At 73.9% G+C, this 57,671-nt stretch carries 46 protein-coding genes, 1 pseudogene and 1 riboswitch; of the genes and pseudogenes, 34 read left to right on the top strand and 13 right to left on the bottom strand.

Annotated features, from left to right (window positions below; translation table 11 throughout):
- Positions 1-405: 405 nt before the first annotated feature.
- The 3 genes from IE219_RS24830 to IE219_RS24820 all read left to right on the top strand — a co-directional run bounded on the left by IE219_RS24830 (position 406) and on the right by IE219_RS24820 (position 4,790).
- On the top strand, positions 406-2,523 hold the full coding sequence (locus IE219_RS24830; RefSeq protein ID WP_189981284.1) for a DNA gyrase/topoisomerase IV subunit B: 2,118 nt from the start codon (positions 406-408) through the stop codon (positions 2,521-2,523).
- Between the two features lie 294 nt (positions 2,524-2,817).
- Complete coding sequence (locus IE219_RS24825; protein WP_229849994.1) at positions 2,818-3,201, top strand: DUF485 domain-containing protein; 384 nt, start codon at positions 2,818-2,820, stop codon at positions 3,199-3,201.
- Positions 3,198-4,790, top strand: coding sequence for a monocarboxylic acid transporter (locus tag IE219_RS24820; RefSeq protein WP_189981282.1), 1,593 nt, complete (start codon positions 3,198-3,200; stop codon positions 4,788-4,790). Before IE219_RS24825 ends, IE219_RS24820 begins: the two co-directional genes overlap by 4 nt.
- A 15-nt stretch (positions 4,791-4,805) precedes the next feature.
- Here IE219_RS24820 and IE219_RS24815 read toward each other — a convergent pair whose 3' ends face one another.
- Both IE219_RS24815 and IE219_RS24810 read right to left on the bottom strand, forming a co-directional pair.
- On the bottom strand, positions 4,806-5,486 hold the full coding sequence (locus tag IE219_RS24815) for a DUF7342 family protein (protein ID WP_189981280.1): 681 nt from the start codon (positions 5,484-5,486) through the stop codon (positions 4,806-4,808).
- Entirely contained in the window at positions 5,483-7,180 is a 1,698-nt protein-coding gene (locus IE219_RS24810) for a sensor histidine kinase (RefSeq protein WP_189981278.1), read from the bottom strand. The genes IE219_RS24815 and IE219_RS24810 overlap by 4 nt, the downstream gene beginning before the upstream one ends.
- 395 nt (positions 7,181-7,575) lie before the next feature.
- On the opposite strand from IE219_RS24810, the gene IE219_RS24805 reads away from it, so the two are divergent.
- A complete protein-coding gene (locus IE219_RS24805) occupies positions 7,576-8,652 on the top strand; it encodes a CobW family GTP-binding protein (RefSeq protein WP_189981276.1) in 1,077 nt (358 codons plus the stop codon).
- Between the two features lie 93 nt (positions 8,653-8,745).
- Here IE219_RS24805 and IE219_RS24800 read toward each other — a convergent pair whose 3' ends face one another.
- The gene (locus tag IE219_RS24800) at positions 8,746-11,205 is read right to left on the bottom strand and encodes a DNA gyrase/topoisomerase IV subunit A (RefSeq protein WP_189981274.1); all 2,460 of its coding nucleotides are present in this window, start codon (positions 11,203-11,205) and stop codon (positions 8,746-8,748) included.
- Between the two features lie 182 nt (positions 11,206-11,387).
- Here IE219_RS24800 and IE219_RS24795 point away from each other — a divergent pair, with 182 nt between their 5' ends.
- The 4 genes from IE219_RS24795 to IE219_RS24780 all read left to right on the top strand — a co-directional run bounded on the left by IE219_RS24795 (position 11,388) and on the right by IE219_RS24780 (position 16,169).
- The gene (locus IE219_RS24795; RefSeq protein ID WP_189981272.1) at positions 11,388-12,755 is read left to right on the top strand and encodes a M16 family metallopeptidase; all 1,368 of its coding nucleotides are present in this window, start codon (positions 11,388-11,390) and stop codon (positions 12,753-12,755) included.
- Between the two features lie 26 nt (positions 12,756-12,781).
- Positions 12,782-14,146 carry a M16 family metallopeptidase gene (locus IE219_RS24790; RefSeq protein ID WP_189981466.1) on the top strand — a complete coding sequence of 455 codons (1,365 nt, stop codon included), beginning with the start codon at positions 12,782-12,784 and terminating at the stop codon, positions 14,144-14,146.
- A 209-nt stretch (positions 14,147-14,355) separates the two neighbouring features.
- Positions 14,356-14,515, top strand: a riboswitch (cyclic di-AMP (ydaO/yuaA leader).
- A gap of 8 nt (positions 14,516-14,523) precedes the next feature.
- Positions 14,524-15,294: a M23 family metallopeptidase gene (locus IE219_RS24785; RefSeq protein ID WP_189981269.1), complete on the top strand. Its 771-nt coding sequence runs from the start codon at positions 14,524-14,526 to the stop codon at positions 15,292-15,294.
- Between the two features lie 191 nt (positions 15,295-15,485).
- Positions 15,486-16,169, top strand: coding sequence for a GntR family transcriptional regulator (locus IE219_RS24780; RefSeq protein WP_189981267.1), 684 nt, complete (start codon positions 15,486-15,488; stop codon positions 16,167-16,169).
- Between the two features lie 215 nt (positions 16,170-16,384).
- Here IE219_RS24780 and IE219_RS24775 read toward each other — a convergent pair whose 3' ends face one another.
- Complete coding sequence (locus tag IE219_RS24775) at positions 16,385-16,666, bottom strand: HPr family phosphocarrier protein (protein ID WP_189981265.1); 282 nt, start codon at positions 16,664-16,666, stop codon at positions 16,385-16,387.
- A 239-nt stretch (positions 16,667-16,905) separates the two neighbouring features.
- Here IE219_RS24775 and IE219_RS24770 point away from each other — a divergent pair, with 239 nt between their 5' ends.
- The 7 genes from IE219_RS24770 (at position 16,906) to IE219_RS24740 (ending at position 27,950) form a co-directional block, all read left to right on the top strand.
- Positions 16,906-19,908 (top strand): bifunctional acetate--CoA ligase family protein/GNAT family N-acetyltransferase, encoded by a 3,003-nt coding sequence (locus tag IE219_RS24770; protein ID WP_189981263.1) that lies wholly within the window; start codon positions 16,906-16,908, stop codon positions 19,906-19,908.
- Positions 19,909-20,096: 188 nt separating this feature from the next.
- On the top strand, positions 20,097-20,696 hold the full coding sequence (locus IE219_RS24765) for a DUF5998 family protein (protein ID WP_189981261.1): 600 nt from the start codon (positions 20,097-20,099) through the stop codon (positions 20,694-20,696).
- On the top strand, positions 20,696-21,901 hold the full coding sequence (locus IE219_RS24760) for an alkaline phosphatase family protein (RefSeq protein ID WP_189981259.1): 1,206 nt from the start codon (positions 20,696-20,698) through the stop codon (positions 21,899-21,901). The genes IE219_RS24765 and IE219_RS24760 overlap by 1 nt, the downstream gene beginning before the upstream one ends.
- 56 nt (positions 21,902-21,957) lie before the next feature.
- Positions 21,958-22,608, top strand: a complete 651-nt coding sequence (locus tag IE219_RS24755; protein ID WP_189981257.1) for a thymidine kinase — start codon at positions 21,958-21,960, stop codon at positions 22,606-22,608.
- 215 nt (positions 22,609-22,823) lie between these two features.
- Entirely contained in the window at positions 22,824-25,586 is a 2,763-nt protein-coding gene (locus IE219_RS24750) for a YfhO family protein (RefSeq protein ID WP_229849991.1), read from the top strand.
- Between the two features lie 55 nt (positions 25,587-25,641).
- Positions 25,642-26,607: a glycosyltransferase family 2 protein gene (locus IE219_RS24745; RefSeq protein ID WP_189981255.1), complete on the top strand. Its 966-nt coding sequence runs from the start codon at positions 25,642-25,644 to the stop codon at positions 26,605-26,607.
- A gap of 2 nt (positions 26,608-26,609) precedes the next feature.
- Positions 26,610-27,950, top strand: coding sequence for a polysialyltransferase family glycosyltransferase (locus tag IE219_RS24740; RefSeq protein WP_189981253.1), 1,341 nt, complete (start codon positions 26,610-26,612; stop codon positions 27,948-27,950).
- 49 nt (positions 27,951-27,999) lie between these two features.
- Here the strand turns inward: IE219_RS24740 and IE219_RS24735 are convergent, their stop codons facing one another.
- On the bottom strand, positions 28,000-28,773 hold the full coding sequence (locus tag IE219_RS24735; protein ID WP_189981251.1) for a VOC family protein: 774 nt from the start codon (positions 28,771-28,773) through the stop codon (positions 28,000-28,002).
- A 161-nt stretch (positions 28,774-28,934) separates the two neighbouring features.
- On the opposite strand from IE219_RS24735, the gene IE219_RS24730 reads away from it, so the two are divergent.
- Positions 28,935-29,762: a sulfurtransferase gene (locus IE219_RS24730; protein ID WP_189981249.1), complete on the top strand. Its 828-nt coding sequence runs from the start codon at positions 28,935-28,937 to the stop codon at positions 29,760-29,762.
- A 74-nt stretch (positions 29,763-29,836) separates the two neighbouring features.
- Here IE219_RS24730 and sepH read toward each other — a convergent pair whose 3' ends face one another.
- Positions 29,837-30,883, bottom strand: a complete 1,047-nt coding sequence (sepH, locus tag IE219_RS24725; RefSeq protein WP_229849990.1) for a septation protein SepH — start codon at positions 30,881-30,883, stop codon at positions 29,837-29,839.
- A gap of 411 nt (positions 30,884-31,294) precedes the next feature.
- Between sepH and IE219_RS24720 the strand changes: the two genes are divergently transcribed.
- The gene (locus tag IE219_RS24720; protein ID WP_229849989.1) at positions 31,295-32,302 is read left to right on the top strand and encodes a hypothetical protein; all 1,008 of its coding nucleotides are present in this window, start codon (positions 31,295-31,297) and stop codon (positions 32,300-32,302) included.
- A 22-nt stretch (positions 32,303-32,324) separates the two neighbouring features.
- Here the strand turns inward: IE219_RS24720 and IE219_RS24715 are convergent, their stop codons facing one another.
- On the bottom strand, positions 32,325-33,647 hold the full coding sequence (locus IE219_RS24715; protein WP_189981245.1) for a D-arabinono-1,4-lactone oxidase: 1,323 nt from the start codon (positions 33,645-33,647) through the stop codon (positions 32,325-32,327).
- On the bottom strand, positions 33,604-34,848 hold the full coding sequence (locus tag IE219_RS24710) for an MFS transporter (protein ID WP_189981243.1): 1,245 nt from the start codon (positions 34,846-34,848) through the stop codon (positions 33,604-33,606). Before IE219_RS24710 ends, IE219_RS24715 begins: the two co-directional genes overlap by 44 nt.
- 157 nt (positions 34,849-35,005) lie before the next feature.
- Between IE219_RS24710 and IE219_RS24705 the strand changes: the two genes are divergently transcribed.
- Positions 35,006-36,133, top strand: coding sequence for a ferrochelatase (locus IE219_RS24705; protein WP_189981241.1), 1,128 nt, complete (start codon positions 35,006-35,008; stop codon positions 36,131-36,133).
- Positions 36,134-36,144: 11 nt separating this feature from the next.
- Positions 36,145-36,951: an inositol monophosphatase family protein gene (locus IE219_RS24700; RefSeq protein WP_229849988.1), complete on the top strand. Its 807-nt coding sequence runs from the start codon at positions 36,145-36,147 to the stop codon at positions 36,949-36,951.
- A gap of 79 nt (positions 36,952-37,030) precedes the next feature.
- Here the strand turns inward: IE219_RS24700 and IE219_RS24695 are convergent, their stop codons facing one another.
- Positions 37,031-37,213: a hypothetical protein gene (locus tag IE219_RS24695; RefSeq protein ID WP_189981240.1), complete on the bottom strand. Its 183-nt coding sequence runs from the start codon at positions 37,211-37,213 to the stop codon at positions 37,031-37,033.
- Positions 37,214-37,626: 413 nt separating this feature from the next.
- Here IE219_RS24695 and IE219_RS24690 point away from each other — a divergent pair, with 413 nt between their 5' ends.
- From IE219_RS24690 to IE219_RS24675, 4 genes are all read left to right on the top strand, one after another.
- Positions 37,627-38,280 carry a response regulator transcription factor gene (locus IE219_RS24690; RefSeq protein WP_189981238.1) on the top strand — a complete coding sequence of 218 codons (654 nt, stop codon included), beginning with the start codon at positions 37,627-37,629 and terminating at the stop codon, positions 38,278-38,280.
- A 4-nt stretch (positions 38,281-38,284) separates the two neighbouring features.
- Positions 38,285-39,556 carry a sensor histidine kinase gene (locus tag IE219_RS24685; protein WP_189981236.1) on the top strand — a complete coding sequence of 424 codons (1,272 nt, stop codon included), beginning with the start codon at positions 38,285-38,287 and terminating at the stop codon, positions 39,554-39,556.
- 395 nt (positions 39,557-39,951) lie between these two features.
- Positions 39,952-40,248 (top strand): DUF4193 domain-containing protein, encoded by a 297-nt coding sequence (locus IE219_RS24680; protein ID WP_003955561.1) that lies wholly within the window; start codon positions 39,952-39,954, stop codon positions 40,246-40,248.
- Positions 40,249-40,261: 13 nt separating this feature from the next.
- A complete protein-coding gene (locus tag IE219_RS24675; protein WP_189981234.1) occupies positions 40,262-41,332 on the top strand; it encodes a hypothetical protein in 1,071 nt (356 codons plus the stop codon).
- Positions 41,333-41,427: 95 nt separating this feature from the next.
- Here the strand turns inward: IE219_RS24675 and IE219_RS24670 are convergent, their stop codons facing one another.
- Positions 41,428-41,952 carry a DUF3093 domain-containing protein gene (locus tag IE219_RS24670; protein WP_189981232.1) on the bottom strand — a complete coding sequence of 175 codons (525 nt, stop codon included), beginning with the start codon at positions 41,950-41,952 and terminating at the stop codon, positions 41,428-41,430.
- A 58-nt stretch (positions 41,953-42,010) separates the two neighbouring features.
- On the opposite strand from IE219_RS24670, the gene IE219_RS24665 reads away from it, so the two are divergent.
- From IE219_RS24665 to IE219_RS24650, 4 genes are all read left to right on the top strand, one after another.
- Entirely contained in the window at positions 42,011-42,595 is a 585-nt protein-coding gene (locus IE219_RS24665; RefSeq protein ID WP_189981230.1) for a PaaI family thioesterase, read from the top strand.
- Complete coding sequence (gene dut, locus IE219_RS24660) at positions 42,595-43,107, top strand: dUTP diphosphatase (protein WP_189981228.1); 513 nt, start codon at positions 42,595-42,597, stop codon at positions 43,105-43,107. The genes IE219_RS24665 and dut overlap by 1 nt, the downstream gene beginning before the upstream one ends.
- 1 nt (position 43,108) lies before the next feature.
- Complete coding sequence (locus tag IE219_RS24655; RefSeq protein ID WP_189981226.1) at positions 43,109-43,876, top strand: DUF3710 domain-containing protein; 768 nt, start codon at positions 43,109-43,111, stop codon at positions 43,874-43,876.
- 336 nt (positions 43,877-44,212) lie between these two features.
- Complete coding sequence (locus tag IE219_RS24650) at positions 44,213-44,884, top strand: ABC transporter ATP-binding protein (protein WP_373298881.1); 672 nt, start codon at positions 44,213-44,215, stop codon at positions 44,882-44,884.
- Positions 44,885-44,937: 53 nt separating this feature from the next.
- Here the strand turns inward: IE219_RS24650 and IE219_RS24645 are convergent, their stop codons facing one another.
- On the bottom strand, positions 44,938-45,330 hold the full coding sequence (locus IE219_RS24645) for a YciI family protein (RefSeq protein ID WP_189981458.1): 393 nt from the start codon (positions 45,328-45,330) through the stop codon (positions 44,938-44,940).
- 189 nt (positions 45,331-45,519) lie between these two features.
- On the opposite strand from IE219_RS24645, the gene IE219_RS24640 reads away from it, so the two are divergent.
- From IE219_RS24640 to IE219_RS24625, 4 genes are all read left to right on the top strand, one after another.
- Positions 45,520-48,066 (top strand): DUF4118 domain-containing protein, encoded by a 2,547-nt coding sequence (locus IE219_RS24640; RefSeq protein WP_189981221.1) that lies wholly within the window; start codon positions 45,520-45,522, stop codon positions 48,064-48,066.
- Between the two features lie 82 nt (positions 48,067-48,148).
- On the top strand, positions 48,149-48,835 hold the full coding sequence (locus tag IE219_RS24635) for a response regulator (protein WP_189981219.1): 687 nt from the start codon (positions 48,149-48,151) through the stop codon (positions 48,833-48,835).
- A gap of 45 nt (positions 48,836-48,880) precedes the next feature.
- A complete protein-coding gene (locus tag IE219_RS24630; RefSeq protein ID WP_189981217.1) occupies positions 48,881-49,279 on the top strand; it encodes an OB-fold nucleic acid binding domain-containing protein in 399 nt (132 codons plus the stop codon).
- Positions 49,280-49,282: 3 nt separating this feature from the next.
- Positions 49,283-50,026, top strand: coding sequence for a DUF3159 domain-containing protein (locus IE219_RS24625; RefSeq protein WP_189981215.1), 744 nt, complete (start codon positions 49,283-49,285; stop codon positions 50,024-50,026).
- Positions 50,027-50,122: 96 nt separating this feature from the next.
- Here IE219_RS24625 and IE219_RS24620 read toward each other — a convergent pair whose 3' ends face one another.
- Together IE219_RS24620 and IE219_RS24615 are read right to left on the bottom strand one after the other, a co-directional pair.
- The gene (locus IE219_RS24620) at positions 50,123-50,791 is read right to left on the bottom strand and encodes a potassium channel family protein (protein ID WP_189981213.1); all 669 of its coding nucleotides are present in this window, start codon (positions 50,789-50,791) and stop codon (positions 50,123-50,125) included.
- Positions 50,791-51,459 (bottom strand): potassium channel family protein, encoded by a 669-nt coding sequence (locus IE219_RS24615; protein WP_189981211.1) that lies wholly within the window; start codon positions 51,457-51,459, stop codon positions 50,791-50,793. The genes IE219_RS24620 and IE219_RS24615 overlap by 1 nt, the downstream gene beginning before the upstream one ends.
- A 234-nt stretch (positions 51,460-51,693) precedes the next feature.
- Between IE219_RS24615 and IE219_RS24610 the strand changes: the two genes are divergently transcribed.
- The 3 genes and pseudogenes from IE219_RS24610 to IE219_RS24600 all read left to right on the top strand — a co-directional run.
- Positions 51,694-53,745 (top strand): APC family permease, encoded by a 2,052-nt coding sequence (locus tag IE219_RS24610; RefSeq protein WP_189981209.1) that lies wholly within the window; start codon positions 51,694-51,696, stop codon positions 53,743-53,745.
- Between the two features lie 67 nt (positions 53,746-53,812).
- Entirely contained in the window at positions 53,813-55,141 is a 1,329-nt protein-coding gene (locus IE219_RS24605; RefSeq protein WP_189981207.1) for a class I SAM-dependent RNA methyltransferase, read from the top strand.
- A 701-nt stretch (positions 55,142-55,842) separates the two neighbouring features.
- Positions 55,843-57,671 (top strand): annotated as a pseudogene (locus IE219_RS24600) (hypothetical protein); the annotation flags it as partial.

The raw sequence follows: 57,671 nt of genomic DNA, 5'->3' as shown, positions 1-57,671 counted from the left end.
CGTACCAGGGTCAACATCCAACCAGGCCGAAAACGTTCCCGCTCGTGGCTTTTCCTTGAAATTTTTTCCAAGGTGGCTGTTTGCTGCCGGTTGGCGGCGAATGAGCCGTATTGCGTCGCTCTACGGATTTCGCATTGCTGTGTGTGCCGGTCGTCCTCCCGGCGGGGTTGCCGGTTGTTCATGAGGACGTGCCCGGAGCCTAGATGGTTCATGCCTGGAAGGGAACGTGATGTTCGCGTCACCCCTTCGGGGGATCGAACATCTATGCGAGTCTGGACTAGCATGAGGAAACCGGGAGGGTGGCGTTTCAAGGGTTCCACCAGGCATCGGTACCCTCTGAGCGGTGGTCGCCGCAGGGGCCACCCCATCGGGCAAGATCTCAAAATTCAGCGAGGAGCGAACCGCGTGACCGCCGAAACGTCCGTGCCGTCCAGTGCGCTGCTGACCGCAGACCGTGACGGTTCCAACTACACCGCGCGGCACCTGCTCGTCCTCGAAGGGCTCGAAGCGGTACGCAAGCGTCCCGGCATGTACATCGGGTCCACCGACAGCCGTGGTCTGATGCACTGCCTCTGGGAGATCATCGACAACTCGGTCGACGAAGCCCTCGGCGGCTACTGCGACCACATCGACGTGATCCTCCACGACGACGGCTCGGTCGAGGTCCGGGACAACGGCCGCGGCATCCCGGTCGACGTCGAGCCCAAGACCGGCCTGTCCGGCGTCGAGGTCGTCATGACCAAGCTGCACGCCGGCGGCAAGTTCGGCGGCGGCTCCTACGCCGCCTCCGGCGGTCTGCACGGCGTCGGCGCCTCCGTGGTCAACGCGCTCTCCGCCCGCCTCGACGTCGAGGTCGACCGGAACAGCGCCACCCACGCGATCAGCTTCCGGCGCGGCGTCCCCGGCGTCTTCACCGAGCAGGGCCCCGACAGCCCCTTCGACCCGGGCAACGGCCTGACCAAGGGCAAGCGCGTCCCCAAGACCCGCACCGGCACCCGGGTCCGCTACTGGGCCGACCGGCAGATCTTCCTCAAGGACGCCAAGCTCTCCCTGGAGACGCTGCACCAGCGCGCCCGCCAGACCGCCTTCCTCGTGCCCGGCCTCACCATCGTCGTCCGCGACGAGCGGGACCTGGACGGCATCGGCAAGAGCGAGGAGGTCTTCCGCTTCGACGGCGGCATCAGCGAGTTCTGCGAGTACCTCGCGCAGGACAAGGCCGTCTGCGACGTGCTGCGCCTCACCGGCCAGGGCACCTTCAAGGAGACCGTCCCGGTCCTGGACGACCGCGGCCACATGACCCCCACCGAGGTCACCCGCGAGCTCGGCGTGGACGTCGCCCTGCGCTGGGGCACCGGGTACGACACCACGGTCCGGTCCTTCGTGAACATCATCGCCACCCCCAAGGGCGGCACCCACGTCTCCGGCTTCGAGCAGGCCGTCACCAAGACCGTGAACGAGGTGCTCCGCTCGGCCAAGCTGCTGCGCGTCGCCGAGGACGACGTCGTCAAGGACGACGCCCTGGAGGGCATGACCGCCGTCGTCACCGTCCGCCTCGCCGAGCCGCAGTTCGAGGGCCAGACCAAGGAGGTCCTCGGCACCTCGGCCGCCCGCCGGATCGTGGCGAACGTGGTGGCCCGGGAGCTGAAGGCGTTCCTGACCTCCACCAAGCGGGACGCGAAGGCGCAGGCCCGGGCCGTCCTGGACAAGGCCGTCGCCGCCGCCCGCACCCGGATCGCGGCCCGCCAGCACAAGGAGGCGCAGCGCCGGAAGACGGCCCTGGAGACCTCCTCGCTGCCGGCCAAGCTGGCCGACTGCCGCAGCGACGACGTCGAGCGCAGCGAGCTCTTCATCGTCGAGGGGGACTCCGCGCTCGGCACCGCCAAGCTCGCCCGGAACAGCGAGTTCCAGGCGCTCCTGCCGATCCGCGGCAAGATCCTCAACGTCCAGAAGTCGTCCGTCTCGGACATGCTCAAGAACGCCGAGTGCGGCGCGATCATCCAGGTCATAGGAGCGGGCTCCGGCCGCACCTTCGACATCGACGCCGCCCGCTACGGCAAGGTCATCATGATGACCGACGCCGACGTCGACGGCTCGCACATCCGGACGCTGCTGCTGACCCTCTTCCAGCGGTACATGCGCCCGATGGTCGAGGCCGGCCGGGTCTTCGCCGCCGTGCCGCCGCTGCACCGGATCGAGCTGGTCCAGCCGAAGCGCGGCCAGGACAAGTACGTGTACACGTACTCCGACAACGAGCTGCGCCAGACACTCCTGGAGTTCCAGCGCAAGAACGTCCGCTACAAGGACGCCATCCAGCGCTACAAGGGCCTCGGCGAGATGGACGCCGACCAGCTGGCGGAGACCACCATGGACCCCCGCCACCGCACCCTGCGCCGCATCAACATCGGCGACCTGGAGGCGGCCGAGCAGGTCTTCGACCTCCTCATGGGGAACGACGTCGCGCCCCGCAAGGAGTTCATCACCAGCTCGGCGGCGACCCTCGACCGCTCGCGCATCGACGCCTGACCTCCGCACCGTCCGTCCGGCCCGGCTCCGCCCCGCGCGGGTGCCGGGCCGGTGCCGTTCCCGGGCGCCCGGAGGCGTACGACCGCTGTCGTCCATAGGCATATCGGCATGGTTTCGTCAGGGGCCACGGAGGAAGAATCACTTGATGGGATGAAGAGGAGGGGGAGAAGAGTCCAGGAAGCGCCTGCTCTGTCCATCCTTGTGCACGCGGCCGAAACGGTTCGCTGACAAGGAGAGTTGAGACCGGTGGAGCAGCTGGACGAGCAGGAGCGTGCGGGAGCACGTGGGCACGGCGTGGCCGAGGGGGTGCCGCGGCAGTGGCCCGGCGGGCCCGGAGCCCGCGTACCCGGGGCGGCCGAGATCTACCTGGAGGTCCAGCGCAGCCCCGCCTTCCAGGAGGTCCGCCGCCGCTACCGCCGGTTCGCCTTCCCCGCGACCTTCGCCTTCCTCCTCTGGTACCTCGCCTACGTCGTCGCCGCGACCGCCGCCCCCGGCCTGATGGCCCGCCCGGTGGCCGGCGCGGTCAACGTGGCGATGATCGCCGGCCTCGGCCAGTTCCTCACCACCTTCCTGCTCACCTGGGCCTACGCGCGCCACGCGCGGCTGCGCCGGGACCGGGCCGCGCTGGAACTGCGCTGGGACACGCAGGAGATGACGAGGGGAGCGGGCCAGTGGTGACCGGCGACCACCAGACCCTGGCGCTGCTGCTGTTCAGCGCCTTCGTGGCCGTGACCCTGGGCATCACCACCTGGGTCAGCCGCAATCGGCATGGCTCGGAGGAGGAGTTCTACGCCGGCGGCCGGCTGTTCTCGCCGATGGAGAACGGCTTCGCCATCGCCGGCGACTACATGTCCGCCGCCTCCTTCCTCGGCATCTCGGGCCTCATCGCGCTCTACGGCTACGACGGCATGCTCTACTCGGTCGGCTTCCTGGTCGCCTGGCTGGTCGTGCTGCTCCTGGTCGCCGAACTCGTCCGCAACTGCGGCCGGTTCACCCTCGCCGACGTCGTCGCCGCGCGCATGGCGGAGCGGCCCGTGCGGATCGCCGTCGGCTCCTCCTCGGTCGCCGTCTCGGTGCTCTACCTGGTGGCCCAGATGGTCGGCGCCGGCAGCCTGGTCGCCCTGCTCCTGGGCGGCACCGGCGAGGCCGCCCGCACCTGGACCGTCATCGGCGTCGGCGCGCTCATGGTCATCTACGTGTCGCTCGGCGGCATGCGGGCCACCACCTGGATCCAGATCGTCAAGGCGGTGCTGCTGATGGCCGGCACCGTCGCCCTCACCGTCCTCGTCCTGATCCGCTTCCACGGCGACGTGAACAGCCTGCTCACCACCGCCGCCGAGCGCAGCGGCCACGGCGGCGCCTTCCTCGGCCCCGGCCTGAAGTACGGCGGCGACTGGACCTCCCGCTTCGACTTCATCAGCCTCGGCCTGGCCCTCGTCCTCGGCACCGCGGGACTGCCCCACATCCTGTCCCGCTTCTACACCGTGCCCACCGCGAAGGCCGCCCGCCGCTCCGTCGTCTGGTCCATCGGCCTCATCGGCGGCTTCTACCTGATGACGATCGTCCTCGGCTTCGGCGCCGCCGCCGTCATCGGCTCCGCCGAGGTCCGCGCCTCCAACGCCTCCGGGAACACCGCCATCCCGCTGCTCGCCCTCGACCTCGGCGGCGGCGCCGACTCCACCGGCGGCACGGTGCTCTTCGCGGTCGTCGCCGCCGTCGCCTTCGCCACCATCCTCGCCGTCGTCGCCGGGATCACCCTGGCCTCCTCGGCCTCCGTCGCCCACGACCTCTACGCCTCGATCCGCCGACGCGGCGGGAGGCGGCACAGCGAGGTCGCGGTGGCCCGGATCGCCGCCGCCGTCATCGGGGCCGCCGCCATCGGGCTCGGCCTGCTCGCCCGCGACCTCAATGTGGCCTTCCTCGTCGGCCTCGCCTTCGCGGTCGCCGCCTCCGCCAACCTGCCGGTCCTGCTGTACTCGCTCTTCTGGCGCCGCTTCACCACCCGGGGCGCCGTCTGGTCGGTCTACGGCGGCCTCGTCCCCGCCGTCCTGCTGGTGCTCTTCTCACCGGTCGTCTCCGGCGCCCCCGACGCGCTCTTCCCCGGCGCCGACTTCCACCTCTTCCCGCTCCAGAATCCGGGCCTGGTCTCCATCCCGCTCGGCTTCCTCGCCGGCTGGATCGGTACGGTCACCTCGCCCGAGCCGCCCGACGAGGCCCGGCACGCGGAGACCGAGGTACGGGCGCTCACCGGGGCCGGAGCGGTCTGACCCGGCCGCCGGGGGCTACGGCGAGGCGAGCCAGGCGTACCGGTGCTCGGGGCGGCCGGTCTCGCCGTACCGCAGGGAGAGCCGGACCCGCCCGGTCCGTTCGAGCAGCTTGAGGTAGCGCTGGGCGGTCTGGCGGCTCACGCCGGCCCGCTCGGCGATCTCCTGCGCCGAGAGCGGTCCGGTGGCGGCCAGCAGCACCTGGCGGACCAGCCCGGCCGTGGTCGGCGAGTGGCCCTTGGGCAGGTCGGGGGCGACCGTGCCCGACGCCAGGGTGCCGAAGATCCGGTCCACCTCCGCCTGCTCCGCCTCGCCGCCGCGCTCCAGGGCGCGGCGCAGCAGCGCGTACGCCTCCAGCTTGGCGCGCAGCCCGGCGAAGTCGAAGGGCTTCACCAGGTACTGGAGCGCCCCGTGCCGCATCGCGGCCCGTACCGTCGCCACGTCCCGGGCGGCCGTCACCATGATCACGTCGCACTGGTGGCCGCGGTCCCGCAGCGCGCGGATCGCGGCGAGCCCGTTCTCGTCGGGCAGGTAGTGGTCCAGGAGGACCAGGTCCACCGGGTGGCCGTCGAGGGCGGCGAGCGCCTCGGCGGTCGAGTGGGCGGTGGCCGCCACCCGGAAACCGGGCAGCTTGGCGACGTAGGCGGCGTTCACCCGGGCCACCCGCACGTCGTCGTCGACCACGAGCACATCGATCATCGGGACTCCTCCACGGCGGGGCCGGGCACACGGGGGGCGGCGGACGCCGGGGGGTCCGCCGGGGGCGGGTCGGCCAGGGCCTCCGGGAGGACGGTCGTGAACTCGGCGCCGCCCTCCGGCCCCGCCGCCACCCGGACGGAGCCGCCGCGCCGCTCGGCGAGCCGCCGCACCAGCGCCAGGCCGATGCCGCGCCGGCCGTGCGCGGGCGGCTCCTTCGTGGTCCAGCCCTCGGTGAAGATCAGCTCCCGTCGCTCCTCGGGGACCCCGGGACCGCTGTCGGAGACCCGCAGCACCACCGTCCGCCCCTCGGCCCGCAGCGCGACCTCGATCCGTGCCCCGGGGGTGCCGGCGGCGGCGTCCGCGGCGTTGTCCACGAGGTTCCCGACGACCGTGACCAGCTCGCGCGGGTCCACCAGCCGGTCCGGCAGCAGCGAGTCCGGGGCGATCCGCAGGGCGACGCCCCGCTCGGCCGCCACCGTCGCCTTGCCGACCAGCAGCGCCGCCACCAGCGGGTCGTGGACCTTCTCCGTCACCTGCTCGGCGGTGGCCCGGTGGACCCCCACGACCTCGGTGACGAACTCGACCGCCTCCTCGTACATCTCCAGCTCCAGCAGGCCCAGCAGGGTGTGCAGCCGGTTGGCGTGCTCGTGGTCCTGCGCCCGCAGGGCGTCGATCAGACCGCGCGTCGAGTCCAGCTCCCGGCCCAGCCGCTCCAGCTCGGTGCGGTCGCGCAGGGTCGCCACCGCGCCCCCGTCGTCGGTCGGCATCCGGTTGGCGATCAGCACCCGGTGCCCCTGGACCGTCACCAGGTCGGCGCCGGCCGCCCGGCCGGTCAGCACGTCCGCGGTCCGGCCGGGGCCGAGCAGCTCGTCCAGCGGCCGCCCGGCCGCCTCGGGGCCGAGCCCGAGCAGCCGCTGCGCCTCGTCGTTCAGGAGCCGTACGGAGCCCTTCCGGTCCAGCGCCACCACGCCCTCGCGGATGCCGTGCAGCATCGCCTCGCGCTCCGCGAGCAGCGCGGAGATGTCGGAGAAGGCCAGGTCACGGGTCTGGCGCTGGATCCGCCGGGAGATCAGATAGGCGGCCAGCGCGCCCGCCGCCAGCGCCCCGCCCGCGTACGCCAGCAGGCCGGGGATCGCGGCGAGCAGCCGGTCGCGGACGCTGTCGTACTCGATGCCGACCGAGACCGCGCCGACGATCCGGCCGTCCGCGTCCCGCAGCGGCGCCTTGCCGCGCGCCGAACGGCCCAGGGTGCCGCTGTCGATCTCCATGACCTCCCGCCCGGCCAGTGCCTCGCTGGGGTCGGTGGAGACGGTCCGGCCGATCTGCGCGGGGTCGGTGTGCGACCAGCGCACCCCGCGCGTGTCCATGACGACGACGTACTCGGCGCCGGTCGCCGTCCGGATCCGCTCCGCCTCCCGCTGGACCGGCCCGGTCGCCGACGGCGGCCCGCCGAGCAGGTCCCCGGCGGTGCGCGGGGAGGCCATGGTCTCCGCGATGGCCAGCGCCCGGCGCATGGCCTGGTCGTCGAGCTGGGCGCTCAGCGGGGCCAGGAACAGGCCGGTGGCCAGCACGGTCACGCCGGTCGCGACGGCCAGCTGCATCAGCAGGACCTGGGAGAAGACCCGCCGCGGCCAGCCGAACCGCCGCCGCGGGCGCACGGGCGGCCGCGCGGAGGGGGACGGTGCGGCGCTCATGACGGAAACGGTACGGGGACGGAGCCCGGGACCGGAAACGCGGCGGGGCCCACCTCCGCCGCGGCACGCGCGCGTGGTGCCGCTTTTCCCGGCGGGGCGGGCCGGGACGGATCGGGCAGGGACCGGAGCGGGCCGAGGCGGGCGGGGCGGGGCCGGGCGCCGGGTCGGCCAGGACCGGGGGCGTACAGGGGGTGGGCCCGTGCGGTCAGGGGCGTCCGCGCGCACGCGCGGGGTCGGACCCGGCCGCCCCGCCGAATTTCCAAGCGCGGGGCGTCCGCGCGCACGCGCGCGTGGTGGCCGGGCGGGTGGGGTGTGCTGCCTATCCTGGGGCCTGGTCCCGCCGCGGCGCACCCCCGCGGGGCCGCCGCTCCCATCCCCGTCGAAAGGCGCGCTCCTTGTCCACGCAGCCGATCCCCGTCGTCGTCCTCGCCGGGTTCCTCGGGGCCGGGAAGACCACGCTCCTGAACCACCTGCTGCGCAGCGCCCGGGGGACCCGGATCGGGGTCATGGTGAACGACTTCGGCGACATCGGCATCGACGCGATGACCGTCGCCGGGCAGGTCGGGTCCACCGTCTCGCTCGGCAACGGCTGCCTGTGCTGCGCGGTGGACGCGAGCGAGCTCGACACGTACCTGGAGGTGCTCACCCGTCCCGAGCTGCGCCTGGACGTCATCGTGATCGAGGCCAGCGGCCTCGCTGAACCGCAGGAACTGGTCCGGATGGTGCTGGCCAGCGAGAACCGGCGGGCCGTCTACGGCGGACTGGTCGAGGTCGTCGACGCCGCGGAGTTCGACGCCACCCGGGAGCGGCACCCCGAGACCGACCGGCACCTCGCCCTCGCCGACCTCGTCGTCGTCAACAAGGCCGACCGGGTGGCCGGGGAGGCGCTCCGGGAGGTCCGCGCGACCGTCGCCGCGCTCGCCGGACGGGCCGCCGTCGTCGAGGCGGCGCACGGCCGGATCGACCCCGAACTGCTCTTCGACCGGGTGGTGCCGGAGGGCGAGATCACCGGGCAGATGTCGATCGAGGACATCCTCTACGGGGAGGACGCCGAGGGCCACGCCCATCCGCACGCCGCGTACGACACGGTCTCCCTGGCCACGGCGGTGCCACTGCACCCGCGCCGTCTGATGGCCTTCCTCGATTCGCGCCCCGAGGGGCTGTACCGGATCAAGGGCTTCGTGGACCTCGGCGCCGCCGACCCGGAGAACCGCTACGCGGTCCACGCGGTCGGCCGCTTCCTGCGCTTCTACCCCGAGCCCTGGCCGGCCGGCGGGGAGCGGCTCTCCCAGCTGGTCCTCATCGGCTCCGGCGTCGACGCGGCGGCCCTGCGCAAGGAGCTCGCCGCCTGCGAGCAGGACGGGCCCGGGGACGTGCCGGACGAGCGCGCCCTGTGGGGCGTCCTGCGGTACGTGCCGCGCGGCGAGGAGCCGCCCGAGGCCGAGGACGAGACCGAGGGCGGGGAGGACTGACCGCGCCGGCCGGGCCCGCACGCCCCGCACGGGAAAGCCCCCGTCCCTCCGGGAGCGGGACGGGGGCTTCGTGTCGTACGGGCGGGGGCGGGGCTAGCTCGCCGGGCCCGCCACCACGTCCACCTGCTCCGGCAGCGGGGTGCCCGAGCCGTCGCGGCGCGGGTCCGGCTCCGGCAGCGCGACCGGGGTGCCGTTCTTCTGCGCGGCGCGGGCCGGGAGGGCACCCGCCCAGGCCAGGAGCAGGACGTCCTCGCCCTTCAGGAAGCGCTGGCAGCGGACGCCGCCGGTGGCCCGGCCCTTGCGCGGGTACTGGTCGAACGGGGTGAGCTTCGCTGAGGTGGCGGCGGAGCCGTCCAGGGTGCCGGTCGAGCCCGCGATCGTGAACACGGCCGCGTCCGCCGCCGGATCCACCGCGGCGAAGGAGAGCACCTCGGCGCCGGCCGACAGCTTGATGCCGGCCATGCCGCCCGCCGGACGGCCCTGCGGCCGCACCTGCCCGGCCGGATAGCGCAGCAGCTGGGCGTCGCTGGTGATGAAGACGAGGTCCTCCTCGCCGGTCCGCAGCTCGACCCCGCCGACGATCCGGTCGCCGTCCTTGAGGGTGATGACCTCCAGCTCGTCCTTGTTGGCCGGATAGTCCGGCACGACGCGCTTGACCACCCCCTGGAGGGTGCCCAGCGCCAGGCCGGGGGAGGACTCGTCCAGGGTGGTCAGGCAGACCACCGTCTCGTCGCCCTCCAGGGAGAGGAACTCGCTCAGCGGCGCCCCGCCCGCCAGGTTCGGCAGGGCGGCCGTGTCGGGGAGCTGGGGCAGGTCGATCACCGCGACCCGCAGCAGCCGGCCCGTCGAGGTCACCGCGCCCACGTCGCCGCGCTGGGTGGCCGCGACCGAGGAGACGATCACGTCGTGCCTGGACCGCTTGGCGTCCGGGTCGGCCGGGGGCAGCTCCGCCGAGACGGTGCGGGCCAGCAGGCCGGTGGAGGAGAGCAGCACCCGGCACGGGTCGTCCGCGACCTCCAGCGGGACGGCGGCGACCGGGGCGCCCGCCGACTCCAGGAGGACGGTGCGCCGGTCGGTGGCGAACTTCTTGGCCACCGAGGCCAGCTCGGCCGAGACCAGCTTGCGCAGCTCCGCGTCGGACTCCAGGATGCCGGTCAGCTCGTCGATCTCGCCGGTGAGCCGGTCCCGCTCGGTCTCCAGCTCGATCCGGTCGAACTTGGTGAGCCGGCGCAGCGGGGTGTCCAGGATGTACTGGGTCTGGATCTCGCTCAGCGAGAAGCGCTCCATCAGGCGCTCCTTGGCCTGCGCGGAGTTCTCGCTCTCCCGGATGAGGCGGATGACCTCGTCGATGTCGAGGAGCGCGACGAGCAGGCCCTCGACCAGGTGGAGCCGGTCGCGCTTCTTGCCCCGGCGGAACTCGGAGCGGCGGCGGACCACGGTGAAGCGGTGGTCCAGGTAGACCTCCAGGAGCTCCTTGAGGCCCAGGGTGAGCGGCTGGCCGTCCACCAGGGCCACGTTGTTGATGCCGAAGGACTCCTCCATCGGCGTCAGCTTGTAGAGCTGCTCCAGGACGGCCTCGGGCACGAAGCCGTTCTTGATCTCGATGACCAGGCGGAGGCCGTGGGCGCGGTCGGTGAGGTCCTTGACGTCCGCGATGCCCTGGAGCTTCTTGGAGCCGACCAGGTCCTTGATCTTGGAGATGACCTTCTCGGGGCCGACCGTGAAGGGCAGCTCCGTGACGACGATGCCCTTGCGGCGGGCGGTCACCGTCTCCACCGAGGTGGTGGCGCGGATCTTGAAGGTGCCGCGGCCCGACTCGTACGCGTCCCGGATGCCGTTCAGGCCGACGATCCGGCCGCCGGTGGGCAGGTCGGGGCCCGGGACGAAGCGCATCAGCGCGTCCAGGTCCGCGTTCGGGTACCGGATCAGGTGCCGGGCGGCCGCGACGACCTCGCCGAGGTTGTGCGGCGGCATGTTGGTCGCCATGCCGACCGCGATCCCCGACGCGCCGTTGACCAGCAGGTTCGGGTACGCGGCGGGGAGCGCGACCGGCTCCTGCTCCTGGCCGTCGTAGTTGGGCGCGAAGTCGACCGTGTCCTCGTCGATGGACTCGGTCATCAGCAGCGCGGCCGGGGCCATCTTCGACTCGGTGTACCGCATGGCGGCCGGCGGGTCGTCGTTGCCGAGCGAGCCGAAGTTGCCGTGGCCGTCGACCAGCGGCAGGCGCATGGAGAACGGCTGCGCCATGCGGACCATGGCGTCGTAGATCGACGCGTCGCCGTGCGGGTGCAGCTTGCCCATGACCTCGCCGACGACGCGGGCGCACTTGACGAAGCCCCGGTCGGGGCGCAGGCCCATCTCGTTCATCTGGTAGACGATGCGCCGCTGGACCGGCTTCATGCCGTCGCGGGCGTCGGGCAGCGCGCGCGAGTAGATCACCGAGTAGGCGTACTCGAGGAAGGAGCCCTGCATCTCGTCGACGACGTCGATGTCGAGGATCCTCTCCTCGTACGTGTCGTCCGGCGGCGGTGTCTTCGTGCTGCGGCGGGCCATCGCGGCTGCGGCTCCTTCTCCGACCAAAGCTTCATCTGACGCGGTCCATTGTGGACCGTGCCACCGACAACCCGGACCGCGACCCGGACGAGGGACATCCGGGTCGTCCGGGAACTTCGCCAGGTGTCGGCGCGCTTGCATACAGTGGCAGGACTTTTCAGATCGCGATCGAAGGGACGTACATGCCCATGGGTCACACGGCCACGGCCGAGGCCGGCTCCGGCGGCCTGACAGCGACCGAGCACCGGCTGGCGAACGGCCTGCGGGTGGTCCTCTCCGAGGACCACCTGACCCCGGTCGCCGCGGTCTGCCTCTGGTACGACGTCGGCTCGCGCCACGAGGTCGAGGGGCGCACGGGCCTCGCCCACCTCTTCGAGCACCTCATGTTCCAGGGCTCGAAGCAGGTGCACGGCAACGGCCACTTCGAACTGGTGCAGGGAGCCGGCGGCTCGCTCAACGGCACGACCAGCTTCGAGCGCACCAACTACTTCGAGACCATGCCCACCCACCAGCTGGAGCTGGCGCTCTGGCTGGAGGCCGACCGGATGGGCTCGCTGCTGGCCGCCCTCGACGACGAGTCGATGGAGAACCAGCGGGACGTGGTGAAGAACGAGCGCCGCCAGCGGTACGACAACGTGCCGTACGGCACCGCCTTCGAGCGGCTCACCGCGTTGGCGTACCCCGAGGGCCATCCGTACCACCACACCCCCATCGGCTCGATGGCGGACCTGGACGCGGCCACCCTGGAGGACGCGCGGAACTTCTTCCGCACCTACTACGCGCCCAACAACGCGGTCCTGTCGGTCGTCGGCGACATCGACCCCGAGGAGACCCTCGCCTGGGTCGAGAAGTACTTCGGCTCGATCCCCGCCCACGACGGCAAGCCCGCCCCGCGCGACGGCGCCCTGCCGGACGTCATCGGCGGGGAGCTGCGCGAGGTCCTCGTCGAGGAGGTCCCGGCGCGCGCCCTGATGGCGGCCTACCGGCTCCCGGAGGACGGCACGCGCGCGTGCGACGCGATCGACCTGGCCCTCACCGTGCTCGGCGGCGGCGAGTCCTCCCGCCTGCACAACCGCCTGGTGCGCCGCGACCGCACCGCCGTCACCGCCGGCTTCGGCCTGCTGCGGCTCGCCGGCGCGCCCTCGCTCGGCTGGCTGGACGTGAAGACCTCCGGCGGCGTCGAGGTCCCCGCCATCGAGGCGGCCGTCGACGAGGAGCTGGCCCGCTTCGCCGCCGAGGGCCCGACGGCCGAGGAGATGGAGCGCGCCCAGGCCCAGCTGGAGCGCGAGTGGCTGGACCGGCTCGGCACCGTGGCCGGCCGCGCCGACGAGCTGTGCCGGTACGCCGTCCTCTTCGGCGACCCGCAGCTCGCGCTGACCGCCGTGGACCGCGTCCTCGACGTCACCGCCGAGGAGGTCAGGGAGGCCGCCGCGGCCCGGCTGCGGCCCGACAACCGCGCGGTGCTGGTCTACGAGCCGGCGGCCCCCGCCGGCAGCGAGGACGGCGCCGACGGCGCCGAGGGCGACGACGAGGAAGGAGCGGACCAGTGACGGACACCGCCGAGCCCCTGACCAGCATGGACTTCCACCCGCAGCCGAAGGCGGGCACCGCCAGGCCGTGGGCCTTCCCGGCCCCCGAGCGCGGCACCCTCGGCAACGGGCTGACCGTGCTCCGCTGCCACCGTCCCGGCCAGCAGGTCGTCGCCGTCGAGATCTTCGTCGACGCCCCGCTGGAGGCAGAGCCCGCGGGCCTGGACGGCGTCGCGACCATCATGGCGCGGGCCCTCTCCGAGGGGACCACCGAGCGCGGCGCCGAGGAGTTCGCGGCCGAGCTGGAGCGCTGCGGCGCCACCCTCGACGCGCACGCCGACCACCCCGGCGTCCGGGTCTCCCTGGAGGTCCCGGTCTCCCGGCTCCGCAAGGCGCTCGGCCTCGTCGCCGAGGCCCTGATCTCCCCGGCCTTCGCCGAGGACGAGGTCAAGCGGCTGGTCAGCAACCGCCTGGACGAGATCCCGCACGAGTCGGCCAACCCGGCCCGGCGGGCCGCCAAGCAGCTCTCCAAGGAGCTGTTCGCGGAGGGCACGCGCATGTCCCGGCCGCGCCAGGGCACCGAGGAGACGGTGGAGGCCATCGACGCCGCTGCCGTCCGCGCCTTCTACGACGCGCACGTGCGGCCCGCCGCCGCCACCGCGGTCGTCGTCGGCGACCTCACCGGCGTCGACCTCGACGAGGTCCTCGCCGAGACCCTCGGCGCCTGGACCGGCGCCCCGGCCGCCCCGCGCCCGATGCCGCCGGTCACCGCCGACGACAGCGGCCGGGTCGTCATCGTGGACCGCCCCGGCGCCGTCCAGACGCAGCTGCTCATCGGCCGGGTCGGACCGGACCGGCACGACGCCGTCTGGGCCGCGCAGGCGCTGGGCTCGTACTGCCTCGGCGGCACCCTGACGTCCCGTCTGGACCGCGTCCTGCGCGAGGAGAAGGGGTACACGTACGGCGTGCGCTCCTACGCCCAGGTGCTCCGCTCGGACGGCGCCGGGCACGGCGCGTCGCTGCTGGCCATCAGCGGCTCCGTCGACACCCCGAACACCGGCCCGGCCCTCGACGACCTGTGGAAGGTGCTGCGCACCCTGGCCGCCGAGGGGCTGACCGACGCCGAGCGGGACGTCGCCGTGCAGAACCTGGTGGGCGTGGCCCCGCTGCGGTACGAGACGGCCGCCTCGGTCGCCGGGACCCTCGCCGACCAGGTCGAGCAGCACCTGCCGGACGACTACCAGGCCCGGCTGTACGCGCGGCTCGCCGAGACCGGCACGGTCGAGGCCACGGCCGCCGTCGTCAGCGCCTTCCCGGTGGACCGGCTCGTGACCGTCCTGGTGGGCGACGCGGCGCAGATCGAGGAGCCCGTCCGGGCGCTCGGCATCGGCCCCGTGACCGTGGTGTCCTGACCCCCCGTCGGCCCGGCCGGCACACCGGAGCGAGGTCCCTGATGCCCCGAAGCATCAGGGACCTCCTCTTTGTCCGGTATGAGATTAAGAAGGGGCGTATGCCTTGTGGCGTGTCTAACAAATCCCCGACTCTGTTTGGCGATTGACTCCCGCCCGGCCTAGCGTCGATCCGGCTGTCCGCCCGACGCACGCGCCGCATCAGCGGCATCGGACAGTCATCGCCGAGTCCCCGTCAGGCGCGAGCCTGGGGAGCCGGGGACCCAACAGTCCCTGGGGTGAATCGGACGCCTTCGCCGCGCGGAGGGGCCCGTAGGAGACCTTCCTGCTCCGAACCCGTCAGCTAACCCGGTAGGCGAGAAGGAAGGAAAGGAACAGCCTTGGCGTTCACCCGTGCCACCGGGAAGCACCGTGGTGCGAGCCGGACGGCTCGCCGCAGCATGGGCTTCGCCGGCGCGGCGGCCCTCGCGACCACCGGTGTCGTCGGCACCCTCGCCTCCCCGGCGCTCGCGGCCGACACCGACCAGCGCTCGCCCGAGGACACCGGCCTCACCCGCGTGATCACCGAGGACTCCCTCGCCGACCAGGTCAGCGCCCAGGTCGCCGCGCAGGAGCGGGAGGTCGCCGAGGCCCAGGTGCGCGAGAAGCTGCGCATCGAGGCCAAGCGCAAGGCCGAGGCCCGCGCCAAGGAGATCCGCGAGGCCAAGGAGCGCGCCGCCCGCGAGGCCGAGCGCCGCCGCCTCGCCTCCTTCAACCTCCCGGTCGCCGGCTCGTACGTCTCCACCTCGTACAAGGCCAGCAGCTCCCTCTGGTCCTCCGGCAGCCACTCCGGCGTCGACTTCCACGCCGCCTACGGCAGCACGGTCGTCTCCGTCGGCTCCGGCACCGTCGTCGAGGCCGGCTGGGGCGGCGCGTACGGCAACAACATCGTCATCCGCATGCACGACGGCACCTACACCCAGTACGGGCACCTGGCGTCGATCGGTGTGTACGTCGGCCAGACCGTCGAGCCCGGACAGCGGATCGGCGTCTCCGGCTCGACCGGCAACTCGACCGGCCCGCACCTCCACTTCGAGGCCCGGACCACCGCCGAGTACGGCTCCGACATCAACCCCGTCGCGTACCTGCGCGCCCGCGGCGTCAGCCTCTGACGCGTCCGCCCCGCTCCGAAGCGGCCCCGGCTCCTGCGAGCCGGGGCCTTTTCGTGTCCCCGTGCCCGCCGGAAAAGCGCCGCGGAACGACGGGATTCCGAGGGGGCATCGGAATTTCCGGCGTACTGCAATAGAGTCGCACCGGAGACGTCGCCCGAATTCGGTGCGCGGAGCGAAATCGGAGGTCGGACATGAGGATTCCCGCGCGATCGGTGTGCACCGCGATCCGGGACGACATCGTCTCGGGGGTCTTCGAGCGCGGCGGCCGGCTGACCGAGGACCAGCTCGCCCGCCGCTACGGGGTCTCCCGCGTCCCGGTCCGCGAGGCCCTGCGCACCCTGGAGTCCGAGGGCTTCGTCGTCAGCCGCCGGCACGCGGGCGCCCAGGTCGCCGAACCCACCGACGGGGAGGCCGCCGACCTCCTCGACGCGCGGGCGCTGCTCGAACCGCTCGCCGCCGCCCGGGCCGCCCAGCGCCGCACCGACGCCCACCTCAAGGTGCTGCGCGGGCTGGTGCGGCTGGGCCGGGAGCGGGCCCGGCGGGGACAGGGTGAGGACCTGCGGGCGCTCGGCGGCTGGTTCCACGAGACGCTCGCCCAGGCGTCCGGCAGCCCGGCGCTGGCCACCCTGCTGACCCAGCTCCGCCACAAGATCGCCTGGATGTACGTGGTGGACCCGCCGGAGCGGCCGGCGGACGTCTGGGCCGAGTACGGGGCGATCGTCGACGCCCTCGCGCGCGGGGACGCCGAACGGGCCCGCGCGCTGACCGCCCTGCACGCCGAGCGGACGCTCCCGCTGCACCGGCTGAAGAGGCCGGAGCGGGGCCGCGTGAGGGTTTCGCAACATGCCGTCAACACGGCGAGCGCCCGGAATTAACACGGGCCGGATAGAAAGAAAGGGAATTCAGGACGCTTCTCCGTGGCGACCTGAATTCCCTTCGTGATTTCCCCGCATCGGGGATTTCCGCATCTCGCGGAATTCCCCTGCGGCATGCGGGGCCGCCGTGCGGCGGATCCGTCAAAGGCGACGGAAACGGCGAACGGCCGTGCCCCCCGGATCGTCCGGGGGACACGGCCGTCCCGAAGGAGACGTCAGACCGTCTCGGGCAGCTCGTCGAGACCCTCGGCCACCAGCTTGGCCAGGCGGTCCAGCGCGGACTCGGCACCCTCGGCGTCCGAGGCGAGCACGATCTCCTCGCCGCCCTGCGCGCCCAGACCGAGCACCGCGAGCATGGAGGCGGCGTTCACCGGGTTGCCGTCGGCCTTGGCGATCGTCACCGGGACGCCGGAGGCCGTGGCGGCACGGACGAAGATGGAGGCGGGGCGGGCGTGAAGGCCCTCGGCCCAGCCGACGTTGACGCGGCGCTCAGCCATGGTGTTGCCCTTCAGGTCTTCAGCGGTTGTCTAGACCAGTCTCTCACGGGTGCCGGCGTGCTCCTGCCGACCTTCGGCCCGTTCCCGTGCGACGTTCGGCCCTCTCACCTTGCACGGCACGCGCGCGGCGCGCGACCGATGATCGGCCGGGCGCGCGACGGGACGGCGCGTCGCGGAAGCGGGGGAGGGGAGGCGGTGCGGCCGGTGCCGCTGTCGGAGGCCGGTCGTAGGCTTTGCCCATGCGGAGCACGTCGGAGCAGGCGGACGGACCGGGCCGACCGGACGGGACGGACGGACCGGGAGAGCGGGCGACCCCCGGCGGCCCCGCCGCGCCCGAGGCGCCCAGGGACCCCGCCGCGTCCGGGACCCCCGCCGCGCCCGAGGCGCACGCCTATCCCGACCACTGGGAGGCCGACGTCGTCCTGCGCGACGGCGGCACCGCCCGCATCCGGCCCATCACCGCCGACGACGCCGACCGCCTGGTCAGCTTCTACGAGCAGGTCTCGGACGAGTCCAAGTACTACCGCTTCTTCGCGCCCTACCCCCGGCTCTCCGCCAAGGACGTGCACCGCTTCACCCACCACGACTTCGTCGACCGGGTGGGCCTCGCGGCCACCGTCGGCGGCGAGTTCATCGCCACCGTCCGCTACGACCGGATCGACGCCCGGGGCCTGCCCGCCACGGTCCCCGCCGACGAGGCCGAGGTCGCCTTCCTGGTCCAGGACGCCCACCACGGCCGGGGCGTCGCCTCCGCCCTGCTCGAACACATCGCGGCCGTCGCCCGCGAGCGCGGCATCCGGCGCTTCGCCGCCGAGGTGCTCCCCGCCAACACCAAGATGATCAAGGTCTTCACGGACGCCGGGTACACCCAGAAGCGCAGCTTCGAGGACGGCTCCGTCCGGCTCCACCTCGACCTCGAACCCACCGACCGGTCCCTCGCCGTCCAGCGCGCCCGCGAGCAGCGCGCCGAGGCCCGCTCCGTCCAGCGGCTCCTCGCCCCCGGCTCCGTCGCCGTCGTCGGCGCCGGGCGCGCCCCCGGCGGGGTCGGCCGGACCGTCCTGCGGAACCTGCTGGGCGCCGGCTTCACCGGACCGGTGTACGCGGTCAACGCCGCGCTCGACGCCGCGACCGCCACCCTCGACGGGGCCCCCGCCTTCCCCTCGGTCGGCGCCATCGGCGCCCCCGTGGACCTCGCCGTCCTCGCCGTCCCCGCCGAGCGGGTCCCCGAGGCCGTCGCCGACTGCGGCGAGCACGGCGTCCGCGGCCTCGTCGTCCTCTCCGCCGGGTACGCCGAGAGCGGGCCCGAGGGCCGCGAGCGGCAGCGCGCCCTGGTCCGGCAGGCCCGCTCGTACGGCATGCGGATCATCGGGCCCAACGCCTTCGGCGTCATCAACACCGCCGCCGACGTCCGGCTCGACGCCTCGCTCGCCCCCGAGATGCCCGCCGCCGGGCGGATCGGCCTCTTCACCCAGTCCGGCGCCATCGGCATCGCCCTCCTCGCCGGGCTGCACCGGCGCGGCGCCGGCCTCTCCTCCTTCCTCTCCGCGGGCAACCGCGCGGACGTCTCCGGCAACGACCTCCTCCAGCACTGGTACGACGACCCCGCCACCGACGTCGTCCTGCTCTACCTGGAGTCCATCGGCAACCCGCGCAAGTTCACCCGGCTCGCCCGCCGCACCGCCGCCGTCAAGCCGGTCGTCGTCGTCAAGGGCGCCCGGCACAGCGGCAGCGCCCCGCCCGGCCACCGGGTGCCCGTCACCCGCGTCCCGCACGCCACCGTCTCCGCGCTGCTCCGGCAGGCCGGCGTCATCCGCGTCGACACCGTCACCGAACTCGTCGACGCCGGGGTGCTCCTCGCGGGCCAGCCGCTGCCCGCCGGACCCCGCGTCGCGATCCTCGGCAACTCCGAGTCCCTCGGCCTCCTCACGTACGACGCCTGCCTCACCGAGGGGCTGCGCCCGCGCAAGCCCGTCGACCTGACGACCGCCGCCACCCCCGCCGACTTCCGCGACGGGCTCGCGGCGGCCCTCGCCGACGACGCCTGCGACGCGGTCGTGGTCACCGCGATCCCCTGGGTGGGCGTCGAGGGCACCACCGAGGTGCTCGCCGCCTCCCTCCGCGAGGCCGTCGCGGGCGGCGGGGCGGCGGGGGCGGCCAAGCCGGTCGTCGTCGTCCACGTCGAGATGGGCGGCCTCGCCGAGGCCCTCTCCGCCGCCACCAGCACCCGCCCGCCCGGCGAAGGCCCCACCCGCCGCCCCGCCCCGCCCCGCCCGGACGCGCCCGCGCCGCCCGCCCCCGCCGCTCCGGAGCCCGCGCCGGACGCCGGCCCCGGGGGACCCGAGGGCGAAGAAGCGGCCGCCGCGCGCAACATCCCCGCCTATCCCGCCGCCGAGCGGGCCGTGCGGGCGCTCGCCGAGGCCGTGCGGTACGGGCAGTGGCGGCGGCAGGCGGCCGACCCGGGACGGGTCCCCGAGTACGACTCTATCGACGAGGCGGGCGCCGCCGCCCTCATCGACCGGGTGCTCGGCGCCCGGGGCGCCGGCCGGGAGGCACGGGGCGTCACCCTCACCGCCGAAGAGACCGCCGCGCTCCTCGGGGCGTACGGCATCACCGTCCGGGCCGCCCTGCCCGCGCCCGGCCCGGACCGGGCCGCCGAGGCCGCCGCTCGGCTCGGCTACCCGGTCGCGCTCAAGACCACCGCCCCGCACCTGCGCCACCGCCCCGACCTCGGCGGCGTCCGGCTCGACCTGGCCGACGAGCAGCAGCTCCGCACCGCCTACGCCGAGCTGACCGAGGTCCTCGGCAAGCCCGAGGAGCTCCAGCCCGTCGTCCAGGCGATGGCCCCCCGGGGCGTGGACACCGTGGTGCGCGCCTCCATCGACCCGGCCGTCGGCGCCGTGCTCTCCTTCGGGCTCTCCGGCGCCGCCTCCGAACTCCTCGGAGACACCGCCCACCGGCTGGTCCCCGTCACCGACCGGGACGCCGCCGAGCTGGTCCGCTCGATCCGCACCGCCCCGCTGCTCTTCGGCTGGCGGGGCTCGGCCCCGGTCGACACCCCGGCCCTGGAGGAGCTGCTGCTCCGGGTCTCCCGGCTGGTCGACGACCATCCCGAGATCGTCTCCGTCGCGCTCGAACCGGCGGTGGTCGCCCCCACCGGCGTCTCCGTCCTGGGCGCCGCGGTCCGGCTCGCCCCGCCCCCGCCCACCACCGACCTCGGCCCGCGCCGCCTGCCGACCTACTGACGGGCCGCCCGCCCGTCAGTACCCTCATGTACATGACCGACTCGTGGATCGTCCGGGCGCGCGCCCGCGGCCCGGGGTGAGCCGACGGCGCCGGGGAGGCCGATGTCACAGCCCCGGCCCTCCCGAACCGGCCCCGGTCCTTCCCCAAGCGGCCGAGCCGTCCTTACGCACGGATTAGGATGGAGTCCATGGCGAAGACCGGTACGACGACCCAGGGGCTGCGCGCGGCGATCGAGCGCAGCGGCTATTACCCGGCCCTCGTGGCCGAGGCGGTGGAGGCCGCCGTCGGTGGCGAGGACGTCGCGTCGTACGTGGTCCACCAGGAGACCACCTTCGACGCGAACGAGGTCCGCCGCCACGTGACCGTCCTGGTCCTGACGCCGAGCCGCTTCATCGTCAGCCACACCGACGAGCAGGCCGCCGACAGCAGCTCCCCGAGCCCGTACGCCACCACCTCCACCGAGTCCGTGAAGCTCGACCGGATCTCCTCCGTGGTGGTCAGCCGCGTCGTCGCCAACCCCGAGTCGTACACCCCGGGCACCGTGCCCCGCGAGGTCGTCCTCACCATCGGCTGGGGCGCCGTCTCCCGCATCGACCTGGAGCCCGCCGCCTGCGGCGATCCGAACTGCGACGCCGACCACGGCTACACCGGCAACGCCACCGCCGACGACCTCAGCCTGCGGGTCAGCGAGGCGGGCGACGGCCCGGACACCGTCCGGCAGACCCTCGTCTTCGCCCAGGCGCTCTCCGAGGCCACCGCCGCCACCGCGCCGCCGGCCGGCCGCTGATGGCGCAGCCGACGTCCGTCAGCCACGGCTGGCCCGACGACCCGGTGCCGCTCGCCCCGGAGACCGCCCCGGTCCCGGAGTACGGCTCCGGCTCCCTCGCCGACCTGCTGCCCACCGTGGTCGCGGGCCAGGGCGTGCCCGGCTTCGACGCCCGGATCGCCGAGCTGGCCCCGGCCGACCGCGTCTGCGTCTTCCTCGTCGACGGCATGGGCTGGGAGCAGATCAAGGCCCACCCCGACGAGGCCCCCTACCTGACCTCGCTGCTCGGCTCCTCGCGCGGCGGCACCGGCCGGCCGGTCACCGCCGGCTTCCCCGCCACCACCGCGACCTCGCTGGCCTCCGTCGGCACCGGCCGCGCCCCCGGCACCCACGGCCTCGGCGGCTACACGGTCCGCGACCCGAAGACCGGCGCCCTGATGAACCAGCTCAAGTGGCGCCCCTGGACGCCGCCCGAGGTCTGGCAGCCGTACCCCACCGTCTTCCGGCTCGCCCACGAGGCCGGGATCCACACCGCGCAGGTCTCCTCCCCGATCTTCGCGCAGACCCCGCTCACCAAGATCGCGCTCAGTGGCGGAACGTTTCACGGCAGGCTCTCCGGCGAGGAGCGCGTCGACCTCGCCGCCGAGCAGCTCGCCGGTGGCGACCGCTCGCTGGTCTACACGTACTACAGCGAACTCGACGGCGCCGGACACCGCTTCGGCGTCGACTCCGACGCCTGGCGCGGTCAGCTCATGACGGTGGACCGGCTGGTGCGGCGGCTCGCCGAGCAGCTGCCCGCCCGCTCCGCGCTGTACGTCACCGCCGACCACGGCATGGTGGACGTGCCCTTCGACGAGGAGCACCGCATCGACGTCGACGAGGACTGGGAGCTGCGCGCCGGTGTCGCGCTCCTCGGCGGCGAGGGCCGCGCCCGCCACGTCTACGCCGTCCCCGGTGCCGAGGCCGACGTCCTCACCTGCTGGCGCGAGGTGCTCGGCGAGCAGTTCTGGGTGGCCGGCCGCGACGAGGCCATCGCCCTCGGCTGGTTCGGCGACACGATCGACGAGCGGGTGTACGGCCGGATCGGCGACGTCGTCGCCGCCGCCCACGACGACGTCGCCCTCGTCGCCTCCGTCGGCGAGCCGCTGGAGTCCGCGATGACCGGCATGCACGGCTCGATGACGCCCGAGGAGCAGTACGTGCCGCTCCTCGAAGTCCGGTCCTGACCGCCCGCCCGTCCCCTCCCCGCCCCTTCCTCCGACCCGAAAGGTCTCGCCCCGTCATGCCCGAGCTGGTGTTCTTCTCCGGAACGATGGACTGCGGAAAGAGCACCCTGGCGCTCCAGATCGCGCACAACCGCGACGCGCGCGGCCTCCAGGGCATGATCTTCACCCGCGACGACCGGGCGGGCGCCGGGAAGCTGTCCTCCCGGCTCGGCCTGGTCACCGAGGCCGTCGAGGCCCCCGAGGGCTTCGACCTCTACGCGTACCTCGTCGACCAGCTCTCCCAGGGCGGCAAGGCCGACTACGTGATCGTCGACGAGGCGCAGTTCCTCGCCCCGGAGCAGATCGACCAGCTCGCCCGGATCGTCGACGACCTCGGGCTCGACGTGTACGCCTTCGGCATCACGACCGATTTCCGCACCAAGCTCTTCCCCGGCTCGCAGCGGCTGATCGAACTCGCCGACCGGATCGAGCAGCTCCAGGTGGAGGCGCTGTGCTGGTGCGGCGCCCGCGCCACCCACAACGCCCGCACCGTCGGCGGCCAGATGGTCGTCGAGGGCGAGCAGGTCGTGGTGGGCGACGTGAACACCGCCGCCGAGGTCGTCGGGTACGAGGTGCTGTGCCGCCGCCACCACCGTCGCCGGACGACCGGCGCCGCCGCCCGCGCGGCGGCCCTCTCCCCGGACGTCCTGCCGGTCACGCCCGCCTGACGCGGCCTCACCGTCCCGAGGCCGTTCCTCTCCTCCACCACCGGGTGTTCACCCGGAAGCCGCGCGGAGACCGCCCGCCGCTCCCTTCCGGGACGTCCGCCCCGGCGGTAATGGGCCCGGCGCGGTTCCCGGCCCGGTACGGGCGGCGCGCCTCAGGCCCGTCGCGCGCCCGCCGCCGGGCGGACGACGCGCGCCGAGCGCATCCTGGAGGACGAGTGCCACCCGCCGCGACGACCGTGCCCGACGCGGACCCGGACCCGGCGCCCGTCCGGGACGGGGAGCCCGGCACGGCGGGACGCCCCCGCCGCGCGCGCGACCCCCGGCTCCTCGCGCCCGCCGCGGCCGGAGTGCTCACCGCGCTGGTCTTCGCACTGGCCACCGCGCTCGCCCGCAGCCACCCCCTCGGCCCGTACACCCGCAACGTCGTCGACCTGGGCCAGCAGTACCTGCCGTACCACGCCTACTGGCGCGCCTTCCTCCTCGGCGACACCCACGGCGACGCCCTCCTCAACTGGAACTCCGGCTTCGGCGCCAACTTCCTCGGCGACATCGGCACCTATCTGAGCAGCCCCTTCGCGCTCCTCGTCGTGCTCTTCCCGGCCGACCGGCCGGAACTCGCGCTGTACGTCATCACCGCCCTCAAGATCACCGCCGCAGGCGCCGCGATGGCCGCCCTGCTGGTCCGGATCCGCCCGGCGGACCGCCCGGGGCCCTGGCCGCTCGCCGCCCTGCTCGGCGCCGCCTACGCCCTCTCCGGCTGGACCTTCAACCACGGCGCCTCCGTGCCCATGTGGCTCGACGGGCTCATCGCCTTCCCGCTGCTCTGCCTGGTGGCGGAGTGGGCCCGCACCGGCCGCCGGCCCCTCCTCGGCCCGCTGGTCGTCGCGCTCGCCTGGGCCGCGAACTTCTACACCGCCTACATGGCGACCCTCGGCGCCGCCCTCTTCCTCGCCGTCCGCCTGCTCACCACCGAGCCGACCGAGCCGACCGGACCGACCGGACCGACCGGACCGACCGGACCGACCGGGCCGACCGGACTGACCAGGCCGACGGGGCCGACGGGGCCGACCGGGCAGCCCGCTCCCCCTCCCGCCCGGTGGCGGCTCGCCGCCCTGCTCCGGGCCGCCCGGACCGTCGGCATCGGCGTCGGACTGGCCGCCCCCCTCGTCCTCGTCGTCTTCCGCGGCACGAAGTACGCCGACCCCACCCCCGTCACCGTCTTCGCGCCCGCCTCCTGGACCGAACTCCTCGGCCGCCTGCTGCCCGCGACCGCCAACGTGAACACGCCGGCCCTCTTCATCGGCACCCCCGCGCTCGCCCTCGCCCTCACCCTGCCCTTCAACCGGGCCGTCGCCCCCCGCGTCCGGTACGCCTGGACCGCGCTGGCCGTCCTGGTCACGCTCTCCCTCCAGTGGGAGCCCACCCACCTCCTCTGGCACGCGGGCGCCTCGCCCAACGGCAACCCCTACCGCCAGACCTTCGTCCTGTGCGGACTGCTCCTGATCGCCGCCTGGCTGTCGGCCGCCCCCGGCCTGCCCCGCCCGCCCGCGCTCCTCGGCGCCGCCGCGCTCCTCGCCGCGCTCGCCCTCGCCGCCCGCACCAGCACCGACATCGACGGCGCGACCTACCCCGCCTTCGGCGCCGCCGCCCTCACCGCCCTGGCCGCCGTGCTCCTGCTGCGCCGCGCGGGCACCGCCCCCCGCCGGAGCGCCCCGCTCGCCGCCGGCGCCGCCGTCCTCCTGCTCGCCGCGCAGGCGGGCGAGACGGTCGTCGGCGGAGCGCGGATCGAGGCCCGGCAGCGCGCCGAGGTCTCCTGGGCGCCCCGGATCGGGCCCTGGCAGCGCGCGGTGGCCGCCGAGACCGCCCGCGCCGACGCCTGGCCCGCCCACCGCACCGACCCCGGCGAACTGCCCGGCGGCAACGAACCCCTCCTGGTCGGCGGCGAGGGCGCCGAGGTCTACTCCAGCCTCACCACCGAGGCCACCTCCCGCACCCTGGACTCCCTCGGCTTCGGCCACTACGCCAAGGGCCGGCACCCCGTCACCCTCGACAACCCGGTCACCGACGCCCTCTTCTCCATCGGCACCCGCATCCGCTCGGTGCCCGCAGGACCGGTCCGCCAGGACGCCGCGCCCCGCGCCGCCGTGACCGCCGCCACCACCCCCGTACCACCGCTCGTCACCGTCCACCCCGCCGGGGACGCCCGGATCGACCCGGCCGACTCCGCCTTCCGGAACCAGGAACTCCTCCTCGGCGCCTCCGTCTACACCCTGCCCGCCGTCCGCCGCGACGGCACCGTGCTGACCGCCCGCTGCCCGGCCGGCACCGCCCTCTGGTTCTGGGCGCCCGAATACCACGGCACCGCCGCCCTCGACGGCGGTGCCCCCGTGGCGTACGACGGCCGCCCGCCGGCCGTCCGCGCCCCGATGGCCGTCCTCGGCACCGTCCCCGCCGACGGCGGGGTCCGCGTCACCCTGACCCCGGCGAAGAAGAAGGTCCGGCTGCCCCGGCAGTCCGTCGGCTGCCTCGACCCCGCCCGGCTCACCGCCGCCGTCGCCCGCCTCACCGCCACCGGCGCCACCCGCGTCACCGCCACCGGGCACACGATCAGCGCCGAACTCCCGCCCGGCAGCACCGGGACCGCCGTCGTCGCCGTCCCCCGCACCCCCGGCTGGCGGTGCGCGGCCGGCGACGCCGAACCGGTCCCCGCCCGCGCCCACCGGGGCCTGCTCGCCGTCCCCCTCGACGGCTCCGCCACCCGGATCGGCTGCTCCTACCGCCCGCCCGGCCTCCGCCTCGGCGCCGCCGCCGGAGCCGCCGCCCTCCTGGCCCTCCTCGCCACCGCCCTCCTGACCCGCCGCTCCCGGCGGAAGGCCGCCGGTACGACCGGTGGACGCCAAGAGTTCACCGGCGGTCCACACGGGGCTCGTCCGGCCGGCCGGGACGCCGATTACGCTCCCCGCCGTACCGGCGCGTGAGGCCCGCCGCCCTTCCGCCCGTCCGCCAGCCCTCGAACCCGTGGGGATCCACCGCGTGCCCAAGCTCTCCGTCGTCGTCCCGTTCCACAACGTCGGGCCGTACGCCCCCGACACCGTCCGCAGCCTCGCCCACAACGCGGACCCGGACTTCGAGTTCCTCCTGATCGACGACTGCTCCACCGACGAGACCCCGGACGTCCTCGACCGCTGGAAGGACCGCATCCCGAACACCCGGGTCATCCGCCACCCGACCAACCTCGGCGTCGCCCAGGCCCGCAACACCGGCATCGACGCCGCCACCGGCGACCACATCACCTTCCTCGACGGCGACGACTGGTACGCCCCCGGCCACCTGCGCGCCGCCGTCGACGGCATCGAACGGCTCGGCTGCGACTTCGCCCGCACCGACCACGTCCTCGCCGAGGGCCGCAAACGGCACGTCAAATACGCGCCCGCGCCCCGCCGCGACACCGTCATGGACCCCCGCGACGGCATCGTCCCGGCCGGCATGGTCACCATGGTCGACTACCCCTTCGTGCCCTTCGGGATCTACAGCGCCCGCCTCTTCGCCGACGGCGCCGGCCGCTTCGAGACCAGCCTGCGCACCGCCGAGGACCGGCTCTGGGTCTGGCGCCTCCACCTCACCGCCCGCAGCTACGCCGCCCTCTCCCTGCACGGCGTCTTCTACCGGCGCGGCGTCACCACCTCGCTCACCCAGATCGGCGACAACCGCCAGCTCGACTTCATCCCCTCCTACGACCTGCTCCTCGACGAGGTCGCCCGCGACCGCGAGGCCGACCGCTTCCTGCCCAAGGCGGTCCGCACCTACTGCGCCCTGATCGCCTTCCACACCGGCAAAGCCGGCTCCTACCAGCCGGAGGTCGCCGAGCGCCTGCGCACCGACGTCACCGCCGCCCTGCGCCGGATGCCCCGAGAGGTCCTCGACGAGACCCTCGCCACCATGGACACCCCCCGCGCCACCCTCCTGCGGAGCCTGCGCGACACCGGAAGGACTCCCTGACCATGGCCCCCGCCCCGCGCCCCGACGACCGCCCGGTCCAGCTCTTCCAGGTGTCCACCCTGTACGGGGCGGCGACCGTCGCCGCCGCCGTCGACGCCGGACTGTACGGCGAGCCCGGCACCGCCCGCCGCCTGCTGCTCCTCTCGCACCACGCCGAGATCCCGGAGACCGCGCTCCGCCTGGAGACCATGACCGGCTACGGGCGGATCGCCGCCCGCTTCGACGGCGTCCTCGACTGGAACGCGACCATCCACCCGTACCACCCCGCCGCCTGGGGCCCCCGCCCCGAGGAGGCCCCGCTCTGGCAGCGCGTGCTGCGCACCGCCTGGGACCTCGGCCCCGGCCCCGTCGAGCTGATCGTCGAGTCCATCCAGGTCAACCCGGCCAAGGCGCTCGGCGCCTGCTTCCCGGAGAGCTCCGTCGAGGTCTACGCCGACGGCCTGATGAGCTACGGCCCCACCCGCTCCGACCTCGCCCAGTCCCTCGCCTGCCGGGTCCGCCGCCTGCTCCACCTCGACCTGGTGCCGGGCCTGGTCCCGATGCTCCTCACCGAGTACGGCGTCCCGTCCGCGCTGGTCCCCGACACCGCCTTCCGCGCCGTCCTCGCCGAGATCGCCGCCGACGCCGCCGCCGACCCGGCGGTCGCCCGCGCCGCGGCCGCCGCCCCCACCGCGCTCCTCCTCGGCCAGTACCTCGCCACGCTCGGCCTGCTCACCGTCGAGGAGGAAGAGGACCTGCACGTCCGCATGCTGAGGGGCGCCGCCGCCCTCGGCCACCGCTCGGTCGTCTTCAAGCCGCACCCCACCGCGCCCGCCGGATACTCCACCGCCCTGCGGGAGGCCGCCGAGGAGGCCGGGGTCCGGCTCACCGTCCTCGACGTGCCGCTCCTCGCCGAGACCTTCTACGAGCGCTGCGACCTCCGGCTCGTCGTCGGCTGCTTCTCCACCGCGATGCTCACCGCCGCCGTGTACTACGGCGTCCCGGTCGCCCGGGTCGGCACCGGCGACCTGCTGCGCCGCCTGGAGCCCTTCGAGAACAGCAACCGGATCCCGCTCACCGTGGTCGACCACCTGGTGCCCGACCTGGAGTCCGGCGCCGCGCCCGCGCTGCCGGGCCGCGCCCCCGCGTCGCTCGCCCCGCTGGTCCGCGCGGTCGGGTACTGCATGCGGCACACCGCCCACCCGGGGCTGCGCGCCGGGACCGCGCACTATCTGGCGGAGCACCACGCGGACCCGGCGGTCGCCCACCACTTCGCCCCGGACCGGCTGACCGAGCTGGGCCTGCCGGGCGGGGCGCCCGCCCGCTCCGGCTCCCTCTTCCGCCGGGCCGCGGCCCGCGCCTGACCCCGGCCGGACGGCTCCGGGGCACGGCACGGCGGCCCGGGCGCGGACGTCAACGGCCGGCGGGACCCACCAGGGTGAAGACCGCGCCCTCCGGGTCCGCGACCAGGACCGCGCGCCCGGCGGGCACGTCCCGGACCGGCCCCGGCACCCGGCCGCCCAGCTCCGCCACCAGCTCGGCGGCCGCGTCCGCGTCGGCCACCGCGAAGGACGTCATCCAGCGCGGGCCCCGGCCCAGGGGGAGTTCGCCGCCGGCCCCGCGCAGCGAGGCGACCGGCCGCCCGTCCGCGCTCAGGACGACGCGGTCGCCGTCCGCCGGGTCGCCGGGCTCCGCCGCGTAGCCGAAGACCGTCCGGTAGAAGGCGCCGACGGCCGCCGTGTCGTAGGTGACCAGCTCGTTCCAGACCGGGGTGCCGGGCGGGCCGGAGAGCGCGGTGCCGTGGTGGGCCCCGGCCTCCCAGAGACCGAAGACGGCGCCGGCCGGGTCGGCGCAGATCACCATGCGGCCCGCCTCGCCGGTGTCCAGCGGCCCCACAGCCACCGTCCCGCCGCAGCAGCGGACCGTCTCGGCGGTCTCGTCGGCGTCCCCGGTGGCCAGGTAGGTGGTCCAGGCGACGGTCAGGCGCCGCTCCGGGGGCAGTTCCCCGATGCCGGCCACCTCGCGCCCGTCGCTCAGGGCCCGGACGTACGGGCCGAGGTGCCGGGGCCCGGGGACGAACTCCCAGTCGAACAGCCGCCGGTAGAAATCGAGGGTCGCGTCGAGCCCGTGCACCATCAGACTCACCCAGCAGGGCGTTCCCGGGCTGCGCCGGGCGGCCTCGGTCATCTCCACTCGCTCCTCGGACCCTAGAGTCGTGGCCGCTTTCCGCCCCCGGTGGTCCCACCGGGCCGCGCACGGCGCGCCCCGGTCGCACCCTCCTGGCGCGATCCTCGGGGAGGACGCCGGGTCCGTCCCCGGCGCGCGCGGCGCTGCGCGAGGATGACCCCATGAATCCCATCATCTCCGCAAGCGAACTCGCGAGCGAGTCGGCGGGCGGCCGTCCGCCGGTCCTCCTGGACGTCCGCTGGACCCTCGGCGGCCCGCCCGGCCGCCCCGCCTACGAGGCCGGGCACCTGCCCGGCGCCGTCTACGTGGACCTCGACGCCGAGCTGGCCGGGCCGCCCGGGGCGGGCGGCCGGCACCCGCTGCCCGACCCGGACGCCTTCGGCGCGGCCATGCGCCGGGCCGGGGTCCGCGCCGACCGCCCGGTGGTGGTCTACGACGGCGGGCTCGGCTGGGCCGCGGCCCGCGCCTGGTGGCTGCTGCGCTGGACCGGCCACCCGGACGTACGGGTCCTCGACGGGGGCCTCGCGGCCTGGCCGGGGGAGCTGTCGGCGGAGATCCCGGAGCCGGAGCCGGGCGACTTCGCGCCGGTGCCGGGCGGGCTGGGGCTCCTCGACGCGGACGGGGCGGCGGCCCTGGCCCGGTCGGGGCTGCTCCTGGACGCGCGGGCCGCCGAGCGGTACCGGGGCGACGTGGAGCCGATCGACCGGGTCGGCGGGCACGTGCCGGGCGCCCGGTCGGCGCCGACGACGGAGAACACGGCGGAGGACGGCCGCTTCCTGGCCGCCGACGCGCTGCGCGCGCGGTTCGCCGCGCTGGGCGCGGTGCCGGGCGCGGAGGTCGGCGTCTACTGCGGGTCGGGCGTCTCGGGCGCCCACGAGGTGCTGGCCCTGGAGATCGCGGGCGTCCCGGCGGCCCTGTACGCCGGTTCCTGGTCGGAGTGGTCCGCCGACCCGGCCCGCCCGGTGGCGACGGGCCCGGACCCGGAGTGACCGGGCGGGGGTGAGGCGGCGGGAGCGACGGGCGGGGCGTGCGGCCGGAGCCGTACGCCCCGCCCGTCCTCCGCTCAGTCCTGCTTCTTGCGGCGGGTGCCGAAGACGATCTCGTCCCAGCTCGGGACGGCCGCGCGGCGGCCCGGCCGGACGCCGTCGGCCTCCGCCTGCCGGTCGGTGGCGCCGTGCAGCCGGTCGCGGTGGCCGGAGACGGCGCGGGGCATGAGGACGTCGGCGTAGGCCGCGCCCGCGCCGGCGGAGGCGGCGGGAGCCGGGGGCTCCTCCGCCTCGACCTCGTCGGCGGGGTCGGAGGAGACGGGCTGCTCGGGCACGACCATGTCGCCCCGGAAGCTGGGCACCGCCTCCAGGAGGCTGGTGAGCGAGTCCCGCTCCTCCTCGGGCTCGGCCGAGGCGGTCAGCGGGGCGCGCTCGACCCGGTCGACGCGGTCGAGCTGCCGGTCCAGGGCGCGGTCCAGCGGCCGGTCCCGGGGCAGCCGGGCGATCCGGGGCACGAACGGGAAGCTGGGCTCGGGGGCGGCGGCGAGGGTGTCGTCGGTCTCGCCGATCAGCGCCCGCGCCTCGTCGTCCACGGCCTGGACGAGGCGGCGCGGCGGGTCGTAGGTCCAGCTGGCGGTGTGCACCTCGCCGGCGACGCGGTAGACGAGCAGCACCTCCCAGGTGCCGTCGTCGCGGCGCCAGGAGTCCCACTGCACGGTGTCCTTGTCGGCGCCGCGCAGCAGCAGCCGCTCCTGCACGGCCTCGCCGAGCTGGGGGCCGCTGTTCTCGCCGGGGCGGCGGACCGGGGTCTTGCGGGCGCGCTCGGCCATGAAGGCGCGCTCGGCGAGGACGGGGCCCTCGAAGCGGCGGACCCGGTCGACGGGGATGCCGGCGAGCTGGGCGACCTCCTCGGCGGAGGCACCGGCTCGTATCCGCGCCTGGATGTCCCGGGGGCGGAGGTGGCTCTCCACCTCGATCTCGATCTGGCCGAGGCGCGCGCGGTCGTTGCGCACGGCGGCGCGGAGCCGCTCGTCGATCGGGAGCGTGTACTCCGTGCTGTCGGCAGCCTTGAGCACCAGTCGTGTGCCGTCGTTGGAGACGGCCACGACACGCAGTTCGGGCATGGGGACCTCCCGGGTGGTGCCTGCCGACGTCACGTGCGTCGCTGCTTCCGCTAGTCGAGTGTGGCCTGCCCGGGTGCAGCCTGCCACTACCTTGCCGAGTTGCCCGGCGTGTCGGGCGTGGACCCGAGGGCGCCGTGAGGGCACGGTTACCTGTTCACTACCCGGAGTGACTGGGTGTCACGCTACGTAGTTGTTCCGTTTCCGGGCGCCCGTGAAGGCGTCCGGACCCAGGGTTCGTCAATGTACTCCATTCGGGCCACCCGGGTGGACCGGCGCGCCGCCCGAGTTATCGGGGTGTCCGGGAGTTGGTCCCCCGCCTTCATTCCTCCCGCGTGGCACTCTTCACAGAACCCCCTGAAACGGAACTATTCGCTTCGCTCATTTGTCCCTTCTGGGTGCACGGTGGAACAGATGACCAGGCAGAGGGTGGAGATGCGGCACAGGCGGAGCGGCGACACGGACGAAGCGGAGACCCGGCTCTCCCGCGCCGTGGACGACGGGGGCGGGACCGGGGAGAGCGACCCGGGCGGCCCGGACGACGCGGACGGCAAGGAGAAGCGGAAGATCGACCTGAGCGTCCCCCAGGTCGCCGGCAGCGCCCTCGCCGCCGTCATCGCCGCCAAACTCGCCTCCACCCTCGGCGTGTACGGGACGATCCTCGGCGCCGGCGTGATCAGCGTCGTCGCGACCTGCGGCGGCCCCCTCTTCCAGCAGCTCTTCCGGCACACCGGCGAGCAGATGCGGGACGCCACCACCGCGACCCGGCCCCGGCCCCGCCGGACCGCCCCGGCGGCCCCCGCCGAGGACCCCGGCACGCTGCTGCTCCACGCGCTCCCCGGGGAGGCGGCCGGGGGGTCCGGCACCGGGAAGTCCGGCAGCGGGGAGTTCGGCACCGCCACCACCCACGGCACCCGGCTGCGCGGCTGGAAGCGGCCGGTCCTCGCCGCCGCCGTCGTCTTCGGCGTCACCATGGGCGGCATCACCGCCTACGAACTCGCCTCCGGCCAGGACCTCGGCGGCACCGAGGGCACCACCACCTTCGGCTCCGTCGTGCGCGGCGGCGGCGCGGGCCAGGACGCGCCCGCGCGCGAGGAGGAGCCCTCCGCCCCGGCGCCCGGCGGCTCCGCCGGAACCCCGGGGGACGGGGACCGGACGACCGGGAGCACGCCCTCCGCCGGCACCGGCACACCGTCGACCGGCGCCACCCCCGGCCCCGGGGACCGCACCCAGGACGGCGGAGCCACCACCGCCCCGGCCCCGGACCCGACCGCCACCGGCGGCACCGGGCCCGCCCCGGACCCGACCGGGCCCACCGCGCCCACCACGGCGCCGACCGTCCCGGCCGAACCCGCCGGACCCTCGGCCCCGACGGCCGGCGCCCCCGCGCGCGGGGACGCCCCGGAGGCCCCGGCGGGCTGACCGCCGCCCCTCCGGGCCCCGGTCAGTCGCCCAGGACCCGGCGCAGGTAGTCGTTGCCGAAGCGCCGGTCCGGGTCCAGCCGGTCGCGCAGCGCCGTGAACTCGCCGAAGCGCGGGTACGCCTCCGCGAGGTGGGCGGCGTCCCGGGTGTGCACCTTGCCCCAGTGCGGCCGGCCCCCGTGCGCGGTCATGATCCGCTCCACGGCGGTGAAGTACGCCTGGTGCGGCGTGCCCCGGTAGAGGTGCACGGCGACGTAGGCGGTCTCCCGCCCGGAGGCCGTGGAGAGCGCGATGTCGTCGGCGGGCGCGGTGCGCACCTCCACCGGGAAGCTCACCTTCAGCGGCGAGCCCTCCACCATCGCCTTCAGCTCCCGCAGCGCGGCCGTCGCCGCCTCGCGCGGCAGCGCGTACTCCATCTCCAGGAAGCGCACCCGGCGCGGCGAGGTGAAGACCTTGTAGGGGATGTCGGTGTACGTGCGGGCGGACAGGGCGCGGCTGGAGACCCGCGCGATCCCCGGGATCGCGGGCGGCACGGCCCGGCCGAGCGCGCAGGCGGCCCCGAAGACCCCGTTGGAGAGGAACTCGTCCTCGAACCAGCCGCCGAACCGGCCCAGCGGGGCGGCGGGGCCCGCGCTGCGGTTGTTGCGCTTGGTGTTGCAGTTGTCCGTGTGGGGGAACCAGTAGAACTCGAAGTGCTCGTTCTCCGCGTGCAGCTCGTCGAACTCCGCCAGCACCCGGTCGAAGCGCATCGGCTCCTCGCGCGCGGTGAGCAGGAAGACCGGCTCCACCGCGAAGGTGAGCGCGGTGACCACGCCCAGCGCCCCCAGCCCGATCCGGGCCGCCGCGAAGACCTCCGGGTTCTCCTCCGGCGAGCAGGTCATCAGGGTGCCGTCGGCGGTGACCAGCTCCAGGGCGCGGATCTGGGCCGCGATGGAGGCCGAGCCCCGGCCGGTGCCGTGGGTGCCGGTCGAGGTGGCGCCGGCGACGGTCTGCTCCATGATGTCGCCCATGTTCGTGAGCGACAGGCCCTCCCGGGCCAGTGCCACGTTGAGCCGCTTCAGCGGGGTGCCGGACTCCACCGTCACCGTCATCGCCGCGCGGTCGATCCCCCGGACGCCGGTCAGCAGGTCCGGCCGGACCAGCACGCCGTCGGTGGCCGCGATCGCGGTGAAGGAGTGGCCGGTGCCGACCGTCTTCACCCGCAGCCCGTCCTCGGCGGCCCGGCGGATCTCGGCGGCCAGTTCCTCCGCCGAGGCCGGTCGCGCCTCCCGCACCGGGCGGGAGGTCACGTTCCCCGCCCAGTTACGCCACGGCCCGCTCGCCGCTCCCGCTGTCCTCGTGCTCATCTCGCCCCTCCCGGTCCGTCACCGGCCTGCGCAGCCGGCGGTGGCCGAGCACACCCACCACGACCGCGAGCGCGCCCGAGACGACGGGCACCACGTACGCCGACTCCGCCCCCGAGGCGTCGACCACCCAGCCGGCGGCCGAGGAGCCCAGGGCCACGCCGATCGCGAGGCCGGTGCCGGTCCAGGTCATGCCCTCGGTCAGCTGGGTGCGCGGTACGTGCTTCTCGACGAGGGCCATGGTGGTCACCATCGTCGGCGCGATGGAGAGGCCCGCGACAAAGAGCGCCACGGCCAGCAGCGGAAGGCTCCCGGCCAGTAGGAGGGGGATCATACTCACGGCCATCGCGCAGATGCCCAGCAGCCAGCGACGGGACGGCTCGCCCTTGAGGTGCAGCAGCCCGAAGACCGCGCCGGCCAGGCAGGAGCCCAGCGCGTACACGGCGAGGACCAGGCTGGCGGCGGCCTTCCGGCCGCTCTCCTCGGCGAAGGCCACCGTCACCACGTCCACCGAGCCGAAGATCGCGCCGGTGGCGACGAAGGCGAGCGTCAGCACCTGGAGACCGGGGGAGCGCAGCGCCGAACCGCGCTTCTCGGCGGTCTGCGGGTGCGGCGCCGGCTCGGTGCCGCGCTGGGCGGTCAGCCAGAAGACGCCGATCGCCAGGAAGACGCCGGCCAGCAGCGGACCGGCCTCCGGGAACCAGGTGGTGGACAGGCCGATGGAGATGATCGGGCCGAAGATGAAGCACACCTCGTCGACGATCGACTCCCACGAGTACGCGGTGTGCAGCGAGCGGGCGTCGCCCTCGTAGATGTCCGCCCAGCGGGCCCGGGTCATGGCGCCGACGCTCGGCACCACGCCGATCACGGCGGTGAAGGCGAAGAGGGTCCAGTCCGGCGCCCCCTGCTGCACGCACAGCAGCAGACCGGTGGCGGCCGCCACGGAGACCAGGGTGACCGGGCGCAGCACCCGCCGCTGCCCGTACCGGTCGACCATGCGGGAGACCTGGGGGCCGAGGACGGCGGCGGACATCGCCAGGGTCGCCGAGAGGGCGCCGGCGAGGCCGTACCGGCCGGTGACCTGGGAGATCATCGTGACGATGCCGATGCCCATCATGGACAGCGGCATGCGGCCGAGGAAGCCGGCCACGGAGAACGAGGCGGTACCGGGCGCCGCGAAGATCGCGCGATAGGGACTGGGCAAGGGGGGCTCCGGCTCTGCGGCTCGACGCGCGGCGCGGGGTGACGACCGACACGTTTAATTAACAGCTAAAGCCTAAGGGTTCGAAGCCGGTGGGTCACCCCCGATTCCGGCCGGGCCGCGCCCCGGCCGCCCGGCCCCGGGTGGGAGGATCGGAGCCATGTCCGATCAGCACGATCCCGCCCCGTACGACGCACTGCTGCTGCTCTCCTTCGGCGGCCCCGAGGGCCCGGACGACGTCGTCCCGTTCCTGGAGAACGTGACGCGCGGCCGCGGCATCCCCAGGGAACGGCTCAAGGAAGTGGGGCAGCACTACTTCCTCTTCGGCGGCGTCAGCCCGATCAACGGCCAGAACCGCGCCCTCCTCGACGCGCTGCGCGCCGACTTCGCCGCCGCCGGCCTCGCCCTCCCGGTCTACTGGGGCAACCGGAACTGGGCCCCGTACCTCACCGACACCCTCCGCGAGATGGTCCGCGACGGCCGCCGCCGCATCGCCGTCCTCACCACCAGCGCCTACGCCTCCTACTCCGGCTGCCGCCAGTACCGCGAGAACCTCGCCGACGCGCTCGCCGCCCTGGAGGCTGAGGGCCTCCCGGTGCCCAGGGTCGACAAGCTGCGCCACTACTTCAACCACCCCGGCTTCGTGGAGCCCATGACCGAGGGCGTCCTCGCCTCCCTCGCCGAACTCGACGAGTCCGTCCGGACCGGCGCCCACCTCGTCTTCACCACCCACTCCATCCCGGACTCCGCCGCCGACACCTCCGGCCCCGTCGCCGACCACGGCCCCGGCGGCGCCTATGTGCGCCAGCACCTCGACGTGGCCCGCACGATCGCCGACGCCGTCCGCGAGAAGACCGGCACCGACCACCCCTGGAAGCTCGTCTACCAGTCCCGCAGCGGCGCCCCGCACGTCCCCTGGCTGGAGCCCGACGTCTGCGACCACCTGGCGGAGCTGCGCGCGGCCGGCGCGCCCGCCGCCGTCATGGTCCCCATCGGCTTCGTCTCCGACCACATGGAGGTCCTCTACGACCTCGACACGGAGGCCACCGCCAAGGCCGCCGAACTGGAGCTGCCGGTCCGCCGGTCCGCCACCGTCGGCGCCGACCCCCGCTTCGCCGCCGCCGTCCGCGACCTCGTCCTGGAGCGGGCCGCCGCCGAGCGCGGCACCCGCCCGGAGCGGTGCGCCCTCGGCGCCCTCGGCCCCTCCCACGACCTCTGCCCCGTCGGCTGCTGCCCGGCCCGGGCCGAGCGCCCCGCCGCCGCCGGCGCCGACAGCCCCTACGCCTGAGGAGCCCCGCCGTGACCGCATCCGACCCCCTGCTCGCCGACCTCCTCGACCTGGCCCTGGAGGCCGCCCGGCGGGCCGGGGAGCTGCTCCGCGACGGCCGGCCCGACGACCTCGCCGTCGCCGCCACCAAGACCAGTGCCATCGACGTCGTCACCGAGATGGACATCGCCGCCGAGAAGCTGATCACCGGCTTCCTCGCCGAGCACCGCCCGCACGACGGCCTCCTCGGCGAGGAGGGCGCCGCCACCGAGGGCACCAGCGGCGTCCGCTGGATCATCGACCCCCTCGACGGCACCGTGAACTACCTCTACGGCCTGCCGTCCTGGGCGGTCTCCATCGCCGCCGAGCGCGACGGCGAGACCGTCGTCGGCATCGTCGACGCCCCGCTGCGCGGCGAGACCTTCCGGGCCGTCCTCGGCGGCGGCGCGCACCTGGGCGACCGCCGGCTCGCGGTCCGCACCGCGCCCCCCTTCGAGCAGGCCCTCCTGGGCACCGGCTTCGGCTACGTGCAGTCCCGCCGCGCCCACCAGGCCGACGTGGTGCGCGAGGTCCTGCCGCTGGTCCGCGACATCCGGCGCGGCGGCTCGGCCGCCATCGACCTGTGCGACGTGGCGGCCGGCCGGCTCGACGCGTACTACGAGCGCGGCCTCAACCCCTGGGACCACGCGGCGGGGGCCCTGATCGCCCGCGAGGCGGGCGCGCGCACCGGCGGGCGGCCCGGGGAGCCCGAGTCCGGGGAACTGGCCGTGGCGGCCCCCGAGGGCCTCTTCGGGCCCCTTCAGGAGCTGCTCGACCGGCTCGGCGCCTGGCACGACTGAGCCCGGCCCCGGACACGGCGGTGCCCCGGAGCCGGGAAGGCTCCGGGGCACCGCCGCGCACTCCGGGGAGTGCGGTGGCTCAGGCGCTCTGAGCGCAGGCCGGCGCGACCTCCACGCCGTGCTCCGCGGCCAGCCGGTGCAGGTCCTCCAGCTCGGCCTGCTCGACCTCCGCGAGGTACTCGTCGCCGGTCTCGCGCGCCCGCGTGAGGTCCGACTGCGTGGTCCTGATGCGGTGCAGCAGCCCTGCGGTGAAAGCGTCCATGCGCCCCTCCTCGTGGGTCGGTGGCACGGGGTGTGCCGAGGGTGGGTCGGATCACACGCTGCTCGCTCCCGGGGGACGGAAGAGTCGTGGGCGTGCCACAACAGGGCGTGATCGCGGGGTGTGCAGACCTCCTCCCCAGCCCTCCGCGCACGGAAACCTCAACTGGCCCGGGAAACCGGTGAATTCTCGGCGCCGCCCGCCGTACACCGGCCGTACACCCGCCCGCGGCCCCGCCCCCGCCGGGCCTCCGCCCGTCCCGCCGGGGCCCCGGGAGCACCGGCCGCCGGGCCCCCGCCCACCCCTCGGCTTACCGCCGGTTTACGCGCGTACCGGGCAGGATGGACACGCACAGTCAGTGCTCAGAACCGCCCCCGGTCCGCTCCGACCGGAGCGCCGAGGGAAGGAAGAACGACGTGCGCGTACTCGTCGTCGAGGACGAGCAGCTGCTCGCCGATGCGGTGGCCACCGGACTGCGCCGGGAGGCCATGGCCGTCGACGTCGTGTACGACGGCGCCGCCGCCCTGGAGCGGGTCGGGGTCAACGACTACGACGTGGTCGTCCTCGACCGCGACCTGCCCCTGGTCCACGGCGACGACGTCTGCCGCCGGATCGTCGAGCTGGGCATGCCCACCCGGGTCCTGATGCTCACCGCCTCCGGCGACGTCAGCGACCGGGTCGAGGGCCTGGAGCTGGGCGCCGACGACTACCTGCCCAAGCCCTTCGCCTTCACCGAGCTCACCGCGCGCGTGCGGGCGCTCGGCCGGCGCACCAGCGTGCCGCTGCCGCCCGTCCTGGAGCGGGCCGGCATCCGGCTCGACCCCAACCGCCGCGAGGTCTTCCGGGACGGCCGGGAGGTCCAGCTCGCCCCCAAGGAGTTCGCCGTCCTGGAGGTCCTCATGCGCTCCGAGGGCGCCGTCGTCTCGGCGGAGCAGCTCCTGGAGAAGGCGTGGGACGAGAACACCGACCCGTTCACCAACGTGGTCCGGGTCACCGTCATGACCCTGCGGCGCAAGCTGGGCGAGCCGCCCGTCATCGTCACCGTGCCCGGCTCCGGCTACCGGATCTGAACCGGTGGCCGCGACCCCCGCGCCGCACCCGCAGGCGCCTCCGAAGCCCACCTGGGACCCCCGCGACCCGGTCCGGCCGCTGCTGCGGCCGACCATCCGGATACGGCTCACGCTGCTGTACGGCGGGATGTTCCTGATCGCCGGCATCCTGCTGCTGTCGATCATCTACCTCTTCACCGCGCAGACCCTGACGAACAGCGCCTCCCAGCTGCCCTTCAAGATCGTCGCGGGGCAGGTCCAGCCCACCACCTCCTGGTGCGTGCTGCCCGACAAGGGCACCGGCGAGCAGTTCGACGCCGCCGTCTCGGTCTGCCTGCGGCACCAGTCGGAGCTGGCCCTGGAGGACCTGCTGCGGCGCTCCCTCTTCGCCCTCCTCGGGCTGAGCATCATCGCCTTCGCCTTCGGCTACGCCATGGCCGGCCGGGTCCTCTCGCCGCTGGGCCGGATCACCCGGACCGCCCGCCAGGTGGCCGGCTCCGACCTGGCCCGCCGGATCGAGCTGGACGGCCCGGACGACGAGCTGAAGGAGCTGGCGGACACCTTCGACGAGATGCTGGAGCGGCTGGAACGGGCCTTCACGGCCCAGCAGCGCTTCGTCGCCAACGCCTCGCACGAGCTGCGCACCCCGCTCGCGATCAACCGCACGCTCCTGGAGGTGCACCTCTCCGATCCCGGGGCGCCGGTGGAGCTGCAACAGCTCGGCAAGACCCTGCTGGCCACCAACGAGCGCAGCGAGCAGCTCGTGGAGGGCCTGCTCCTGCTCGCCCGCAGCGACAACCAGATCGTCGAGCGCAAGCCGGTGGACCTGGCGGAGGTCGCCGAGCGGGCGGTCGACCAGGTGCGCGCCGAGGCCGCGGCGAAGGGCGTGGAGATCCGCGGCGAGCGGTCCCCGGCCGTCGTCCAGGGCAACGGGGTCCTGCTGGAGCGGATCGCCCTGAACCTGCTCCAGAACGCCGTGCGGTACAACGTGCCGAGTGGGACGGGGCAGCGCGAAGCGCTTCCGGGGGAGGGCGGCTGGGTCGAGGTCTCCACCGAGGCCGGGCACGGCCAGGCGGTCCTCGTGGTGACCAACACGGGGCCGGTGGTCCCCGCGTACGAGATCGACAACCTCTTCGAGCCGTTCCGCAGGCTCCGGCAGGAGCGGACCGGCAGCGACAAGGGCGTCGGCCTCGGGCTGTCGATCGCGCGCTCGGTGGCGCGGGCGCACGGCGGGCGCATCGGGGCGGAGCCCCGCGAGGGCGGCGGCCTGGTGATGCGTGTCACTCTGCCGATCTGACACACTGCAAGAGCGAAGACCGATCTGTTCGCTTTGAGCGGAATTCCACACCCTCCGTCCCGAGACGGACGTGTGTGATCGATCACAAGAGCGAGTGCCTGCGGGGTAGCGCTCCGTGACCGCGAATTCCGGGAGAAAACCGGGAAAAGTCCGGGTTTCCCAGACGCCGGGCGACGGGAAGTACACGGGGTGGCGCCGCACAGAGGCGCCCCCCGGACCGTGTACGGTCCGCATCGCCACTCGTACCCGATCACTCGTGAGAGCGCGGGACGGGTGTCGATTGAGTAACAGACCTTGATGTGAGGCAAAATCTGCGCCTCAGGTCGGGCACAAGTCCGACCTCTCACGCGTTACGTGCGCTGAGACACCGCAACCACCCAGAGGGGGAGAGCGACATGGCAACGGACTACGACACCCCACGCAAGACAGACGACGACGTCGATTCGGACAGCCTCGAAGAACTGAAGGCCCGGCGGAACGACAAGTCGACCTCGACCGTCGACGTCGACGAGTTCGAGGCCGCCGAGGGCCTGGAGCTGCCCGGCGCAGACCTCTCGAACGAGGAACTGGCCGTCCGGGTCCTGCCCAAGCAGGCCGACGAGTTCACCTGCATGAGCTGCTTCCTCGTGCACCACCGCAGCCAGCTGGCGCGCGAGAAGAACGGCCAGCCGATCTGCCGCGACTGCGACTGAGACAGGGTCGGCCGTGGCAGGCGACAACCCGTCCCGGAAGCGGCGTCCGATCCTCTCCGTGAGGTCCCGGACGCACAAGGGCGGCACCGGCCCGACGGAAGGAGCCCAGGCTCCCGACGCCGAGCAGGCCGTCCCCCTGTCCACCTACGACTCGGCGGGCGACGAGCGGGGCCCCGCGGCCTCGCTCGAAACCGCCCCCCTCGTCCCCGGACAGGGCCAGGCACACCTTCCCGCCGCGCGGGACACCCCGGGCACCCCCGAGGCGCCCGAGGCGCCGGAGGAGGACCGTCCCGGCAGGCTGGGCGCCGTCCGGCGGCTGGCCGATCCGGCGCGCGCACAGCTCGACCGGATCAGACTCGACGCCGCCCGCGTCGACGCCGTCCGGCGCGGGGTCGAGGGCGTCCGGCAGGGCGTGCGGCGCGGCGGCGACGGAGCCAAGGCGGGCATCGGCCAGCTGGCCGACCGCCTCATCGACCTGGCCCCGCGCATCCCCGTGCGCGACCTCGCGACCCTGCGCGGGCAGTTCCCCGGGCTCGGCCCCGAGGAGCTGGCCGACAAGCTGGTCTTCGGCGCGGCCAACGCCAGCTCGACCGTCGGCGCGGGCATCGGCGCGGCCGCCATGCTCCCCGTGCCCCCGGCCATGCCGGCCGAACTGGCCGCCGAGATCACCGGGGTCGCCGCGATCGAGCTCAAACTCATCGCCGAACTCCACGAGGTCTACGGCCTCAGACCGCCCGGCAACCTGGCCCAGCGGTCCGCCGCCTACCTGGCCTCCTGGGCCGAGGAGCGGGGCATCGACCCCACCAAGCCCACCACGGTCAACGCGGCCCTCGGCGGACAGCTCAAGCGCGAGCTGCGCCAGCAGATCATGAAGCGCATGGTCCGCACCCTGCCGAACCTGGCCCCGTTCATGGTGGGCGCGGCCGTCGGCGCCGTCATGAACCGGCGCGACACCAAGAAGCTCGCCGAGCACATCCGCAAGGACCTCAGGGTCCGGCAGGTCGCCTGGGGCCGGCTGCCGGAGCCGCCCCCGCTGGAGGAACGCCCCCGGAACCCGGAGAAGCCCGGAGAACCGGGCTTCTAGACCGTCCCGGGCCGCCTGGAGCGGCCCCGGACGGGAACGGTCGGCAGGGGCGACGACAGCCCGGCAGGGACGGGCGACGGCACTCCCGGAAGGGCTCAGCCCTCCGCCCGCACCGCCTCCACCGCCGCCGCCAGACCCTCCGGGTCGCGGGTCGAGAGGTACAGGTACGGGGTCGGGTCCGCCGGGTCCGTGACCTCGATCCGCACCGCCCGGGGCACGTAGCTGCGCATCAGCAGGAAGGCGCGCGGATCGGCCTTGTGCGTGCGCCAGGCGCGCGCCTCCTCCTCGTCCAGCACCTCGACCGCCCCCAGCGCCGACACCGGCACCCGGGCGTCGCCCGCCACCAGCGAGCCGGCCACCACCCGGATGCGGGCGGAGCCGTACGAGGAGGCGGCCACACCGGCCGCGACCCCCGCCACGATCAGACCGCCCAGCAGCGGCACCGTCCCCAGCGGGAAGGTGATCAGGCCGCCGGAGAGCGCGAGCAGCCCCACGATCACCCACCACGAGCCCGGCACGGTCAGCCGCTCGTCGAAACGCGGGGCCGCCGGTGCCGAGGGGGAGGCGGCGGACCCGGGGGACTCGGGGGAGGGGGCCGGAGACGGCGTGGAAGGCTGCATGCGTCCAAGCTTGGCACGGCGCGACCGCCGCCCGTCGGCGCGGGTAAGGTCTGCGCCTGTGACTGCAACATCTGCCGCCCTGACCCCGCCGCCCGACGCCTCGGCGCCGGTCCGCCACCCGGACGCGCCCGCCCCGGGCGAGCCGCTCGGCTCGCACTACGAGCACTGCTTCGGCTGCGGCGGCGGCCAGCCCCACGGGCTCCACCTGGACGCGCGCGCGGGCGAGGGCGTGACCGTCACCGCCGAGTTCACCGTGACCCCGGACCACCAGGGCGCCCCCGGCCTCGCCCACGGCGGCGTGCTCGCCACCGCGCTCGACGAGACCCTCGGCTCCCTGAACTGGCTGCTCCGCGTGATCGCCGTGACCGGCCGCCTGGAGACCGACTTCGTCCGGCCCGTGCCCGTCGGCACCGTCCTGCACCTCCAGGCCGAGGTCACCGCCGTCCACGGCCGCAAGATCTACTCGACCGCCACCGGCCGGCTCGGCGGCCCCGACGGCCCCGTCGCCGTCCGCGCCGGCGCCGTCTTCGTCGAGGTCAAGGTCGACCACTTCGTCGACAACGGCCGGCCGGAGGAGATCCGGGCCGCCATGTCCGACCCCGACCAGGTCCGCCGGGCCCGCGCCTTCGAGGTGAACCCCTGATGCGCGCCCCCGTCGACGTGCTGATCCGCCGGGTCGACCCCGAGGTGCCGCTGCCCGCCTACGGCCACCCCGGCGACGCGGGTGCCGACCTGGTCACCACCGAGGCCGCCGAACTGGCCCCCGGCGAGCGCGCCGTGCTGCCCACCGGCGTCTCGATCGCCCTCCCCGACGGTTACGCCGCCTTCGTGCACCCCCGCTCCGGACTGGCCGCCCGCTGCGGAGTCGCGCTCGTGAATGCCCCGGGGACGGTGGATGCCGGGTACCGTGGAGAGATCAAGGTGATCGTGGTCAATCTCGACCCGCGCGAGACGGTGCGGTTCGAACGGTTCGACCGGATTGCCCAACTGGTCGTCCAGCAGGTCGAGAAGGTGCGCTTCCACGAGGTGGCGGAGCTTCCCGGCTCGGCGCGGGCCGAGGGGGGCTTCGGGTCCACCGGCGGTCATGCCGCCGTGGACGGCACAGCGGGTGGGAATCGATACGCTTCGGTCGTATCCGACCGGGAAGGACAGTGACGTGTTCGGACGTCGCAAGAAGAGCGGTGCCGCCGACGAGGCGGGCGAGGTCGAGCAGGTCGTCGACGCGGTGGACGGCGAGGACGCCGCGGACGCGGCCGACCGGCCGCGCAGGGTGAACCTTCCGCCGGCCCCCCGGCCCGACGGACCCTGGGACATCTCCGAGGTCGCCCAGCCCGAAGAGGGCCGCGTGGACCTCGGGGGCCTGTACGTCCCCGGTGTCGACGGCATGGAGCTCCGCGTGGAGGTCGCGGGCGACGCGATCGTCGCCGCGACCATCGTGCTGCGCGACAGCGCCGTGCAGCTCCAGGGCTTCGCCGCCCCCAAGAAGGAGGGCATCTGGGGCGAGGTCCGCGACGAGATCGCGACCGGCATCGTCCAGCAGGGCGGTGTCATCGACGAGGTCGAGGGCCCCCTCGGCTGGGAGCTGCGCGCGCAGGTCCCCGTCCAGCTCCCCGACGGCAACCGCGGCGTGCAGATCGTGCGCTTCGTCGGCGTCGACGGCCCGCGCTGGTTCCTGCGCGGCGTCATCTCCGGCCAGGGCGCGGTGCAGCCCGAGGCGGCCGGTCTGTTGGAGCAGATCGTCCGGGACACCGTGGTCGTCCGCGGCGAGGGCCCGATGGCCCCCCGCGACCCGATCGTCCTCAAGCTGCCGAACGACGCGCAGATGGTGCCGGACGGCGTGCAGCAGGAGGAGCAGGCCGGGTCCCGCTTCTCCGGCGGCATGGGCCAGCTCCAGCGCGGACCGGAGATCTCCGAGATCCGCTGAGTCGTCCCGGGTGCCCCGGCGCCCCGGTCCGGTGGGCCGTCTTCCGTACGCACCCCGTACGGAAGGCGGCCCACCGGCCTTTCACGGGGGCCGCGCGGAGCCCCGTACCACCGGCCGGGGGGCGGGTCCGGCGGTCCGGCGCGGATCCGGCGGACAAAACGGCACAGGGGCGGGAAAGCGGGGCGTGGGCGCGGGCCGGGGCCGTACGGCTCTGGCCTCGGCGGCGGCGGACGACCATACTGGCCAGCGCACGTGTTCGAGGAGGGGGAACGCAGGGTGAGCGAGAACAGCACGGGGTCCGCGACGGCCGTCATCGAGGACCCGTCGGCCGAACCGATGATCAAGGTGGAGGCGCTGCGCCGGTCGTTCGGCGAGGGCGAGGCCGCCGTCCACGCCCTCAAGGGCGTCTCCTTCGAGATCCCGCGCGGCGAGCTGGTCGCGCTCCGCGGCCGCTCCGGCTCCGGCAAGACCACCCTCCTCAACCTCGTCGGCGGGCTCGACAGCGCCGACGGCGGCCGGATCGTCATCGACGGCACCGACCTCTCCACCCTCGGCGAGGAGGGCCTCCTGGAGCTGCGCCGGGACCGGATCGGCTTCATCTTCCAGTCCTTCGGCCTGCTGCCGATCCTCTCCGCCGCCGAGAACGTCGGCGTCCCGCTGCGGCTGCGCAAGGCCGACCCCAAGGAGCGCGAGGACCGCGTCGGCCTGCTCCTCGCCCTCGTCGGCCTCGCCGACCACGCCAACCAGCGCCCCGGCGAGCTCTCCGGCGGCCAGCAGCAGCGCGTCGCCATCGCCCGCGCGCTCGCCAACAAGCCGGCCCTGCTCATCGCCGACGAGCCCACCGGCCAGCTCGACGCCGAGACCGGCCTCGCCGTGATGGAGCTGCTGCGGGCCGTGGTCCGCAGCGAGGGCTGCACCGCCCTCGTCGCCACCCACGACCACCAGCTCCTGGGCCTCGCCGACCGGGTCCTCGAACTGCGCGACGGCGAGATCGTCGAAGAGGACTGAGTCCGGCGGGGAGAGCCGCCCGGTCGGGGCGGCCCTCCCCGCCGCCGGGCCGCTCAGACCTCCGGCGGGCCCGCCGGGACGGCCCGGACCTCGATCGGCATGTTCAGGGGCGCCCCGCCGGGGCCGGGAGCCGCCGACACCTCGGCCGCGATCTCCAGCGCGCGGGCCTCGGACGGGACGTCCACGATCCACCAGCCCGCCAGGAACTCCTTCGTCTCCGCGAAGGGCCCGTCGGTCACCACCGCCGGGGCGCCGTCCGCGCCGGCCCGCACGATCCGCGCGGTCTCCGGCATCGCCAGGCCCTCCGCCCGGTCCAGCTCGCCCGCCGCCGCCAGCTTCCCGTTCACCTCCCGCATGAAGGCGATGTGGGCGCGGACGTCCTGGGGTGCCCACGCGTCGAGCGAGGGGGTGTCGAGGGTGTGCGCGGCGAACTGCATCATCAGCATGTACTTCACGGGGTGCTCCTCGAAGCCGGTCGGGGCGGGCCCGGTGGCCCGCCGTCACTCCGTGGTCGGAGCCGTTCCCGCGTTCTCTACACGACAGGCTCCGCCGACCGCATCAGAAACACGTCAATACCGCCCGGGGGCGTGCACAGGTGTGCGGAATGTCCGATCGGCCGGACGTATGGTCGGCACATGGGACGTGGCAAGCTTCGGATCTACCTCGGCGCGGCGCCGGGCGTCGGCAAGACGTACGCGATGCTGGCCGAGGCGCACCGCCGGGTGGAGCGCGGCACCGACTGCGTCGTCGCCTTCGTCGAGCACCACGGCCGCCCGCGCACCGAGGTCATGCTGCACGGCCTGGAGCAGCTGCCCCGCCGCGAGATCGAGTACCGGGGCGCCGTCTTCACCGAGATGGACGTGGACGCGGTCCTCGACCGCCGCCCCGCCGTCGCCCTCGTCGACGAACTCGCCCACACCAACGTCCCCGGCTCCCGCAATCCCAAGCGCTGGCAGGACGTCGCCGAACTCCTCGCCGCCGGCATCGACGTGGTCTCCACCGTCAACATCCAGCACCTGGAGTCGCTGGGCGACGTCGTCGAGTCGATCACCGGCGTGCGCCAGCGCGAGACCGTCCCCGACGAGATCGTCCGCCGGGCCGACCAGATCGAACTGGTCGACATGTCGCCCGAGGCGCTGCGCCGCCGCATGGCGCACGGCAACGTCTACACCCCCGACAAGGTCGACGCGGCCCTCTCCAACTACTTCCGCCCCGGCAACCTCACCGCCCTGCGCGAGCTGGCCCTGCTGTGGACCGCCGACCGGGTCGACGAGTACCTGCGGCAGTACCGGGGCGAGCACAACATCCGCTCCACCTGGCAGGCCCGCGAGCGGATCGTCGTCGGCCTCACCGGCGGACCCGAGGGCCGCACCCTGATACGGCGCGCCACCCGCCTCGCCGAGAAGGGCGCCGGCGGCGAGGTCCTCGCCGTCTACATCGCCCGCAGCGACGGCCTCACCGCCGCCTCGCCCAAGGAGCTCGCGCTCCAGCGGACCCTCGTCGAGGACCTCGGCGGCACCTTCCACCACGTCATCGGCGACGACATACCGACCGCCCTCCTGGAGTTCGCCCGGGGCGTCAACGCCACCCAGATCGTCCTCGGCTCCAGCCGCCGCCGCTCCTGGCAGTACGTCTTCGGCCCCGGCGTCGGCCAGACCGTCGCCCGCGACTCGGGACCCGACCTCGACGTCCACATCGTCACCCACGGCGAGGTCGCCAAGGGCCGCGGCCTGCCCGTCGCGCAGGGCGCCCGGATCGCCGGCTCCCGCATCCTGGCCGGCTGGCTGGTCGGCGTCGTCGGCCCGCTCGTCCTCGCCCTGCTCCTCACCCACGTCGACGCGGACCTCGGGCTCGCCAACGACATGCTGCTCTTCCTCGCCCTCACCGTCGGCGCGGCCCTGCTCGGCGGCTTCCTTCCGGCGCTCGCCTCGGCGGCCGTCGGCTCGCTGCTGCTCAACTGGTTCTTCACCCCGCCGATCCACCGGCTGACCGTCGCCGACCCCAAGAACATCGTCGCCATAGCGGTCTTCTTCGGCGTCGCCATGTCCGTCGCCTCCGTGGTGGACCTCGCCGCCCGCCGCACCCACCAGGCGGCCCGGCTGCGCGCCGAGTCCGAGGTGCTCTCCTACCTCGCGGGCAGCGTGCTGCGCGGCGAGACCAGCCTCGACGCCCTCCTGGAACGGGTCCGGGAGACCTTCTCCATGGAGTCCGTCGCCCTCCTGGAGCGGGCCGACGGCGCCGAGCCCTGGACCCAGGCCGCCACCGTCGGCCCGCACCCGGCCCGCCGCCCGGAGGACGCCGACGTCGACATGCCGGTCGGCGACCACCTGGCGCTCGCCCTCAGCGGCCGGGTGCTGCCCGCCGAGGACCGCCGGGTGCTCGGCGCCTTCGCCGCCCAGGCCGCCGTCGTCCTCGACCGGCAGCGGCTCGTCGGGGAGGCCGAGGAGGCCCGCAAGCTCGCCGAGGGCAACAAGATCCGCACCTCCCTCCTCGCCGCCGTCAGCCACGACCTGCGCACCCCGCTGGCCGGCATCAAGGCGTCCGTGACCTCGCTCCGCTCCGACGACGTCGACTGGTCCGAGGAGGACCGGGCCGAACTCCTGGAGGGCATCGAGGCGGGCGCCGACCGGCTCGACCACCTCGTCGGCAACCTCCTCGACATGTCCCGCCTCCAGACCGGCACGGTCACCCCGCTGATCCGCGCCGTCGACCTCGACGAGGTCGTCCCGATGGCCCTCGGCGGCGTCCCGGACGGCAGCGCCGAGGCCGACGTCCCGGAGACCCTGCCGATGGTCGAGGTCGACAAGGGCCTCCTCGAACGGGCCGTCGCCAACATCGTCGAGAACGCCGTCAAGTACAGCCCCGCCGGCGTCCCCGTCGCCGTCGGCGCCAGCGTCCTGGGCGACCGGGTCGAGGTGCGGGTCGTCGACCGCGGCCCCGGCGTCCCCGACGACTCCAAGGACGGCATCTTCGAGCCCTTCCAGCGCTTCGGCGACGCCCCGCGCGGCTCCGGCGTCGGCCTCGGCCTCGCGGTCGCCCGCGGCTTCGTGGAGGCCATGGGCGGCACCCTCAGCGCCGAGGACACCCCGGGCGGCGGGCTCACCATGGTCCTCACGCTGCGGGCCGCGCCGGGCGCCCCGGCGGCCCCGGAGGACGGCCCGCCGGCCCACCTGGTCACCTGAGACCCGCGCCCCGCCCCCGTACCCCCTCCGCTCCTCCCACAGCTCCGCACAGCGTCCGTACAGCAGAAGGAAGGCCCCCGACATGACCCGGGTCCTCGTGGTCGACGACGAGCCGCAGATCGTCCGCGCCCTGGTGATCAACCTCAAGGCGCGGAAGTACGAGGTCGAGGCCGCCCCCGACGGCGCCACCGCCCTCCGGCTCGCCGCCGAGCGCCACCCCGACGTCGTCGTCCTCGACCTCGGTCTGCCCGACATCGACGGCGTCGACGTCATCAAGGGGCTGCGCGGCTGGACCCGCGTCCCGATCATCGTGCTCTCCGCCCGGCACACCTCCGACGAGAAGGTCGAGGCGCTCGACGCGGGCGCCGACGACTACGTCACCAAGCCCTTCGGCATGGACGAGCTGCTCGCCCGGCTGCGCGCCGCCGTCCGCCGCGCCGAGCCCGTCGGCGGCGCCGAGGACGGCGTCGTCGTGGTCGAGACGGCCGGCTTCACCGTCGACCTCGCCGCCAAGAAGGTGCACCGCGACGGGCGCGACGTCCGGCTCACCCCCACCGAGTGGCACCTCCTGGAGGTCCTGGTCCGCAACGGCGGCCGGCTCGTCAGCCAGAAGCAGCTCCTCCAGGAGGTCTGGGGGCCCTCCTACGGCACCGAGACCAACTACCTCCGGGTCTACATGGCGCAGCTGCGCCGCAAGCTGGAGGCCGACCCCTCGCACCCCCGCCACTTCGTCACCGAACCCGGCATGGGCTACCGCTTCGAACGTTGATACGGCCCCTGCTCCGTCGGAGGCGGGGGCCGGTACGCTTTCGGTATGAGTGCTGCACCGCGTACCGACAAGCCGGCGGGCCGGTTCCGCCGGATGCTCGACCGGCTCTCCTCCTCCCCGGAGGACCTGGAGTCGGAGGAGCTCCAGGAGGCCGCGGCCGCCTCGGGCTGCACGCGGATCTCCGACTGCTCCGACCGCCAGATAGTCAGGGTGACTGGTACCTTGCGCACGGTCACGCTGCGTCCCCGGGCCGGCGTCCCCGCCCTGGAGGCCGAGCTGTTCGACGGCACCGCGCCGCTCGACGTCGTGTGGCTGGGCCGGCGCTCCATCGTGGGCATCGAACCCGGCCGCAAGCTGATCGCCTCCGGCCGGATCGCCATGAGCCACGGCCGGCGGGTCCTCTTCAATCCCAAATACGAGCTCCGACCGCTCGGACAGGAGTAGCCGGTGACGTCCGTCGACAAGCCGACCACCGCACCGCCGACCCCGGACCAGGAGGCCCGGACCGACAAGGCGGTGACCGAGGCCGCGCTCTTCGAGGCGTTCGGCGGCGTCCGGGGCATGGTGGAGACGGTCCTGCCCGGACTGCTCTTCGTCACGATCTACACGATCAACAAGGACCTGCACAGCTCGGCCATCGCCGCGCTCGCCGTCTCCCTCGTCCTCGTCGCCGTCCGGCTCGTCCGCCGCGACACCGTCAAGCACGCCTTCAGCGGCGTCTTCGGCGTCGCCTTCGGCGTCGTCTTCGCGATGATGACCGGCAACGCCAAGGACTTCTACCTCCCCGGCATGCTGTACACGCTCGGCCTCGGCCTCGCGTACATCGTCACCACCCTCGCGGGCGTCCCGCTGATCGGGCTCATCCTCGGCCCGGTCTTCAAGGAGAACCTCTCCTGGCGGACCCGCAACCCCGGCCGGAAGAAGGCGTACGCCAAGGCCAGCTGGGCCTGGGGCCTGATCCTCCTCGCCAAGTGCGCGATCCTCTTCCCGCTCTACTGGTGGGCCGACACCGCCCAGCTCGGCTGGGTCCTCGTCGCCCTGAAGATCCCGCCCTTCCTGCTCGCCGTCTACCTCACCTGGGTCTTCCTCGCCAAGGCGCCGCCGCCGATCGACGTCTTCGCGGAGATGGAGGCCGAGGAGCGCGCCGAGAAGGAGCGCGAGGCCGCCGCGCAGGGCGGACCGGAGGCGTAGCCCGTACCGCGCGCGAAAGGGGCCCGGCACCACCGAATGGTGCCGGGCCCCTTTTCCGTACGAGCTTCCCGTACGAGCTTTCCGTACGAAGGGAGGTCAGGACTCCCGGCGCACCTGGAGCAGCTCCTCCAGCTGCTCCTCGCGCGCCTGCGCCGCCACGAACAGCAGCTCGTCGCCGGCCTCCAGGGTTTCCTCCGGGCTCGGCGTCAGCACCCGCGAACCGCGGATGATCGTCACCAGCGAGGTGTCCTGCGGCCAGGCCACCTCGCCCACCTGGGTCCCGGCCACCGCCGACTCCGGCGGCAGCGTCAGCTCCACCAGGTTCGCGTCGCCGTGGCTGAAGCGGAGCAGCCGGACCAGGTCGCCGACGCTCACCGCCTCCTCCACCAGGGCCGACATCAGACGCGGGGTGGAGACGGCCACGTCCACGCCCCACGCCTCGTTGAACAGCCACTCGTTCTTCGGGTTGTTCACCCGGGCGACCACCCGCGGCACGCCGTACTCGGTCTTCGCCAGCAGCGAGACGACCAGGTTCACCTTGTCGTCACCGGTGGCCGCGATGACCACGTTGCACCGCTGCAACGCCGCCTCGTCCAGCGAGGTGATCTCACAGGCGTCGGCCAGCAGCCACTCCGCCTGCGGCACCCGCTCCACCGAGATGGCGGTCGGCGCCTTGTCGATGAGCAGGACCTCGTGACCGTTCTCCAGGAGCTCGCCCGCGATGGAACGGCCCACCGCGCCCGCGCCCGCAATAGCCACCCGCATCAGTGACCGCCTTCCTCGGGACCCTCGGCGAACGCCGCCTCCACCTTCGTGATCTCGTCCACGCGCATCACCACGTGCACCAGATCGCCCTCCTGGAGCACCGTCTGCGAGGTCGGGATGACCGCCTCGCCCAGGCGGGTCAGGAAGGCGACCCGCACACCGGTCTCGTCCTGGATCCGGCTGATCTTGTGGCCGATCCACGCCGGGGAGGTGTGCACCTCGGCGAGCTGCACGCCGCCGCTCGGATCGCTCCACAGCGGCTCCGCGCCCGAGGGCAGCAGCCGCCGCAGCATCTGGTCCGCGGTCCAGCGGACCGTCGCCACCGTCGGGATGCCGAGCCGCTGGTAGACCTCGGCCCGCCGGGGGTCGTAGATCCGCGCGGCCACGTTCTCGATGCCGAACATCTCGCGCGCGACCCGCGCCGCGATGATGTTCGAGTTGTCGCCGCTGCTCACCGCGGCGAAGGCCCCGGCCTCCTCGATGCCCGCCTCGCGCAGGGTGTCCTGGTCGAAGCCCACCCCGGTCACCCGCCGGCCGCCGAAGGAGGAGCCGAGACGGCGGAAAGCCGTCGGGTCCTGGTCCACCACCGCGACCGTGTGGCCCTGCTGCTCCAGGGTCTGCGCGAGAGCGGCTCCCACTCGCCCGCAGCCCATGATGACGATGTGCACGTCCCCTTACCCCGCACTCCTGATCGCCCTGCTGACCTGCGAAAACACCCTGTCCACAACTTTCCTCGCCCGATCGGCCCGGGCTGTGGCGGACAACACCCGGCCGGGTTGCCCGGTCCGAGCTTAAGCGGCAACGCTGGCCGGGACCGCATCCGAGGTGATACTCAGGGAGATTCGGTGCGGATCGGGGGTGCCGCTGCACATGGCTCTTTTCGAACGCTTACGATCCTCTGCGTGTCCAAACTGACCGACGTGCCCAAACGGATCCTGATCGGGCGGGCCCTGCGCAGCGACAAGCTCGGAGAGACCCTTCTCCCCAAGCGGATCGCCCTCCCCGTCTTCGCCTCCGACCCGCTCTCCTCGGTGGCGTACGCACCGGGCGAGGTCCTCCTCGTCCTCTCCGTCGCGGGCCTGTCGGCCTACCACTTCAGCCCCTGGATCGCCCTCGCGGTCGTCGTCCTGATGTTCACGGTCGTCGCCTCGTACCGGCAGAACGTCCACGCGTACCCGAGCGGCGGCGGCGACTACGAGGTCGCCACCACCAACCTCGGGCCGAAGGCCGGACTCACCGTCGCCAGCGCCCTGCTCGTCGACTACGTCCTCACCGTCGCCGTCTCCATCTCCTCCGGCATCGAGAACCTCGGCTCCGCCGTCCCCTTCGTCGTCGAGCACAAGGTCGCCTCGGCCGTCGCCGTCATCGTCCTCCTCACCCTCATGAACCTCCGGGGCGTGAAGGAGTCCGGCAGCCTCTTCGCCATCCCGACGTACGTCTTCGTCTTCGGCGTCTTCTGCATGATCCTCTGGGGCGCCTGGCGCGGCCTCGTCCTCGACGAGACCATGCGCGCCCCCACCGCCGGCTTCGAGATCAAGCCCGAGCACCAGGGACTGGCCGGCTTCGCCCTCGTCTTCCTGCTGCTGCGCGCCTTCTCCTCCGGCTGCGCCGCCCTCACCGGCGTCGAGGCCATCTCCAACGGCGTCCCCGCCTTCCGCAAGCCGAAGTCGAAGAACGCCGCCAGCACCCTCGCGCTCATGGGCGGCCTCGCCGTCACCATGTTCTGCGGCATCATCTTCCTGGCCATGGCCACCGACGTCCGGATGGCCGAGAAGCCCGCCACCGACCTGCTGCGCGGCGGCGTCCCGGTCGGCGAGGGATACGTCCAGGACCCGGTCATCTCCCAGGTCGCGGCCGCCGTCTTCGGCGACGGAACGTTCTTCTTCATCCTCCTCGCCGCCGCCACCGCGCTCGTCCTCTTCCTCGCCGCCAACACGGCGTACAACGGCTTCCCGCTCCTCGGCTCGATCCTCGCCCAGGACCGCTACCTGCCCCGCCAGCTCCACACCCGCGGCGACCGCCTCGCCTTCTCCAACGGCATCGTGCTCCTCGCCGGCGCCGCCGCCCTCCTCGTCGTCGTCTACGGCGCCGACTCCACCCGCCTCATCCAGCTCTACATCGTCGGCGTCTTCGTCTCCTTCACGCTCAGCCAGATCGGCATGGTCCGGCACTGGAACCGGCACCTGCGCACCGAGCGCGACCCGGCCAAGCGCCGCCACATGATCCGCTCCCGCGCGATCAACGCCTTCGGCGCCTTCTTCACCGGCCTGGTCCTCGTCGTCGTCCTCGCCACCAAGTTCACCCACGGCGCCTGGGTCGCCCTCCTCGGCATGGTCATCTTCTTCGTGACCATGACCGCGATCCGCCGCCACTACGACTCCGTCTCCGAGGAGATCGCCGCCGCCGAGCAGCGCCCCGACGAGTACGTACGCCCCTCCCGGGTCCGCTCCATCGTCCTGGTCTCCAAGCTCCACAAGCCCACCCTGCGGGCCCTCGCCTACGCCAAGCTCATGCACGCGAGCGAGCTGGAGGCGCTCACCGTCAACGTCGACCCGGCCGAGACGAAGGCGCTGAAGGAGGAGTGGGAGCGGCGCGGCATCAACGTCCCGCTCAAGATCCTCGACTCCCCGTACCGCGAGATCACCCGCCCGGTCATCGAATACGTGAAGAACCTGCGGCAGGAGAGCCCGCGCGACGCCGTCTCCGTCTACATCCCGGAGTACGTCGTCGGCCACTGGTACGAGCACCTGCTCCACAACCAGTCCGCGCTCCGCCTCAAGGGCCGGCTCCTCTTCACCCCCGGCGTCATGGTCACCTCCGTCCCCTACCAGCTCCGCTCCTCCGAGGCCGCGAAGAAGCGGGCCCGGCGCCGCCAGGACTGGAACGCGCCGGGCTCGGTCCGCCGCGGCCCGGTCGAGAAGGCCAGGAAGGAACCGGCACAGAAGAGCAACTAGACTGGTGGGCTGCGGTCCGCACCGCGGCCCACTTCTCTCCCCCCCTCTGGCTCTGGAGCACCCGATCATGCAGAACACCCCTGTGACGTCCCTGATCGGGCAGGAGTACGAGGTCGAGGTCGGCCCCGTCGCCCACGGCGGCCACTGCATCGCCCGCACCGACGCGGGCCGCGTCCTCTTCGTCCGCCACGCCCTGCCCGGCGAGCGCGTCCGGGCCCGGGTCACCGAGGGCGAGGAGACCAGCCGCTTCCTGCGCGCCGACGCCGTCGAGATCCTCGACGCCTCCAAGGACCGCGTCGAGGCCCCCTGCCCCTTCTCCGGCCCCGGCAAGTGCGGCGGCTGCGACTGGCAGCACGCCAAGCCCGGCGCCCAGCGCCGCCTCAAGGGCGAGGTCATCGCCGAACAGCTCCAGCGGCTCGCCGGCCTCACCCCCGAGGAGGCCGGCTGGGACGGCACCGTGGTCCCCGCCGAGGGCGACAAGCTCCCGGCCGGCGAGGTGCCCCACTGGCGCACCCGCGTCCAGTACGCCGTCGACCCCGAGGGCCACGCGGGCCTGCGCAAGCACCGCTCGCACGAGGTCCAGGTCGTCGACCACTGCATGATCGCCGCCGAGGGCGTCACCGAGCTCGGCATCGAGAAGCGCACCTGGGAGGGGATGGCCGCGGTCGAGGCGATCGCCGCCTCCGGTTCGAACGACCGCCAGGTCATCCTCACCCCCCGCCCCGGCGCCCGCCTCCCGCTCGTCGAGCTCGACAAGCCGGTCTCCGTGATGCGCGTCGACGAGAAGGACGGCGGGGTGCACCGCGTCCACGGCCGCGCCTTCGTCCGCGAGCGCGCCGACGAGCGCACCCACCGCGTCGGCAGCGGCGGCTTCTGGCAGGTCCACCCGAAGGCCGCCGACACCCTCATGCGCGCCGTCATGCAGGGCCTCCTCCCGCGCAAGGGCGACACCGCCCTCGACCTCTACTGCGGCGTCGGCCTCTTCGCCGGGGCCCTCGCCGACCGCGTCGGCGACCAGGGCGCCGTCCTCGGCATCGAGTCCGGCAAGCGCGCCGTCGAGGACGCCCGCCACAACCTGGCCGGCTTCCCGCGCGTCCGCGTCGAACAGGGCAAGGTCGAATCGGTCCTCCCACGCACCGGCATCACCGAGGTCGACCTCATCGTCCTCGACCCCCCGCGCGCCGGCGCCGGCAAGCAGACCGTCCACCACCTCGCCTCCCTCGGCGCCCGCCGCATCGCCTACGTCGCCTGCGACCCGGCCGCCCTGGCCCGCGACCTCTCCTACTTCGCCGAACGCGGCTACCGCGTCCGCACCCTGCGCGCCTTCGACCTGTTCCCGATGACGCACCACGTGGAGTGCGTGGCGATCCTGGAGCCGGTGAAGAAGGACGCGTGACCTGACATTCATCCGACCGTGCGCGAGGGGCGGCACGCCTGCCGGATGTGATGTCCGACGGGCCGTCACACGCGCTCCGGTGCCGCCGGGGCGGTCGTGGCGGAGCCCTGATCCGATAGTTCTCCTTCGTGCCCGCGGACCTTGGGGGAGGGGTGGCGCGGGTCTGTCGTCGGGCGTGCGGCCGCCCTCCGTGATCGTGCGTCGAGGCCACCGGGTGTGACGCCCCGTCATCGTTGACGGGGCTCCGCCGGTGGCCTTCGCCGTGGTCGGCGCGGCGCGGTCTCGCGGGCGGGGTCGGGGTGCTTCCGTGGTGTTCGGCTCCGGTGTTCCGCTTCGAAGCTCTGACCTCCGGTTTCTGGGAAATCCTGCTGTTACTGTGCGCCGGATGATCATCCCGAACCATGGAGGTGAGTATGCGTGAAGTTCCCATACGGAAGCTGTCAGCCCTTCTGATAGCTTCCGTTCTGGCCGGTGTACTGCCCGGTACGGCGACGGCGGCGGACTCGACGCGAGGCCCGTCCCTTCCCGAACTCCGGCAGCCCAAGGCCGTTCCGGTCTCCAAGGCTGCCGTCGGGGGTGCCAAGCGGCCCGACGCGGCCCTGGCGTCCGTCAAGGGGCACAGCCCCAAGGTGAATTGGCCGGAGGCGGGTACCGCTGAGGTCTCGATGGCCGGTGGCGGGGGCCGGGCCGGGCGACTGCCCGTGAGCCTCGGCGCGGCGACCGGCCCGAAGGCCACGGTGTCGTCCACCGCTCCCGCTCCCGCTGCCCGGGGCGGGAAGGTGAAGGTCTCGCTCGCGGACCGAACCGCCGCCCGCCGGGCCGGTGTTGACGGCGTGCTCCTCTCGCTGGCCCGCACCGGGGGCCCGGCCGGCGCCGACCGGGTCCGGGTCGAGGTCGGGTACGACTCCTTCCGCGACGCCTACGGCGGTGACTGGGCCGCCCGTCTCCGGCTCGTCGAGCTTCCGGCCTGTGCGCTGACCACGCCGGACCGCCCGGAGTGCCGCACCCGGAAGCCGCTGGAGACGAAGAACGACTTCCGCGCGGGCAAGCTCACCGCTCAGGTCTCCACCACGGCGGTCGGCACGCCGACGGGCACGAAGTCTCAGGCCGCTGCACTCTCCGCAGCCTCCGCCGCCACCGTGCTCGCGGCGACCGCCGACGACTCCGGTCCGACCGGCGACTACAAGGCGACCTCGCTCCAGGCGTCCGGTGCCTGGAGCGCGGGGGGATCGACCGGGGCGTTCACCTGGTCGTACCCGATCGTCGTGCCCGAGGTGCCCGGTGGCCTCCAGCCCGCCATCGGCCTCGGCTACAACTCGCAGGCGGTGGACGGCCTGACGGCCGCCTCCAACAACCAGTCGTCGTGGATCGGTGACGGCTGGAACTGGGAGCCGGGGTTCATCGAGCGCAAGTACAAGGCGTGCAACGACGACAAGACGGGTGGCACCAATACCACCAAGGTCGGTGACCTGTGCTGGTTCAACGACAACGCGGTCCTGAATCTCGGAGGTAAGAACACCGAGCTGGTGTATGAGAAGGACAAGGGGTGGCATCCGGCCTCGGACTCGGGGGAGAAGGTCGAGAAGCTGACCGGTGCCGTCAACGGTGACAAGGGCACGGCCGGGGTCGACGGCGAGGGTGAGCACTGGAAGGTGACCACGGCCGACGGGACGCAGTACTTCTTCGGTCTGAACCGGCTGCCGGGGTGGAAGGACAACGGGACCGCGGCCGACGACCCGGTGACGAACTCGGCGTGGACGGTGCCGGTCTTCGGCAACCAGTCCGGTGAGCCCTGTTACGACGCGAGCTTCGCGCAGGCCCACTGCCAGCAGGCGTGGCGCTGGCAGCTCGACTATGTGGTGGCCCCCAACGGCAGCGCGATGTCGTACTGGTGGAAGACCGAGACGAACAACTACACGCTCAACCCGTCGCAGGTGACGGGCAAGGGCACCGTCACGCCGTACGTCCGGGGCGGCTGGCTGGACCGGATCGAGTACGGGCTGCGCGACGACGCGGTCTACACCGGCAAGGCGATGGGTCAGGTGCAGTTCGGTACCGCTGAGCGCTGCCTGGCCACCTGCGGCACCTTCGACGAGACCAACGCCAAGAACTGGCCCGACGTGCCGTACGACCTGTACTGCAAGGACGGCGCCACCGAGTGCAAGGACCAGTATTCCCCCAGCTTCTGGTCCCGCAAGCGGCTCACCTCGATCACCACGAAGGTGCTGACCGGCGGGACGTACAAGGACGTCGACACCTGGGTCCTGGACCAGAACTTCCCGCCCTCCGGCGACGGCATCTCCACCCCGATGTGGCTGAAGTCCATCCAGCACACCGGCAAGGTCGGCGGTACGGCCACCACGCCGACGGTCACCTTCGCGGGCGAGCAGCTCCCCAACCGGGTCGACAAGACCGGTGACGGCCTGGCGCCCTTCATCCGGCTGCGCGTGTATCAGGTGACGACGGAGACCGGTGGCACCATCGGGGTCAGTTACTCGGAGCCCGACTGCACGCCCGCCAGTCTTCCGCA

Source organism: Streptomyces termitum (genome assembly GCF_014650175.1).
Lineage (GTDB): Bacteria > Actinomycetota > Actinomycetes > Streptomycetales > Streptomycetaceae > Streptomyces > Streptomyces termitum.
Note: the sequence above shows the minus strand (reverse complement) of the source record. Positions and strands in the feature narration are given on the sequence as shown.

What these genes read in the sequence shown, in the direction of transcription:
- IE219_RS24815 (WP_189981280.1), bottom strand. Translation starts at nt 5,486, where the DNA reads ATGATCGATGTGCTCGTGGTCGACGACGACGTGCGGGTGGCCCGGGTG.
- IE219_RS24810 (WP_189981278.1), bottom strand. Translation starts at nt 7,180, where the DNA reads ATGAGCGCCGCACCGTCCCCCTCCGCGCGGCCGCCCGTGCGCCCGCGG.
- IE219_RS24800 (WP_189981274.1), bottom strand. Translation starts at nt 11,205, where the DNA reads ATGGCCCGCCGCAGCACGAAGACACCGCCGCCGGACGACACGTACGAG.
- IE219_RS24795 (WP_189981272.1), top strand. Translation starts at nt 11,388, where the DNA reads ATGCCCATGGGTCACACGGCCACGGCCGAGGCCGGCTCCGGCGGCCTG.
- IE219_RS24790 (WP_189981466.1), top strand. Translation starts at nt 12,782, where the DNA reads ATGGACTTCCACCCGCAGCCGAAGGCGGGCACCGCCAGGCCGTGGGCC.
- IE219_RS24780 (WP_189981267.1), top strand. Translation starts at nt 15,486, where the DNA reads ATGAGGATTCCCGCGCGATCGGTGTGCACCGCGATCCGGGACGACATC.
- IE219_RS24775 (WP_189981265.1), bottom strand. Translation starts at nt 16,666, where the DNA reads ATGGCTGAGCGCCGCGTCAACGTCGGCTGGGCCGAGGGCCTTCACGCC.
- IE219_RS24770 (WP_189981263.1), top strand. Translation starts at nt 16,906, where the DNA reads ATGCGGAGCACGTCGGAGCAGGCGGACGGACCGGGCCGACCGGACGGG.
- IE219_RS24765 (WP_189981261.1), top strand. Translation starts at nt 20,097, where the DNA reads ATGGCGAAGACCGGTACGACGACCCAGGGGCTGCGCGCGGCGATCGAG.
- IE219_RS24760 (WP_189981259.1), top strand. Translation starts at nt 20,696, where the DNA reads ATGGCGCAGCCGACGTCCGTCAGCCACGGCTGGCCCGACGACCCGGTG.
- IE219_RS24755 (WP_189981257.1), top strand. Translation starts at nt 21,958, where the DNA reads ATGCCCGAGCTGGTGTTCTTCTCCGGAACGATGGACTGCGGAAAGAGC.
- IE219_RS24740 (WP_189981253.1), top strand. Translation starts at nt 26,610, where the DNA reads ATGGCCCCCGCCCCGCGCCCCGACGACCGCCCGGTCCAGCTCTTCCAG.
- IE219_RS24735 (WP_189981251.1), bottom strand. Translation starts at nt 28,773, where the DNA reads ATGACCGAGGCCGCCCGGCGCAGCCCGGGAACGCCCTGCTGGGTGAGT.
- IE219_RS24730 (WP_189981249.1), top strand. Translation starts at nt 28,935, where the DNA reads ATGAATCCCATCATCTCCGCAAGCGAACTCGCGAGCGAGTCGGCGGGC.
- sepH (WP_229849990.1), bottom strand. Translation starts at nt 30,883, where the DNA reads ATGCCCGAACTGCGTGTCGTGGCCGTCTCCAACGACGGCACACGACTG.
- IE219_RS24720 (WP_229849989.1), top strand. Translation starts at nt 31,295, where the DNA reads ATGACCAGGCAGAGGGTGGAGATGCGGCACAGGCGGAGCGGCGACACG.
- IE219_RS24715 (WP_189981245.1), bottom strand. Translation starts at nt 33,647, where the DNA reads ATGAGCACGAGGACAGCGGGAGCGGCGAGCGGGCCGTGGCGTAACTGG.
- IE219_RS24705 (WP_189981241.1), top strand. Translation starts at nt 35,006, where the DNA reads ATGTCCGATCAGCACGATCCCGCCCCGTACGACGCACTGCTGCTGCTC.
- IE219_RS24695 (WP_189981240.1), bottom strand. Translation starts at nt 37,213, where the DNA reads ATGGACGCTTTCACCGCAGGGCTGCTGCACCGCATCAGGACCACGCAG.
- IE219_RS24680 (WP_003955561.1), top strand. Translation starts at nt 39,952, where the DNA reads ATGGCAACGGACTACGACACCCCACGCAAGACAGACGACGACGTCGAT.
- IE219_RS24670 (WP_189981232.1), bottom strand. Translation starts at nt 41,952, where the DNA reads ATGCAGCCTTCCACGCCGTCTCCGGCCCCCTCCCCCGAGTCCCCCGGG.
- dut (WP_189981228.1), top strand. Translation starts at nt 42,595, where the DNA reads ATGCGCGCCCCCGTCGACGTGCTGATCCGCCGGGTCGACCCCGAGGTG.
- IE219_RS24650 (WP_373298881.1), top strand. Translation starts at nt 44,213, where the DNA reads ATGATCAAGGTGGAGGCGCTGCGCCGGTCGTTCGGCGAGGGCGAGGCC.
- IE219_RS24645 (WP_189981458.1), bottom strand. Translation starts at nt 45,330, where the DNA reads ATGCTGATGATGCAGTTCGCCGCGCACACCCTCGACACCCCCTCGCTC.
- IE219_RS24640 (WP_189981221.1), top strand. Translation starts at nt 45,520, where the DNA reads ATGGGACGTGGCAAGCTTCGGATCTACCTCGGCGCGGCGCCGGGCGTC.
- IE219_RS24635 (WP_189981219.1), top strand. Translation starts at nt 48,149, where the DNA reads ATGACCCGGGTCCTCGTGGTCGACGACGAGCCGCAGATCGTCCGCGCC.
- IE219_RS24630 (WP_189981217.1), top strand. Translation starts at nt 48,881, where the DNA reads ATGAGTGCTGCACCGCGTACCGACAAGCCGGCGGGCCGGTTCCGCCGG.
- IE219_RS24620 (WP_189981213.1), bottom strand. Translation starts at nt 50,791, where the DNA reads ATGCGGGTGGCTATTGCGGGCGCGGGCGCGGTGGGCCGTTCCATCGCG.
- IE219_RS24605 (WP_189981207.1), top strand. Translation starts at nt 53,813, where the DNA reads ATGCAGAACACCCCTGTGACGTCCCTGATCGGGCAGGAGTACGAGGTC.